Annotated in this window: 47 protein-coding genes; 11 read left to right on the top strand and 36 right to left on the bottom strand. The window is 59.8% G+C overall.

What is annotated here, in order from left to right:
- On the top strand, nt 1-225 hold a 225-nt coding region (locus ACFC20_RS14235; RefSeq protein ID WP_375193590.1), incomplete at its 5' end, for a hypothetical protein.
- 37 nt (nt 226-262) lie between these two features.
- Here the strand turns inward: ACFC20_RS14235 and ACFC20_RS14230 are convergent.
- From ACFC20_RS14230 to ACFC20_RS14205, 6 genes are all read right to left on the bottom strand, one after another.
- Nucleotides 263-886: a sulfite oxidase heme-binding subunit YedZ gene (locus ACFC20_RS14230; RefSeq protein ID WP_091992341.1), complete on the bottom strand. Its 624-nt coding sequence runs from the start codon at nt 884-886 to the stop codon at nt 263-265.
- On the bottom strand, nt 886-1860 hold the full coding sequence (msrP, locus tag ACFC20_RS14225; protein ID WP_091992340.1) for a protein-methionine-sulfoxide reductase catalytic subunit MsrP: 975 nt from the start codon (nt 1858-1860) through the stop codon (nt 886-888). Before msrP ends, ACFC20_RS14230 begins: the two co-directional genes overlap by 1 nt.
- Nucleotides 1861-1973: 113 nt before the next feature.
- The gene (pssA, locus tag ACFC20_RS14220) at nt 1974-2792 is read right to left on the bottom strand and encodes a CDP-diacylglycerol--serine O-phosphatidyltransferase (protein ID WP_091992339.1); all 819 of its coding nucleotides are present in this window, start codon (nt 2790-2792) and stop codon (nt 1974-1976) included.
- Nucleotides 2793-2881: 89 nt separating this feature from the next.
- Nucleotides 2882-3898 carry a ketol-acid reductoisomerase gene (gene ilvC / locus ACFC20_RS14215; RefSeq protein WP_091992338.1) on the bottom strand — a complete coding sequence of 339 codons (1017 nt, stop codon included), beginning with the start codon at nt 3896-3898 and terminating at the stop codon, nt 2882-2884.
- A gap of 63 nt (nt 3899-3961) precedes the next feature.
- The gene (ilvN, locus tag ACFC20_RS14210; protein WP_070970156.1) at nt 3962-4453 is read right to left on the bottom strand and encodes an acetolactate synthase small subunit; all 492 of its coding nucleotides are present in this window, start codon (nt 4451-4453) and stop codon (nt 3962-3964) included.
- Nucleotides 4454-4455: 2 nt separating this feature from the next.
- The gene (locus tag ACFC20_RS14205) at nt 4456-6174 is read right to left on the bottom strand and encodes an acetolactate synthase 3 large subunit (RefSeq protein WP_091992337.1); all 1719 of its coding nucleotides are present in this window, start codon (nt 6172-6174) and stop codon (nt 4456-4458) included.
- Nucleotides 6175-6693: 519 nt separating this feature from the next.
- Here ACFC20_RS14205 and ACFC20_RS14200 point away from each other — a divergent pair.
- Entirely contained in the window at nt 6694-7155 is a 462-nt protein-coding gene (locus tag ACFC20_RS14200) for a DUF4124 domain-containing protein (RefSeq protein WP_091992336.1), read from the top strand.
- Between the two features lie 111 nt (nt 7156-7266).
- On the opposite strand, the gene clpB is transcribed toward ACFC20_RS14200, so the two are convergent.
- The 3 genes from clpB to rluD form a co-directional block, all read right to left on the bottom strand.
- Complete coding sequence (gene clpB, locus ACFC20_RS14195; RefSeq protein WP_375193589.1) at nt 7267-9843, bottom strand: ATP-dependent chaperone ClpB; 2577 nt, start codon at nt 9841-9843, stop codon at nt 7267-7269.
- Between the two features lie 298 nt (nt 9844-10141).
- On the bottom strand, nt 10142-10903 hold the full coding sequence (pgeF, locus tag ACFC20_RS14190) for a peptidoglycan editing factor PgeF (RefSeq protein WP_375193588.1): 762 nt from the start codon (nt 10901-10903) through the stop codon (nt 10142-10144).
- Complete coding sequence (rluD, locus tag ACFC20_RS14185) at nt 10893-11870, bottom strand: 23S rRNA pseudouridine(1911/1915/1917) synthase RluD (RefSeq protein ID WP_375193587.1); 978 nt, start codon at nt 11868-11870, stop codon at nt 10893-10895. The genes pgeF and rluD overlap by 11 nt, the downstream gene beginning before the upstream one ends.
- Before the next feature lie 134 nt (nt 11871-12004).
- Here rluD and ACFC20_RS14180 point away from each other — a divergent pair, with 134 nt between their 5' ends.
- A complete protein-coding gene (locus ACFC20_RS14180) occupies nt 12005-12838 on the top strand; it encodes an outer membrane protein assembly factor BamD (protein WP_375193586.1) in 834 nt (277 codons plus the stop codon).
- Between the two features lie 2 nt (nt 12839-12840).
- On the opposite strand, the gene ACFC20_RS14175 is transcribed toward ACFC20_RS14180, so the two are convergent.
- Nucleotides 12841-14505 (bottom strand): NAD+ synthase, encoded by a 1665-nt coding sequence (locus ACFC20_RS14175; protein WP_375193585.1) that lies wholly within the window; start codon nt 14503-14505, stop codon nt 12841-12843.
- A gap of 94 nt (nt 14506-14599) precedes the next feature.
- Between ACFC20_RS14175 and ACFC20_RS14170 the strand changes: the two genes are divergently transcribed.
- From ACFC20_RS14170 to ACFC20_RS14160, 3 genes are all read left to right on the top strand, one after another.
- Nucleotides 14600-16255, top strand: a complete 1656-nt coding sequence (locus tag ACFC20_RS14170) for a PAS domain-containing sensor histidine kinase (RefSeq protein ID WP_375193584.1) — start codon at nt 14600-14602, stop codon at nt 16253-16255.
- 56 nt (nt 16256-16311) lie between these two features.
- Nucleotides 16312-17700 (top strand): sigma-54-dependent transcriptional regulator, encoded by a 1389-nt coding sequence (locus ACFC20_RS14165; protein ID WP_375193583.1) that lies wholly within the window; start codon nt 16312-16314, stop codon nt 17698-17700.
- A gap of 113 nt (nt 17701-17813) precedes the next feature.
- Entirely contained in the window at nt 17814-18380 is a 567-nt protein-coding gene (locus ACFC20_RS14160; protein WP_091992328.1) for a GspH/FimT family pseudopilin, read from the top strand.
- 11 nt (nt 18381-18391) lie between these two features.
- On the opposite strand, the gene ACFC20_RS14155 is transcribed toward ACFC20_RS14160, so the two are convergent.
- The 12 genes from ACFC20_RS14155 to murJ form a co-directional block, all read right to left on the bottom strand.
- Complete coding sequence (locus ACFC20_RS14155) at nt 18392-18787, bottom strand: type IV pilin protein (protein ID WP_091992327.1); 396 nt, start codon at nt 18785-18787, stop codon at nt 18392-18394.
- 73 nt (nt 18788-18860) lie between these two features.
- On the bottom strand, nt 18861-22586 hold the full coding sequence (locus tag ACFC20_RS14150; RefSeq protein WP_375193582.1) for a pilus assembly protein: 3726 nt from the start codon (nt 22584-22586) through the stop codon (nt 18861-18863).
- A gap of 23 nt (nt 22587-22609) precedes the next feature.
- The gene (locus ACFC20_RS14145; protein ID WP_375193581.1) at nt 22610-23134 is read right to left on the bottom strand and encodes a PilX N-terminal domain-containing pilus assembly protein; all 525 of its coding nucleotides are present in this window, start codon (nt 23132-23134) and stop codon (nt 22610-22612) included.
- A gap of 4 nt (nt 23135-23138) precedes the next feature.
- The gene (locus ACFC20_RS14140; RefSeq protein WP_375193580.1) at nt 23139-24194 is read right to left on the bottom strand and encodes a PilW family protein; all 1056 of its coding nucleotides are present in this window, start codon (nt 24192-24194) and stop codon (nt 23139-23141) included.
- Entirely contained in the window at nt 24191-24586 is a 396-nt protein-coding gene (gene pilV / locus ACFC20_RS14135) for a type IV pilus modification protein PilV (RefSeq protein ID WP_375193579.1), read from the bottom strand. Before pilV ends, ACFC20_RS14140 begins: the two co-directional genes overlap by 4 nt.
- A gap of 32 nt (nt 24587-24618) precedes the next feature.
- Nucleotides 24619-25065 carry a GspH/FimT family pseudopilin gene (locus ACFC20_RS14130; protein WP_375193578.1) on the bottom strand — a complete coding sequence of 149 codons (447 nt, stop codon included), beginning with the start codon at nt 25063-25065 and terminating at the stop codon, nt 24619-24621.
- A 240-nt stretch (nt 25066-25305) separates the two neighbouring features.
- Nucleotides 25306-26259 (bottom strand): 4-hydroxy-3-methylbut-2-enyl diphosphate reductase, encoded by a 954-nt coding sequence (gene ispH, locus ACFC20_RS14125; RefSeq protein WP_375193577.1) that lies wholly within the window; start codon nt 26257-26259, stop codon nt 25306-25308.
- Nucleotides 26260-26277: 18 nt separating this feature from the next.
- Nucleotides 26278-26730, bottom strand: a complete 453-nt coding sequence (gene fkpB / locus ACFC20_RS14120) for an FKBP-type peptidyl-prolyl cis-trans isomerase (RefSeq protein ID WP_375193576.1) — start codon at nt 26728-26730, stop codon at nt 26278-26280.
- Nucleotides 26731-26739: 9 nt separating this feature from the next.
- The gene (gene lspA, locus ACFC20_RS14115; protein WP_375193575.1) at nt 26740-27261 is read right to left on the bottom strand and encodes a signal peptidase II; all 522 of its coding nucleotides are present in this window, start codon (nt 27259-27261) and stop codon (nt 26740-26742) included.
- Nucleotides 27261-30080 carry an isoleucine--tRNA ligase gene (gene ileS, locus ACFC20_RS14110; RefSeq protein WP_375193574.1) on the bottom strand — a complete coding sequence of 940 codons (2820 nt, stop codon included), beginning with the start codon at nt 30078-30080 and terminating at the stop codon, nt 27261-27263. The genes lspA and ileS overlap by 1 nt, the downstream gene beginning before the upstream one ends.
- Before the next feature lie 93 nt (nt 30081-30173).
- Nucleotides 30174-31145, bottom strand: a complete 972-nt coding sequence (ribF, locus tag ACFC20_RS14105) for a bifunctional riboflavin kinase/FAD synthetase (RefSeq protein ID WP_375193573.1) — start codon at nt 31143-31145, stop codon at nt 30174-30176.
- 80 nt (nt 31146-31225) lie between these two features.
- A complete protein-coding gene (murJ, locus tag ACFC20_RS14100; RefSeq protein ID WP_375193572.1) occupies nt 31226-32806 on the bottom strand; it encodes a murein biosynthesis integral membrane protein MurJ in 1581 nt (526 codons plus the stop codon).
- 260 nt (nt 32807-33066) lie between these two features.
- Between murJ and rpsT the strand changes: the two genes are divergently transcribed.
- Nucleotides 33067-33336 carry a 30S ribosomal protein S20 gene (rpsT, locus tag ACFC20_RS14095; RefSeq protein WP_375193571.1) on the top strand — a complete coding sequence of 90 codons (270 nt, stop codon included), beginning with the start codon at nt 33067-33069 and terminating at the stop codon, nt 33334-33336.
- 81 nt (nt 33337-33417) lie between these two features.
- Here rpsT and proB read toward each other — a convergent pair whose 3' ends face one another.
- The 4 genes from proB to rplU all read right to left on the bottom strand — a co-directional run bounded on the left by proB (nt 33418) and on the right by rplU (nt 36516).
- A complete protein-coding gene (proB, locus tag ACFC20_RS14090) occupies nt 33418-34542 on the bottom strand; it encodes a glutamate 5-kinase (RefSeq protein ID WP_375193570.1) in 1125 nt (374 codons plus the stop codon).
- A gap of 27 nt (nt 34543-34569) precedes the next feature.
- Entirely contained in the window at nt 34570-35763 is a 1194-nt protein-coding gene (gene cgtA / locus ACFC20_RS14085) for an Obg family GTPase CgtA (RefSeq protein WP_375193569.1), read from the bottom strand.
- 144 nt (nt 35764-35907) lie between these two features.
- Nucleotides 35908-36168 carry a 50S ribosomal protein L27 gene (rpmA, locus tag ACFC20_RS14080; protein ID WP_008170742.1) on the bottom strand — a complete coding sequence of 87 codons (261 nt, stop codon included), beginning with the start codon at nt 36166-36168 and terminating at the stop codon, nt 35908-35910.
- A 36-nt stretch (nt 36169-36204) separates the two neighbouring features.
- On the bottom strand, nt 36205-36516 hold the full coding sequence (gene rplU / locus ACFC20_RS14075) for a 50S ribosomal protein L21 (RefSeq protein ID WP_091992313.1): 312 nt from the start codon (nt 36514-36516) through the stop codon (nt 36205-36207).
- Between the two features lie 265 nt (nt 36517-36781).
- Here rplU and ispB point away from each other — a divergent pair, with 265 nt between their 5' ends.
- On the top strand, nt 36782-37750 hold the full coding sequence (gene ispB / locus ACFC20_RS14070) for an octaprenyl diphosphate synthase (RefSeq protein WP_375193568.1): 969 nt from the start codon (nt 36782-36784) through the stop codon (nt 37748-37750).
- 56 nt (nt 37751-37806) lie between these two features.
- On the opposite strand, the gene ACFC20_RS14065 is transcribed toward ispB, so the two are convergent.
- Nucleotides 37807-38793, bottom strand: a complete 987-nt coding sequence (locus tag ACFC20_RS14065; protein ID WP_375193567.1) for a glutathione S-transferase family protein — start codon at nt 38791-38793, stop codon at nt 37807-37809.
- A gap of 280 nt (nt 38794-39073) precedes the next feature.
- On the opposite strand from ACFC20_RS14065, the gene ACFC20_RS14060 reads away from it, so the two are divergent.
- Together ACFC20_RS14060 and ACFC20_RS14055 are read left to right on the top strand one after the other, a co-directional pair.
- Nucleotides 39074-39985 carry a LysR substrate-binding domain-containing protein gene (locus ACFC20_RS14060; protein WP_375193566.1) on the top strand — a complete coding sequence of 304 codons (912 nt, stop codon included), beginning with the start codon at nt 39074-39076 and terminating at the stop codon, nt 39983-39985.
- Nucleotides 39986-40101: 116 nt separating this feature from the next.
- Nucleotides 40102-41631, top strand: a complete 1530-nt coding sequence (locus ACFC20_RS14055) for a wax ester/triacylglycerol synthase family O-acyltransferase (RefSeq protein ID WP_375193565.1) — start codon at nt 40102-40104, stop codon at nt 41629-41631.
- Between the two features lie 27 nt (nt 41632-41658).
- On the opposite strand, the gene ACFC20_RS14050 is transcribed toward ACFC20_RS14055, so the two are convergent.
- A complete protein-coding gene (locus tag ACFC20_RS14050; protein WP_375193564.1) occupies nt 41659-42363 on the bottom strand; it encodes a DUF2057 family protein in 705 nt (234 codons plus the stop codon).
- Between the two features lie 213 nt (nt 42364-42576).
- On the opposite strand from ACFC20_RS14050, the gene ACFC20_RS14045 reads away from it, so the two are divergent.
- Nucleotides 42577-42834 carry a DUF6316 family protein gene (locus tag ACFC20_RS14045; protein ID WP_375193563.1) on the top strand — a complete coding sequence of 86 codons (258 nt, stop codon included), beginning with the start codon at nt 42577-42579 and terminating at the stop codon, nt 42832-42834.
- 21 nt (nt 42835-42855) lie between these two features.
- Here ACFC20_RS14045 and ACFC20_RS14040 read toward each other — a convergent pair whose 3' ends face one another.
- The 8 genes from ACFC20_RS14040 to glyA form a co-directional block, all read right to left on the bottom strand.
- Nucleotides 42856-43383, bottom strand: a complete 528-nt coding sequence (locus tag ACFC20_RS14040; protein ID WP_375193562.1) for a phosphatidylglycerophosphatase A — start codon at nt 43381-43383, stop codon at nt 42856-42858.
- The gene (gene thiL, locus ACFC20_RS14035; protein ID WP_375193561.1) at nt 43380-44336 is read right to left on the bottom strand and encodes a thiamine-phosphate kinase; all 957 of its coding nucleotides are present in this window, start codon (nt 44334-44336) and stop codon (nt 43380-43382) included. The genes ACFC20_RS14040 and thiL overlap by 4 nt, the downstream gene beginning before the upstream one ends.
- A gap of 3 nt (nt 44337-44339) precedes the next feature.
- On the bottom strand, nt 44340-44816 hold the full coding sequence (gene nusB / locus ACFC20_RS14030) for a transcription antitermination factor NusB (RefSeq protein ID WP_375193560.1): 477 nt from the start codon (nt 44814-44816) through the stop codon (nt 44340-44342).
- Complete coding sequence (ribE, locus tag ACFC20_RS14025; protein WP_375193559.1) at nt 44816-45292, bottom strand: 6,7-dimethyl-8-ribityllumazine synthase; 477 nt, start codon at nt 45290-45292, stop codon at nt 44816-44818. The genes nusB and ribE overlap by 1 nt, the downstream gene beginning before the upstream one ends.
- 47 nt (nt 45293-45339) lie before the next feature.
- On the bottom strand, nt 45340-46455 hold the full coding sequence (ribBA, locus tag ACFC20_RS14020; RefSeq protein ID WP_375193558.1) for a bifunctional 3,4-dihydroxy-2-butanone-4-phosphate synthase/GTP cyclohydrolase II: 1116 nt from the start codon (nt 46453-46455) through the stop codon (nt 45340-45342).
- 54 nt (nt 46456-46509) lie between these two features.
- The gene (ribD, locus tag ACFC20_RS14015) at nt 46510-47625 is read right to left on the bottom strand and encodes a bifunctional diaminohydroxyphosphoribosylaminopyrimidine deaminase/5-amino-6-(5-phosphoribosylamino)uracil reductase RibD (protein WP_375193557.1); all 1116 of its coding nucleotides are present in this window, start codon (nt 47623-47625) and stop codon (nt 46510-46512) included.
- Entirely contained in the window at nt 47622-48140 is a 519-nt protein-coding gene (gene nrdR, locus ACFC20_RS14010) for a transcriptional regulator NrdR (RefSeq protein WP_091992300.1), read from the bottom strand. The genes ribD and nrdR overlap by 4 nt, the downstream gene beginning before the upstream one ends.
- Nucleotides 48141-48217: 77 nt before the next feature.
- Complete coding sequence (glyA, locus tag ACFC20_RS14005; RefSeq protein WP_375193556.1) at nt 48218-49471, bottom strand: serine hydroxymethyltransferase; 1254 nt, start codon at nt 49469-49471, stop codon at nt 48218-48220.
- Between the last annotated feature and the right edge of the window lie 285 nt (nt 49472-49756).

Genomic DNA, 49756 nt, shown 5'->3' with positions numbered 1-49756 from the left:
TCAAGGCCGCGTATTCTACATCGTTGCGCCGCCTTGTCAACCGTTTATTTGAAGATTTTGATTGCTCAGTTTCTTCAATGTTTTCAAACGGTTAATTATTCTTGGGAAGTCGCCGTGAGTGGCTTGTCCCTCAGAAGTGGTGCGCATTCTACAGGCGCCAGGAAAACTGTCAACGAGGTTTTGGAATTAATTTCCGGCGGTTTCGGTTTCCACCTACCCCATTGATCAAAACACCATCAGAACGATCATTCTTTGCCCAGACTCAGGCCCTTTTGAATGGAATCAGACTGCCTGGACCGAACCAACGCCACCTTAATGCCAGTAAACCGAGCACAATCACCCCGTACACCACCATTTCGCCCACATCGCTGCGCGCCTGCCAGATGAAATGCAGCCAGGCAATGACAACAGCGGGATAGATCGACCTGTGCAGTGGTTTCCACTGTCTGCCCAACTTTTTCATCATCCATCGGGTGGACGTCGCCGCCAGAGGAACCAGCAAGAGAAAGGACACAGCACCGGCGATAACGTATGGGCGCTTGGTGAAGGTCGCCCAGAGATCGTTCCAGCCCAGAATGAACTGCAGAAAGGCAAGTACATGCAGCGATGCGTAAAAGAACGCGAACAGGCCAAGCATTCGGCGGATCCGCAGCCAGCCCGACCAGCCTGTCCAGCGTTGAAGGGGCGTCATGAACAGAGTGGCCAGCAAGAGCTGGAATGCAGCGAGACCCAAAGTCTCGGTGACTTCCTGGCCCGGGTCGGGCCCCAGACTCTGGTTAATTATATCGAGAACCACCAGTAACAGGGGCATACTTGCGAGAGTTGCCGCAGCAAGGCGAAAAGCAAGCAGCGCAGCGGAACGTGACGCCCCCGGAGCAGTTGACATCAGTAGAACTTCCGCAGATCCATGCCCTTGTACAGGTGTGCCACCTGCTCACCATAGCCGTTGAACTTCACCGTCTCGATCCAGTTGGGCGAGAGCAGACCCGACGGAAGCCGACGTTCACGCTTCTGACTCCATCGGGGGTGGTCCACCTCCGGATTCACATTGGCGTAGAAACCATACTCCTGCGGTGCCAGCATCTCCCAGGTTGTTCTGGGTCGCTCTTCCTGGAAGCGGATCCTGACGATCGACTTGATGCTCTTGAAGCCATACTTCCATGGCAGCACGAGACGTATTGGAGCGCCATTCTGGTTCGGCATGGTCTTGCCATAGAGGCCCACCGCCAGAAAACTGAGTTCGTTCATGGCCTCGTCCATGCGCAAGCCCTCCTGGTAGGGCCAGTCGATGGTGCTGAACATGGAGCGCTGACCCCGCATCTGCTCCGGATCGTGAAGCGTTTCAAAGTAGACGTATTTAGCCCTCGAATTGGGCTGCATCTGTTTGAGCACGTCGGCCAGGGGAATGCCAATCCACGGAATCACCATGGACCAGGCTTCAACACAGCGCAGGCGGTAAATCCGTTCCTGATAGTCGTGGGGCTTGAGTAAATCTTCCAGGGCGTAGGTTCCCGGTTTATCGCACTCCCCTTCCACAACCACAGACCAGGGCGTCACGGACATCTCATCGGCGTATCTGGCCGGATCGCCCTTGCCGGTGCCAAATTCGTAGAAATTGTTGTATCGGGTGACGTCATCGTAGGGAGTTTTCTCTTCGTCCGTAGAGAAGCCCGGCATGGCGACATAATCCAGCGCCTCGCCGGGCACCGGACGTGCCGCCGATGATACCAAAGATGGCACGGATAGCCCGGCGGCCACAGCAATGGTTCCAGCCATGAACTTGCGGCGGTTCAGGTAAACAGACTCAGGGGTGACGTCGGAGTGCGACAGGGCCCAGCCAGGGCGCTTCTTGATGAACATGTAAAGTCTCCGTTCAGGCATCAGCCGGTAAGGCGTTGACCGGAGACCAGGGCAAAGATTCCCCGGGCCCTGTCGCCACCGTGGGGCGGTGGCGCTATGCCCGGGAGCCGATTTCAGTCGGCGGTACCGGGAGACTTCCGGGGCTTTCCACGGAAAAGGGCACGAACGGGCCCGGACAACGCATAGATCAGGAACCCGGTAAAGAGTACGGTTGCAGGGTCGAGTGCGATCACCACGAACACCAGAACCACCAGCAGAATGGCGGCGAAGGGTACCCGACCACGCAAATCCAGATCCTTGAAGCTGCGGTACAGGATGTTGCTCACCATCAGCACGCCGGCCCCGGCAACCACGACCATAGTCAACAATGTCAGCCAGGCAGCCGGCTCGAACTGGTGGAAGCACCAGACCAGGCCGGCCACACACGCAGCCGCCGAAGGGCTGGGCAAGCCAACAAAGAACTTTTTATCCACGGACCCTATCTGGGTGTTGAAGCGGGCCAGTCGCAGGGCGGCGCCTGCAACATAGATGAAGGTGACCGCCCAACCTACTTTGTCGAACGCATTCAACGACCAGAAGAACGCTACAAGACCGGGGGCCACCCCGAAGGCCACCATGTCGGCCAGGCTATCGTACTCCTCACCGAACTTGCTCTGGGTGTTGGTCATCCGGGCAACCCGACCGTCAAGTCCATCAAGGATCATGGAGACGAAAATGGCAATGGCGGCATTATCAAAAACGCCGTTCGCGGCGGAGACAATGGCATAGAAGCCTGAAAACAGGGACGCTGTCGTCAGCGCGTTAGGCAAGAGATAAATGCCTTTCCGGCGAACCGGCGCCCCCCCAACCAGCTCCTCTTCAACCACCTCACCCGCTTCGACTTCGTATTCGGTACCCTGCTTGCCGTTCGCGGTGTTCTTGTGTTCGGTCATGTCCAAAACTCCGGAGCGAATTTCCACGAATTATAACGAAAAACGCGGCCCCCCGGGGCCGCGTTTTCGAAAACCAGGCGGATAGCCGCTTAGTTTTTGTCCTTATCCACGATCTTGTTCGCGGAAATCCACGGCATCATGCCACGCAGTTTCTCACCGACAACTTCGATCTGGTGAGCCGCATTCTGGCGACGGCGCGCGGTCATGGACGGATAGTTCAGCGCGCCCTCGGAGATGAACATCTTGGCGTATTCACCGCTCTGGATGCGCTTCAGTGCGTTGCGCATGGCTTCGCGGGACTGCTCGTTGATGATCTCAGGGCCAGTCACGTACTCACCGTACTCCGCATTGTTGGAGATGGAGTAGTTCATGTTGGCGATGCCGCCTTCGTACATCAGGTCGACGATCAGCTTCAGCTCGTGCAGACACTCGAAGTAGGCCATTTCAGGCGCGTAACCAGCTTCTACCAGAGTCTCGAAACCGGCCTTGACCAGCTCAACGGTGCCACCGCACAGAACGGCCTGCTCACCGAACAGGTCGGTTTCAGTCTCATCCTTGAAGGAAGTTTCGATGATACCGGTACGGCCGCCACCGATGCCGCTGGCGTAGGACAGGGCCAGGTTCTTGGCGTTGCCGGAAGCGTCCTGGAAAATAGCGATCAGGTCAGGGATACCACCGCCATTGGCGAACTCGGTACGAACAGTGTGACCCGGCGCCTTCGGAGCCACCATGATCACGTCCAGATCCTTGCGCGGCACAATCTGGTTGTAATGGATGGCAAAACCGTGGGCAAAGGCCAGGGTGGCACCCTGCTTCAGGTTCGGCTCAATCTCAGCCTTGTACAGCTGGGCCTGGAACTCGTCCGGGGTCAGCACCATGACCACGTCGGCAGCCGCAACCGCTGAGGGCACGTCGCTGGTCTTCAGGCCGTAGGCCTCGGCCTTGGCAATGGAGGAAGAACCGGGGCGCAGACCCACGGTGACATCAACGCCGGATTCCTTCAGGTTGCACGCGTGGGCGTGGCCCTGGGAGCCGAAACCGATGATGGCAACTTTTTTGCCCTGGATGATGGAAAGATCGCAATCCTTATCGTAGTAAACCTGCATGACAGACCTCTGTAATTGGTAATGGCTGCTGGAGCCATGAATTTCTTGCGTTGTTGGAAATCGTTAAAGGCTGAGGACCTTTTCGCCCCGGGCAATACCGGACACCCCGGTGCGAACCACCTCAAGCACGCCGGAGGTACCCACCGCCTGGATAAAGCCATCGAGCTTCTCGCTGTCGCCAGCCAGCTGAACGGTGTAGACCGAGCTGGTTACATCCACGATCTGGCCCCGGAAAATGTCCACCGTGCGCTTGATTTCGGCACGCTGGGAACCCGTTGCCTTGAGCTTGACCAGCATCAGCTCCCGCTCAATGTGGGAACCTTCGGTCAAGTCCACCAGCTTCACCACCTCAATCAGCTTGTTGAGCTGTTTGGTGATCTGCTCGATGACCTTGTCCGAACCGGTCGTGGTTACCGTCAGGCGAGACAGCGTCTCGTCCTCGGTTGGTGCCACCGTCAGCGTCTCGATGTTGTAGTTGCGCTGGGAGAACAGCCCCACCACCCGTGACAGGGCACCCGGCTCGTTTTCAAGCAAAACAGAAATGATTCGACGCATGATCACACCCTCTCCGTTTTGCTGAGCCACATGTCTTTCATGGAACCACGGGCCACCTGCATGGGATAGACATGCTCGAACCGGTCCACGTAGATATCCACGAACACCAGATCGTCTTTCATCGCCAGCACTTCCTTGAGCTTGGTCTCCAGATCCTCCTTCTTCTCGATCCGGACGCCCTTATGGCCATAGGCTTCCGCCAGCTTGATGAAGTCTGGCAGGGATTCCATGTAGGACTCGGCGTGGCGCGACTCGTAGTTCATGTCCTGCCACTGCTTGACCATGCCCAGGGCCTGGTTGTTCAGGTTGATGATCTTCACCGGCAGGTTGTACTGCTTGCAGGTGGACAGCTCCTGGATGTTCATCTGGATACTGCCTTCACCGGTGATGCAGAGCACTTCATCGTTCGGGTGCGTCAACTTCACCCCCATGGCCGCCGGCAAACCGAAGCCCATGGTGCCCAGGCCGCCAGAGTTGATCCAGCGATTGGGCTTGTCGAACTTGTAGTACTGGGCCGCAAACATCTGGTGCTGGCCCACGTCCGAGGTCACGAACGCCTCGCCATTGGTCAGCCGGCACAGCATTTCGATGACTTCCTGGGGCTTGATCACGTCCGGGCTGGTCTCGTAACGCATGCCGTGGAACGCCCGCCATTCATCAATCTGCTTCCACCAGGAGGCAATCGCATCCGCATCCGGCTTTTCTTTGGCTTCCTTGACCAGCGACAGCATTTCCTTGAGCACCGCTTCCACCGGGCCCACGATGGGCACGTCTGCGTCAACGGTCTTCGAGATTGAGGCCGGGTCGATATCAATATGGATGATGCGAGCGCCCGGGCAGAACTTCTCGGTGGCGTTGGTCACACGGTCGTCAAACCGGGCGCCGACCGCCAGAATCAGATCCGAGTGGTGCATCGCCATGTTGGCTTCGTAAGTACCGTGCATGCCCAGCCAGCCGAGGTGCTGCTTGTCACTCGCCGGATAGCAGCCAATGCCCATCAGGGTGTTGGTGATCGGGTAACCCAGCAGGCGCACCAGTTCGGTCAGCTGATCGGAGGCCTTGCCAAGAATCACTCCGCCACCGGCATAGATGATCGGCCGTTTGGCCGCCAGCATCATGTCGACCGCTTTCTTGATCTGGCCGGCATGGCCGCGAATGGCCGGATTGTAGGAGCGCAGCTTGACCTTCTTGGGGTAGGCGTACTCATAGCGCTCATTGGGCGTTGTCATATCCTTGGGGATATCAACAACAACCGGACCGGGGCGACCGGTGGCGGCTATGTAGTAAGCCTTGCGAATGATCTCCGGAATTTCTTCCGGGTGACGCACACTCAGGTTGTGCTTAACAACCGGACGGGAGACGCCCATCATGTCGGTTTCCTGGAACGCGTCCTCGCCAATCAGCGTAGACGCGACCTGACCGCACAACACCACCATGGGGATGGAATCCATGAATGCGGTGGCAATGCCGGTAATGGTGTTGGTGGCTCCAGGACCCGAGGTCACCAGTACGGTACCTGGTTTTCCGGTTGCGCGGGCATAGCCGTCGGCCATATGGACCGCCGCCTGCTCGTGCCGAACCAGAATGTGCTTGACTTTGTCCTGCCTGAACAGCGCATCATAAATATGAAGGGCTGCACCACCCGGATAGCCGTATATGTACTCGATACCTTCATCCTGAAGGGACCGGATCAGCATATCGGCGCCAGACAATAACTCCACGATTTTCTACCCTCTTCTACGAGTGAATGAGCCGGGAACACTCCCGGTTGCCTGGATTCACGGTGTCCGTGCTTCTTGTGAAAGCGGAACCGGCTGCTCCTCCACACCTTGATAAGAGGTTGTCTCCTGGCCAGCCGCCCTCCTGAGGGTTGCGGAGAACGGCCAATCAACGGGTTGCACGTAAGCAACAACCATCCCGCGACGAATGCGCGGCACGTTCAGTGTGGTCATTGATGGGGGATACTCGCTCGGGATTGCCTGCCGTATTGACCCCAGTCTTCAGGCAATCGGTAATTCTGACAGCGCGAAACTCCCTGTCAATAGCCGCTGCACCTTTCTGTGCCTATACTGGCCGAAGGTCTGCCGTGTCGGGCGCTGTTCTGGCACAAAGATTTGAACCAGATGGAAGAAAATTCGAGACGCTGGTGGCATGATATGCCTCAGCAAATCGATAAAACGGGCCCGGTAGTTTCAGGTTGTCCGCCTGCCCGGGAGCAGTGAACACACGTGAGTAGAGCCATGAAACCAAGAATTCTGACGCTGACCCTTTTGCTGGCTGCCCTGCCCGGCCTTGCGATGAGCGCCTCTGTTTACAAGTGGACCGATGAAAACGGCGTTACCCACTTCGGCGACAGGCAACCTGTTGGCTCCCAGGCCGAGCAGGTGAATGTCCGCTCCGGCACCTCTTCCGCAGCCTCTGGCAACCGGCCGAGCCCACAGGAACGGATGCAGAATATGGAGGAGAACCAGGCCGCAGCGGAGGAGCAGCGTAAAGAAACAGCCGCCGAAGAGGCACGCCGCAAGCAGCGAGAGGCCAACTGCGCAACCGCCCGGTCCAATCTGGACATCATCGCCAGCAACGCCCGCATCCGGGTGGAAGAGAACGGCGAGCAGCGCTACCTGTCACCCGAAGAGATTGCCGAAAAGCGCGCTCAGTTCGAGGAAATTGCCGCCGAAAACTGCGGGCCGGCGGACGAGTAATCACACAAAAGCGCTTAATAAAAAGGAGCCAGAGAATGCTGTCCGTCTGACTCCTTTTCTATTATTGCCCTGGTCACCAGGGCACTCGACAGGGATAAACCCTCAGCAGGCTCAGGCCTTGCTAAACACCAGCTTGTGATCCTCCACGGTGCCGCGAATCACATCCCCCGGCACGAACTCACCCTGCAGCAAGCGCTGAGCCAGCGGGTTTTCGATCATCCGCTGAATGGCTCTCTTCAGGGGCCGCGCGCCATAAACCGGGTCGTAGCCGACTTCCGCCAGCAACTCCATGGCTGCTTCGTCCAGCTCCAGCTTCATGTCCTGATCCTTCAGGCGCTTGCTGAGAGATTCGATCTGGATACGCGCAATACCCTGGATCTGGTTCTCGGCCAGCGGATGGAACACCACCACCTCGTCCACGCGGTTGATGAACTCCGGGCGGAAGTGGGTGCCGACCACCTCCATAACCGCGTTCTTCATGGACTCGTAGTTCTCCTCGCCCGCTTTCTGCTGGATGATGTCGGACCCGAGGTTCGAGGTCATCACAATCACCGTGTTGCGGAAGTCCACAGTACGGCCCTGGCCGTCCGTCAGGCGTCCGTCCTCGAGCACTTGCAGGAGGATGTTGAACACATCCGGGTGCGCCTTTTCCACCTCGTCCAGCAGCAGCACGGAGTACGGCCGGCGACGAACGGCTTCGGTCAGGTAGCCACCTTCCTCATAGCCGACATAGCCGGGAGGTGCGCCGATAAGGCGAGCCACCGAGTGCTTCTCCATGAACTCGGACATGTCGATGCGCACCATGGCTTCCTCGGTGTCGAACAGGAACGAGGCCAGCGCCTTGCACAGCTCGGTCTTGCCCACCCCAGTGGGGCCGAGGAACAGGAAAGAGCCGTTCGGGCGATTGGGGTCCGACAGCCCGGCGCGGGAACGGCGAACGGCGTTCGAGACGGCTTCCACCGCTTCGTCCTGGCCGATCACCCGGTCGTGGAGGGCCTCTTCCATGCGCATCAGCTTGTCCCGCTCGCCTTCCAGCATCTTGGAGACCGGGATGCCGGTCCACTTGGAGACAATCTCGGCGATCTCCTCGTCGGTGACCCGGTTGCGCAGCAGCTTCATTTCCATCATTTCCGCCTGGCTGGCCATATCCAGCTGGCGTTCCAGCTCCGGAATCTGGCCATACTGCAGCTCGGACATCTTGCCCAAATCACCGGCGCGACGGGCGTTCTCCAGATCAATCCGGGCCTGCTCCAGGCGGCTCTTGATCTTCTGGGAGCCGTGCAGGGCCGCTTTCTCGGTATTCCAGACTTCTTCCAAATCGGCGTACTCACGCTCGACGCCCGAGATCACATCCGACAGCTCTGACAGGCGCTTCTTGGAGGCCGCATCGGTTTCTTTCTTGAGCGCCTCGCGCTCGATTTTCAGCTGGATCAACCGGCGCTCCAGGCGGTCCAGAGCTTCCGGCTTGGAGTCCATTTCCATCCGGATCTGGGAAGCAGCCTCGTCCACCAGATCAATGGCCTTGTCGGGCAGCTGTCGGTCGGTGATGTAGCGGTGCGACAACTTGGCGGCAGCAATAATGGCGCCGTCAGTCACTTCGACACCGTGATGCACCTCGTAGCGCTCTTTCAGGCCACGCAGGATGGCAATGGTGTCTTCCTCGTTGGGCTCACTCACCAGTACCTTCTGGAAGCGGCGCTCGAGGGCCGCATCCTTTTCGATGTTTTCGCGGTATTCATCCAGGGTGGTGGCACCCACGCAGTGCAGCTCACCCCGGGCCAGGGCCGGCTTGAGCATATTGCCCGCGTCCATGGAACCTTCGGCCTTGCCGGCGCCGACCATGGTGTGAATCTCGTCGATGAACAGGATGATCTGCCCTTCCTGTTTCGCCAGCTCGTTGAGCACAGCTTTGAGACGCTCCTCGAACTCACCACGGAACTTGGCACCGGCGATCAGCGCGCCCATATCCAGCGACAGGACTTTTTTGTCCTTCAGGCCGTCCGGCACTTCGCCATTCACAATGCGCTGGGCCAGGCCTTCCACAATGGCGGTTTTACCCACGCCGGGTTCACCGATCAGCACCGGGTTGTTCTTGCGCCGGCGCTGGAGCACCTGGATAGTGCGGCGGATCTCGTCGTCGCGGCCGATCACCGGGTCGAGTTTTCCGGCCTCGGCGCGCTCGGTAAGATCAATGGTGTATTTGGTGAGGGCCTGCCGGTTTTCCTCGGCGCTGGCGTCGTTGACGGCTTCGCCACCACGGACATCGTCGATGGCCTTTTCAAGGGCAGCCTTGTCGACGCCCTGCTCACGAAGGACGCGACCCAGAGTGCCGCGATCCTCGAGGGCCGCCAGCAGCATCAGTTCGCTGGAGATAAACTGGTCTTTGCGCTTCTGGGCAAGCTTGTCGGCAATGTTGAACAATCGGCCCATGTCGTTGGACATGGAGACGTCACCGGCCGAACCCTGCACTTCGGGCAGATGTTCGATCTCGCGGGCAATGGCCTGGCGAATCCGGCCGGGCTCTGCGCCGGCCTGTTTGAGCAGGGGTTTGATGGCGCTGTTTTCCTGATCCAGCAGGGCCTGCATCAGGTGCACCGGCTCAATAAAGTTGTGGTCTTTGCCCACCGCCAGAGACTGGGCGTCCGCGAGGGCGGTCTGCAGCCGGCTGGTCAGTTTGTCGATTCTCATGTGTGCGTTCCTCAAATTCTCTGCGAATTCCGGTTCAGGTGTTCAGACGGATATTCGGTTTGCTTTGAGGATTAATGTAGGGGCGCTGGGCGGGACTTCAAGCCAGGTTCCGGGCTATTCGTCAGAAAATTGACGGCCGTCAGTTTCAGGTTTGGTGCCCGACCGGGGTGGGAGTCGAGCTCCAGAACACGCCGTGAATACTTCCCTGTAGGCTTGGCTGCAGCATCCATGCTGCAGACAGTTCTGGAGCTCGACTCCCACCCCGGCCCTCTAACTTTCAGCACAACCGAACCGATTGTTAGCTGCCTGCCAGCCAAACCAGCGTCGCCATCCGGCCAGTCTGACCATCGCGCCGGTAGGAGAAGAAACGAGTGTTATCGCTTACGGTGCACAGGCCGCCACCGGAAACTGTGGTTATACCCAGGCGGTTCAATCGCTGGGTGGCGAGCGCATAGATGTCCGCCATTAAATGGCCCGGCCGTGCACCGCTGGTGTGGAAGGCGCTGGCTGCGGCGGGATCGGCGGTCAGGAAGGCGTCCCGAACTTCCGCGCCTACCTCGAAGTGGGTCGGACCGATGGCGGGGCCTAGCCAGGCTCTGAGCCGGGTTGGCTCCACGGCCATGGCAGTTACCAGATTTTCGATGACACCGTTGCAGAGGCCTCGCCAGCCCGCGTGAGCGGCGCCGACGACGGTACCCTCTTCATCTGAGACGATCACCGGGAGGCAGTCGGCGGTCAGGATGGCGCAGACCATGCCGGGGTGGCGGGTGAAGCTGGCGTCCGCTGTCGGCACTTTCGCTACTGTGGCGGGTGCGAGTTCGACGACATCGGTGCCGTGTACCTGCTTCAACCAGCCGATGCGGTCCGGGTGCAGTCCTGAAGCGTCTGCAAGTCGCTGGCGGTTGGTGCGCACGTGGTCCGGATTATCGCCAACGTGCTCCCCGAGATTGAGACTGGCCCAGGGCGCTTGGCTGACGCCTCCGACGCGGGTGGTACTGAGGGCGCGCACGTTAGCCGGCACTGGCCAGTCCGGTTTGAGTAGATCGTTGTCAAAACTCACGGTGTTCCAGCTCCCGGGCGTGTTTGCGCAGGGCTTCGATCAGTTCGATCATGTCGTCGGGCAATGGCACTTCCCAGCTCAGGATCTCTCCGGTCTCCGGGTGCTCGAGGGTGAGTTTGCGGGCGTGCAAGGCCTGGCGATGGAACGCCGACAGCGCGTCCCTGAGTTCGTCGGTGGTGCCCTTGGGCAAACGCAGGCGGCCGCCGTAGAGCGGGTCGCCCACGAGAGGGTGTTTCACATGGGCCATGTGCACGCGGATCTGATGCGTACGGCCACTTTCCAGCTTGCATCGAACGTGGGTGTGGGCCGCGAATCGTTCGACCAGCCGATAGTGGGTCACCGCCGGCTTGCCCGACGAGACCACGGCCATTTTCTTGCGCTCGCGGGGATGACGGCCAATGGGCGCATCCACCGTGGCACCGCCGGTCAGGGTGCCGACCACCACGGCTTCGTATTCCCGGCCCATGGTGCGGGTCTGCAGCTGATCCACCAGGGAGGTATGGGCTACCAGGCTGCGCGCCACCACCATGATGCCCGAGGTGTCTTTATCAAGCCGGTGCACAATGCCGGCCCTTGGCAGGTTTTCCACTTCCGGCGCGTAGTTGAGCAGCGCGTTCACCAGTGTACCGTCGGCGTGACCCGCCGCCGGATGCACCACCAGGCCCGCCGGCTTGTTGATTACCAGGAGGTGTTCGTCTTCATACACAATGTCGAGGGAAATGGCCTCGGCCTGCCAGCTCACCTGGGCTTCGGGCTCAGCCTCCAGCTCCAGCCGATCGTCCAGCATGACCTTGTCCCGGGGCTTGCGGGTTTCGCCATTCACCGTGAGCGCACCGCTCTTGATCCAGGATTGCAGACGCGAGCGGGAATGCTCCGGCATCAGTTCGGCAGCGGCCTGATCGAGGCGCCGGTCGCTTAATTCCGGCGGTACTACAAAGCTGGCAACGATTTTGTTTTCAGATGACATTCAGCCCCCGGGGCCTGGGTGTGTTACGTTTCGGTCAGTTTTCTTGCGTATGCGGGGCACAACTCTGCACATTGGCCAACTTCCCCGCTACAATGGCTGGCCTTGAATAAATCGACATTATACGGGATTCCGGAATGAGATCAGGTCTTCGTTTATTGCTACTTTCCGCACTGGTGGTGCTGGTCAGTGCCTGCGCGTCCAACAAGCAGGAAGAGGTGCTGCCCGAGAAGACCTATTACGAGAATGCCCGCGAGGCAATGGATTCCGGAAACTTCAACGAGGCGGAAGAAAACCTCGACGCACTCGAAACGTACTACCCGTTCGGACGCTATGCGGAGCAGGCCCAGCTGGATCTGATCTACGCCCGCTACCAGAACCTTGATCTGGAAGGCGCCCGTAACGCGGCAGACCGTTTCCTGCGGCTCAATCCCCAGAGTGACCACGCCGACTACGCCCTGTATATGCGTGGTCTGGCGTCCTACAATCTCGACCTTGGCCTCGCCGCCCGCTATTTCCCGATTGACGTCGCCGCGCGGGATCCCGGCGAACAGCTGCAGTCGTTCCGGGACTTCTCGGAACTGCTCAACCGCTACCCTGAAAGCCCCTACGTGGCCGATGCCCGCCAGCGCATGATTGCCATCCGTAACCGGATGGCAGAGCTGGAGATCCATGCGGCCCGTTACTACATCAAACGCCAGGCCTATATCGCCGCCAACAACCGGGCCCGGTACGTGGTTGAGAATTACCCATCCTCACCGGTTACTGAAGAGGCCATTATCATCATGGCCGAGACCTTCCGGTTTCTCGAGTTGAAGAAAGGCGCCCGGGACGCGATTGCCCTGCTCCGGTCGAATTTCCCCAACAGCGAAGCATTCAACGACGAGGGCGAGTTCGAAGTCGACCTGTTGAGGGGTGAGAACCGCTCGCTCACCAATGTGGTGACCTTCGGACTGATGGGCGACGAGTAGGGCTACTTGCCGCTCTTCCAGCCGTTGGTGATCGGATACCTTCGATCCTTGCCGAAGCCTCGTTCGGTGATTCTCACACCGATAGGCGCCTGCCGCCGCTTGTATTCGTTGATGTCCACGAGGCGAATGACTCGCTCCACGTCTGCGCGATCAAAACCTTCGGCAACGATCGCGTCCGCACTGAAATCCCGTTCCACGTACAGGTTGAGGATCTGGTCCAGCACATCGTAACCGGGGAGGCTGTCCTCATCTTTCTGGTCCGGCGCCAGTTCGGCCGAAGGCGGTCGGGTGATGACCCGCTCGGGTATCACCTGAGAGAGCGAATTGCGGTAGTTGGCCAGGCGGAAGACCAGGGTCTTGGGCACATCCTTGAGCACATCGAAGCCCCCGGCCATATCGCCGTAGAGAGTGGAATAGCCCACCGCCATCTCGCTCTTGTTGCCGGTTGTCAGCACCAGTGAGCCGAATTTATTGGACAGGGACATGAGCAAAACACCTCTCAAACGAGCCTGGAGGTTCTCCTCGGTGGTGTCCGGGCGCGTGCCCTCGAAAGGCTCCGCCAACGCAGCCATGAAGGCGTCGTACATGGGCTCGATCGAGAATACGTCGTACTGAACCCCGAGTGCTACGGCCTCCGCCTCCGCGTCCTCCAGACTCATGCTGGAGGTATAGCGGAACGGCATCATCACGGCGCGCACCCGCTCCTTGCCCAGGGCATCGACCGCCACCGCCAGAGTAACGGCCGAATCAATGCCTCCAGATAGTCCCAGTACCACGGACTTGAATCCGTTCTTGTTCACATAGTCGCGAACGCCGGTCACCAGCGCCCGATACACGTTGGCTTCCAGGGAGGGTTCCTCGGGCCTGGGCCGGGAAACCGGCTGGCAGTGGTGCTCACACAGGAATTCAACCGGATACAGCCCCTCCTCGAACTGGGGGGCTTCCGCCATCAACACTCCCGAGTGATCAAACACCATGGAGCCACCATCAAACACCAGCTCGTCCTGTCCACCCACCAGGTTCACGTAAACGATGCTCACCCGGTTATCCCGGGATTTGGCCTCCAGGAGCGCCTTGCGGCGGGCCCGCTTGTCGATGTCATAAGGGGAGGCGTTCAGGTTCAGGATCAGGCGCGCCCCTGCGGCGGCGCAGTCCTCGACAGGCCCTTCCTTCCAGATATCCTCGCAGACAGTAATACCAACCGGAACGCCACGAATCTCCATGTTCAGGGTTTCCGAACCCTCGGCGAAATAGCGCTTCTCATCAAACACCTGGTAGTTGGGTGGGAAGCGTTTGAAGTAACGACCGGTGATTTCTCCACCCTCAATCACAACGGCACCGTTGTACAGCAATGCACCCTCCCTGAGCGGGGCGCCAATTACCATGGCTGGTTCCAGTTTCTCGGCCCGAAGCTGTTCGATGGCCTCCGCCACCCGCAGATCAAGGCTTGGCCGCAACAGCAGATCCTCCGGCGGGTAGCCGGTCAGACAGAGCTCCGGAAACACCACGATGTCAGCCTGGTGTTCGGTACTGGCCCTGCGGGTGGCCTCAATGACCAGTGCGGTATTGCCTGGAATATCGCCCACCAGGAAATCCAGCTGCGCCATCACGACCTTCAGCTTTTTCGCCGGGGCCGACAGGGTGGCCTTGGTTCCGGAAACGGACATAAAAGGGGCTCCTGTAACTCATTGCCGTTAAAAGGCTATTATAACCCCGCAGACGCATGGATTTCCTCCGACCAACAACGGATTCCCCTGGATCATGGCAGCCGACACCGTTTCCCGTTCCGCTGAAACCCTCAGCCCTACCCCATCGACGCCTTCGGGGCTGCAGCAGGCCAAGCTGTTCCGGATCTACAATCACTACCGGCTGGTGGTCAGTCTGATGCTGGTGGCCCTGCTGTTTGTCGATCCAGTGAACTTCGACATGCGCTTTCGCCTTCTGGACTACTACCAGGCTGGCGTGTCTGCCTATCTCGGCCTTAACGCCTTCATCGCCCTGCTCCTGCTGGCCGGCTTTCACCCAAGCCAGCGACACATTACCCTCTCCATACTGCTGGACATCCTGATCATGCACGGATTGCTGCTCACCAGCACCGGCATCACCAACGGCCTGGCCAATCTGGTCATTGTCTCGGTGGCCGCTGGCAACATCCTGACGCCGAGCCGCATGGGCACTTTCTACGCCGCGCTTGCGGCCATCTGTTCTCTGGGTATTTCCGGCTGGGCGGTACTGGCTCTGGGTGATTCCGCCGATGACATTGTCCGGGCCGGGTCCCTCGGGATTCTCTACTTCGCGGCGGCGTTTGTGCTGCAGAACATCTCCCGCAGGATGATGCGCAGCGAAGCACTTGCCAGCAGCCGTGCCCGCAGCATCGTTGAGCTGGAAAAGATCAACCAGCAAATCATCCAGCGCATGCGCACCGGCATTCTGGTACTGGATCGCTTTGGGCAGATCCGACTGGCCAATGCCGCGGCAGAAGAATTACTTTACGGAGCGGCCAGACGATCCAACCGCCTCAGCGAACACCCCACCGTGTTGCCACGCCCTTTGAAACTGGGACTTGAAACCTGGCTGAAGGATCCAGGACGGCGTATCGAACCGTTCCAGCCGTCACCCACCTCCCCCATGCTTCAGGCGAACTTCACCCAGCTGGACCAGGAGCGCGGTGACCAGATTCTTGTTTTCATCGAGGACATGAGCAAGGTAACCCAGCAGGCACAGCAGATGAAGCTCGCCTCTCTGGGCCGCCTCACCGCAGGCATCGCCCATGAAATCCGCAATCCGCTCGGGGCCATCAGCCACGCAGCGCAGTTGATGGAGGAGTCGCCGAGCCTCGATCCAGGCGACCGACAAATGCTGGAGATCATCCGACGCCATTCCCGGCGGGTAAACGGCATCATCGAGAACGTCCTCGATTTATCCCGCCGCCGGGCCGCCAACGCCGAGCTGATCGAGCTGGCTCCCTGGTTACAGGAGTTTCGTGAGGACTTCCTGCAAACGCAGGATAACGACGACAGCCCTGCCAACATTGTTCTGAAAATTGACCCACAACTGCCCCCAGCCCGATTCGACAAGAGCCAGATCGAACAGGTGATGGTAAACCTCTGCGACAACGGGCTGCGCTACAGCGAACAGCATTCCGGACAACGCCAGATAGGCATTCACGCAGGCGCTACCGAAGACGGCGAACGCGCGTTCATCGATATCCGTGACCAGGGACCCGGCATTGCTGCCGAGAACCGAAGCTCGGTCTTCGAACCGTTTTTCACCACAGACAAGCGTGGCACCGGGCTGGGACTTTATCTGGCCCGGGAACTGTGCGAGGCTAATCAGGCCCATCTGGCCCTGGTGGACGACGGCCAGCCCGGCTGCTGTTTCCGGATTACCTTCGCCCACCCCGGGCGGATGATCTGACCAGGCGCCGGCGGAATTCGGGCGTCTGAATAACGACATGGAACCGATAACACACAATGACCACACACACTGCGCTGATCGTCGATGACGAGCCTGACATCCGGGAACTTCTGGAGATTACCCTCACCCGGATGGGCATCACCACCTACACAGCGGAAGATCTCGGCGCGGCCCGTGCGCTTCTCGAAAAACACGCTCCCCAACTCTGCCTGACCGACATGAACCTCCCTGATGGCAACGGCATCGAGCTGGTGCAGTGGATCCAGAAACACTCACCCTCCACACCGGTGGCAGTGATTACCGCTTATGGCAACATGGACACCGCCATTGAATCACTCAAGGCCGGCGCTTTTGATTTCGTCTCCAAACCGGTGGAACTGCCCCGGCTGCGCGAACTGGTGAACAGCGCCCTGAAACTCTCGGAACCGAAAGCCGAGACCGAAGACGCCGCCGACGAACCGGGCCTGCTCCTTGGAAAGTCTCCTGAAATCAAGAAATTGCGCAATCAGACCCGCAAACTGGCCCGCAGCCAGGCGCCCGTGTTCATCAGTGGCGAATCGGGGAGCGGGAAAGAGCTCGTCGCCCGCATGATCCATCTCCAGGGCCCGCGGCGTGAAGGCCCTTTCATCGCGGTGAACTGCGGTGCCATTCCCTCGGAATTGATGGAAAGTGAGTTTTTCGGCCACAAGAAAGGCAGCTTTACCGGCGCCGTGGAAAACAAGGATGGCCTGTTTCGATCCGCCAGCGGTGGCACACTGTTTCTCGACGAGGTGGCTGACCTGCCGCTTGCCATGCAGGTCAAGCTACTCCGTGCCATCCAGGAAAAGGCTGTTCGGCCGGTGGGCGATACCAGGGAAGTCCCGGTGGATATCCGTCTGCTGAGCGCTACCCACAAGAACCTGCCAGAGCTGGTGCAGGAAGGCAGCTTCCGCCAGGACCTGTTTTACCGGATCAACGTGATTGAACTGGCGGTGCCGCCGCTGCGGGAAAGGCAAGACGACATCCCCCTGCTGGCGAATCACATCCTTGAGCGGATTGCCCGGGAGTACGAGTGCCCGCCCGCCTCCCTGACGTCAGACGCCATCGCGCGCCTGCAAGCCTACGACTTCCCCGGTAACGTGCGGGAGCTGGAAAACGTTCTCGAGCGCGCCTTCACCCTCTGCGATGCCGACCAGATTGATGCAGACGATCTACACCTGGGCAACGGTGTTCATCAGCCAGCGTCTGCGTCCCAGATCATTACTGAAGGCCAGGCCGAGGACGCCGGTGCGATAGAGGTTCCGGATGGCGAAATCGACCTGGAAGGCTACCTTGAGACAATTGAGCGCCAGGCCATCGAGAAGGCTCTGGAAGCCACGCGCTGGAACAAGACAGCGGCGGCAAAACGGCTGGGCATCAGCTTTCGGGCGCTGCGGTACCGGTTGAAGAAGTTGGGAATGGAGTAAGCCGGGACTATAGATCCTGGCGCACCCCCGGCTTATACTGACCCCGACCAGAACAGGAGGTTCTGGTCACTTGATGCTTTTCACTATCTGAATTCGTTACAAGGACGTAGACGATGAACAATTCACGCCAGGCCGGCCTGACGCTGGTCGAGCTGATTGCCGTTATGGCCATCAGCGCCATTATTCTCGCTTTCGCGATTCCAGGGACGTCCAGCCTGATCAATCACTCAGGGCGCCACTCTGCGCTGGCCGATTTGATTGCCACCCTTAACCTTGCACGCAATACCGCCATCAACGAGCAAACGACGGTGACCGTGTGTGCCATCGGAGCCGATTCCAAATGCTCGAATGTCTGGTCACTGCCGATCACCGCGTTTCGAGACCCTGGACGAACCCGGAAAATAACCGATGTCAGCCAGATTGTGCGCGTGATTCAGCCCCTGGAGACGGGCCGTCTGACGATCAGTTCCGGCATCCACAACTATTTCCGGTTTGAAAGCAGCGGGTGGTCCCGGGGAACCCTGGGGAATTTTATCTGGTGTCCAGACTCTGACGACGACCGGTACGCGGCCCAGGTCCGGATCAACATGGGAGGCCGTCCCCGCACGGCACGAGACCACGACGGAGACGGCATTGTTGAGGATTCGTCAGGCAACCCGATCGACTGCAGCAGCCTCTAGCAGGGCGACGGTCAGTCCCAGTTGACCCTCTGGCCATTTGAAAGCAACGCGATGGTTCCACCGCCCTGGCCATTCTTCGGCTGAGCCTCAATACGGAAGGCAGTCGCAGTTTGTGTAGTAATCGCCAGGTCGTAGAATTTGGCGCTGCCATCGAGCGGCGCCTCATCCGGAAAGATAGCGCCGGCAGTACTGCCGATCGTCGCGCCAGCGTAGGTCATGTTCTGGGTATGAAAGCGCTCCATGGCGTTTGCCAGCGACATAAGCGCACTCTTGGCGTCCGCTGCGCGGGCGTTCTCGACGTACCGGTTGTAACTGGGCAAGGCGATCGCCGCGATAATGCCGATGATCGCGACAACGATCATCAGTTCGATCAATGTGATGCCAGACTGCCGTTTGACTGCTGTCATTGTTGCTTCCCAACTCTGTTGCTGTGGGCCGGGGCAAACATCTTGCCCCGGCTGTCGTTATCAATCCTGAATATCAATCGTAGAGTTCCTGCCAGCTCATCCGCCCCGTATTCTCGGAGGTGCTGCCAACATCCACCTCTTCCGAAAGGATTTCACTGTCGGACCGCGGAATGAGCGCGTAGTCACCCAGGAAGCCGGTTTTGTTGGGCAGTCCACCCTTGGTCTTGAAACCGACGTAGGGTGCGCCAAGTTTCGGCCAGACGGCACGATCCGGAGTCTGGCCATCAAGGCCAAACGCCATCAGCCAGCCACTGCCACCTACGTCGCAGGGATTGCTCGAGGGAATGGTGGAGTTCACGAATACATACTCACCTCGCACCTGGGGAGGCTGAACAATCCGTTCGCCGGTTTCGGTTGTAAAATCGGCATACCAGCCATTCTGGGTATCAAAGTCTTCGCCGGAGGAAGAGCGAACGTCGAACACCTCGTTTTCCACGGTAATGACGGAGTCGGTAATTGTCCGACCAATCAGATCGGATCGGTCGAGCTCAGGCGTGCCCTGGTCCAGCACTCCATAGAACGACTGGACATCTTCACTGACCGTGTCGTCCTGAGTCAGATATTGCCCCGTCCCAAAGAGGACCATGACGTCCGGGTCCGGATTGTTTTCGTTATCGTTGGGGTTCCGGACCACCATGGGTGCGGCAGTTATAGGCTGTACAACACCAGAGCGCACCGCCGTGAACAGAGGTTTGGGAGTGCTGCCCTGGCGATAAGCGGATGCCCAGCTGCCATTACCTGAATCCGCTGCCACCCAGATATTGCCTTTCAAATCACCCGCATAAACGCGATCGACAATCCGGTCACCATTCAGATCTACCTGGCGCACGGAAGACAAGCCGGTGGCGTCTGCCGCTGCATCAAACTGTATGTAGCGGTAGTCTCCTGAATCCGTCCAGTCGCCGTCCAGTCCACCCTCGATGTCGAGCATGAACAGCCCGGTAGACGCGCTTGTTGAGTTGTAGCCGTTGGGTACGAAGGCCGTCCAGCGGTAGTCGTTGTTACCCCACTGAACCAGCGACACGGTCGGGGGTTCAATGATGTAGCCCATGCGGCTGTCGTCAGCGCTGCTGAACTCCCACATCACCAGACTCGAGGCGTTCAGCTCGGAGAAATTGGCGGGATTGGTAACATCCAGGGCGAACACACCCTTGCCACCGGTGCGGGCACCACCAATCACGATGGTCCGCCAGTCGGCCGCTGTACCACCGGCGCCCTGCGTGTAGACATCCGAAACCACCGGCGTCAGATCCACGTAGTAACGGTGCTGATAGGCCTGCTGCGTCAGGTAGTGAAGACCCGCGTCAGCCTGATCGGAGAAGATAAACTCCGGGATGTAACCAAAGAGCTCTTTACCGTCACTACCCCGGAACGCATGCAGCATGCCATCGTTGGCACCCACATAAACCACCGGGGTGCGGTTACGCTGCTCGCTTCTGTAATTGGCATAGGTGTCGGTTGCCGTGCCGAATGGCACCCCGGTGGGCCAGCCGAGGTCTGGCTCTGCCACGTAAACCGGAGTGGAATTGATAATATCTCCCAGCAGACTGGCCCTGGTTCTCATTCCGGTAATCGGACTACCCCGGAGATAGGAGATGCGATTCTCGGCAAGCGTAAGGCTACCGGCACCGCCGTCGTACTTCAAGTCGTTCTGCTGGCGGGTTGTCAGGCTGCCCCAGTTGGTCCAGTTAAAAGCCAGACCATTGGCGCCGTTGTAGGTTATGATCTGGCGCGCATCCTGCGACAGGTCCCGGGCGTCAAGAACGCTGCCGGCTTCCCAGGTTTCGGTCTCGTTAATGGTGGGCGGTCCTGACTGGTTTTCAGTCAGCCCCGTGGCGAACAGATCGCCAGTCCAATTCGCCGAGTCAAACCGGGCACCGAACAGGAGTGTGTCCGTCTCGAGTGTGGCTGTGTTGAAGGTCACGCCTGTGGAGCTACCAACAGCTTCTGCAACGATGCTCTCAAAAGCCTTTTCGAGGCTGGCGATCATTCGATCCGCCTGACCAGCAATGTAGTAGTTGTCCGGTCGCTTGAAGCTGGTGCTGCCGAGGGAAACAGTTTCACCGTTGGTGTGCCACCATTCCTCTGGCAATGCCTCTGTCCGCGTTGCCGGATCAAAATCGTCCGGAACGTCGAAGCCACCGTACTTGGCCGCCAGGTAATACTGGTTGCTGGCCGGTGGCTGCAAAACCTGGTTCTCCAGGACGTCCACCCAATGCGTGGTCGCGGTCTGCTTGCCCTCGTCGTTCGGTCGCATGTCATTAACGAGGTTATCGAATGCCAGACCCGCAATGTAGGCGGAGTTTTGGCGACCAGTAAACGAGTTGGTTTCACCCAAGCTATTACCAAGGCCTTCGATGATGCCCACGCGATTAGTCATGGTGATTACATTCACAGTATCGTCCTGACGAACTTCACTGGGCATGTTCGGTTCGTCATCCCGGTAACTCGTCTCATTGCCGGGCAGGTTCTTGTCATCATGCGTGTTTACATCACCGATGCCCAGGATCGCAGCCGGCTGACACTCGTACTGAACAGGATCGACCCAGTCAGTAATCACCGGGAATCCGTCCGTGTATTTGTTCGTGGTGGCTGCATCCAGGCCGTTCAGGCTTGAGTAGGCACTGACAGAACCAAGCCCTTTCAGATAGCGCGTTGCCGCGTAATAAAGCTCACTCACCGGGTCCAGCGACTTGTGGTTGTTGCTGTTCAGTTGGCCGAATTTGTTGATGTAGTTGATAACACCACTATTCACGACCGTTCCGGGAGTGTTCGAGGCCGCCGTCGGATCGGGATTGGTAACCAGAACACCAGTCCTTGCATCCCATTCCGCATTCGGATTGCTCGTTAATCCGGTGGAGGGCAGGAACTGCTCCGGGCCAATGAATTTCTGCTGGGCTCTCAGAACACCACCATCCCGGCTGTTACTGTCGTCGTTCAGATAGCCGAATACGCTATATCGCAGCGTCTCCGAGTTTTTCTGTAAAAGCCCCTCGGGTTTCCAGGCGCTGGCGTACTGAACGCAGTTGGCCTCAAGGCCCACGGTTGCGTCGCAGACCTTGACACGAACATGGGCTTCCTGGGCGTTGGCCGCCGAAAACGTTGCCGTCGGATTGTACTTCACCGGATTATTATTCACCCCGGTGTCGCCGACACTGAAACGCATTTCAACGCCCAGTCCCTGGATCCTCACGCGAACGCGATTGGCCGTGAACGGGGTTGCACCCGCCACAACCGTGGAACCGCTGATCTCCCGCACTGCGAGACCACTTTGGCCCGGATGCCGGGCCTTTTCCAGCCAGGTTTCCGTGGTGGTATCCAGATAACGGTAGCCACCGGTGAGGACCTTGCGGAAGGGATCGATGGTCTGGGTCGTAGCCCAGTTCAGAAAGTTACCACTCCATTCCCCGGCACCACTGCAGGTTGCGGAAGTGGACACACTGGAGGGCTTGAAATGTCGCTTGGATGCGTCGGCGTCGTAGTTGTAGAGATAGCACTTCTGGGGATCAAAGTAGCCTTCGAACCGACGCTCGGCTGTGTAGGAGCCAAGGTTAGCCAGACTCTGGACCGTCGGAAACTCCACGGAGGGGGTCAACACCAGGTTGCCGGGAACCCCACGGCCGCCAGCCAGATACAGCGGCTGATTCGCCAGTACGCCCGGTGCCGCATAGCCCTGGACAGGAAGCACGATGGCAACACCGAAGAAAAAATAACAAAGCTTTCGTTTGAGCTGACTCATAGCATTATCCCCGGAGCTTACGCTCACATTTCCCGTGCATAGTAGGATTCGATGATGCGGGTAGACTCGCCGGTCGGTCCGGGGCTCCACGCAACAATCCGGAAGGCCTGGGCCTCGGTTGCACCAGTTTCATGGGAGTACCCCTCAACCACCAGATCGGTCAACTGCTCCGGCTGTCGCGCCTCTCCCATATGCTGAATGAAGTATCTCGGTGTCACGCCATCAACGGCAGTGGCTGTCCGCACATTGGTGCTTCCCGTCCAGTCGAACGTTTTCGGGTCTGGCGCAGTATCCGTCTCTCCGTACAATCCCCCCGAGCCGTCGAATTCCGACAGGAGGTTCACGTTCTCTATATAAAGTTCCGCATCACGCAGCGCAGACTCCGCAATTTCCAGGGACTGCATACCCTCCCGCTCACCGGAAACCATTCGCTCCTGCATGATGGTTCCCTGCATGCTCGACACCGCCAGAAGTGTGAGCACCAGCAGCATCAGCAGTGACAGAATCAGCGCGGCACCTGCCTGCCTGGTGAAATTTACTCTGCCCATCACATCAGATCCTGTTTCTCATGGTGATTGTGGTTGTGTAGACCCGATACAAGAAGGTGTCGTTGGCGGCTGCCGTTGTCGTCAGTGCGTTATTGGCAACGCAGTCGAGCCAACCCGGATAGCAGTACTCCTGCGCCCCATCCGTCACGCCATCGTCCGGCGAACGGACCAGAACACTCAGGCGTATCGCGATGGTGTTGTCCGCCTGGGTACGGCCGTCGTTGGTGAGACCAATGGGGTCCTCCCAGGCATTCACCTGGCCATCCTGGTCGCTGTCCACGCCAAACTGGAACTGGAAGTTCACGACATCCTGCAAGATGGCCACCGGCGTCGAGAAATTACCGATACCCGACCCCGATATGCCGACGCCGTCAGTCACCAGTTCGCGCACACCGTTTGCGTTGTCAGCCAGGTAAAATCTCTGTTGGCGGGGCCTGAACACCGACGCGCCGTCAGGATCATCGTTATAGTTCGTAGAGAGAGATTGAGTGGAGTTGCCCGGCCCAGCACTCACGTTGCCAGAGTTATGAACAACGACTTCGTTGTTGGTGTTCAGGTTAGTGACCTGGAAAACATCACCAGCACTGCAGTTTGTAACAATGAGAATGTCATTTTCATTGAACGAGTCACTGTCATCCACCCGAAGGTTGGCAGCCTGCTGACTGGGCTGGAACGTCACCCGTACCTGAGAGTTTCCATTTACACCACCGAGATAAAGGATGTCAGAGTTCCCGGCACCGGCGTTGTTCTCTGCATCGAGACCGCGCAGAAGGGCACCGACGTCAAAGCCGGTGTCATTCAAAATGCTGTTCAGGCGCCCATCTCTGACACCATTGCTACCCAGACAACCCCAGTAGGACGAATTACGGATTTCCCGCCCGACAATGGATGTTGCCAACCGACCGGTTTCCTGGATTCGGGCGCTGGCCTCAGCCACCCGAAAACTCTGGCTGTTGGAGGTGAAAATCTGCGTCAGGCCGAGCGTAATGATCAGCGACAGCGCCAATGCGACCATCACTTCGATAATAGAAAGGCCTCTCTGGCGTGCCGAGATCCTCATTGCTCCAACCTCGCTGTCATGGTGTAAGACTGCTGCGCTGCGTCGTTGCCGTATTGCCGCTCATCCCAGGTGATGGTCACGTCAACGGTATTGGTGTTCATGGTGACTGCGCCGGTTGCCCCCGGAACATCCCGATCCAGACTCGCCTTCCAGGCATTCACTTCAGCCGTCGTTAGCGCATCGTTATCGTTCGCTCTGATCATTTCCACCATCTGCTGAGCGTGAAGATTGACCTGCGAACGTAAATTCGCATTGTTGACCTGCTGGAGTGACAGGTATTGCATACCCACAACCCCAAGAAGCCCAACCAGAAGCACCAGTAGAGCAACCAGCACCTCGATAAGGGTAAAACCAGTCTGAGAACGTGAACCTGATCTGACCAACATGAACATTTTTCTCCAGAGATCTCGTCTGTTCCCCGGGATCAGGGACAATTAAAGTCCGCGGTAGACACACGGCCACCCGGCGTTACGGTAACGCTTGTGCCATCAGCCTCGCCCGCGCAAACGTTGAATGTAACGTTCGCTGTGCTGGTGGTAAGTCCGTTCGCCCGAAACGTCACGGAACCCGCGCTGATACTCAAGTCCCCGCTCGCTTCCTCAATCTCCCGGATGACGGTGCCGCTGGAAGCCACGGTCGCCTGCATGGTGTTCGACGCAGACGTCGCTGTGACCCGCTCACCCCTCCGAACAGCCTCGCTGCGGGAATAGTTCAACAGGCCCACGATGGAGTTGCTTGTGGATACCACGCGATTGTTGTCGATGATCCGTCCGAATTGGGGAACCGCGAAGCCAGCGATCACCGCGATGAGCGCAATCACGATCATCAGTTCGACGAGAGTAAAGCCTTCATTGCCTGACTTTGAATGCATAGTCTCTTCCCAGTTTTCCTGTAGACAAATTAATGGCCGAGCGGCAGACCCTCCACCATTATCTGACTAGCGGCAGATGTGAGCGGATGAACGGCAGAAACATCTTCATACTACGTGAACAGAGTCTCATTCCGGGCTGAGGGGTCACCGGAGCGGGATCAGGAGTTATGAATCATTGGAGGGCGCAAGGGGTATCGATTCAACGGTACCCCCAGGACAAATGAAGGGCAGACATCCACCTCAGTGAATTTCAACCGCGTCTATGCGAAGCTCCTTTGGCATTGAGAACACAATATTCTCCTCGCGCCCGGCAACTTCCTCAGGCACGCTCCCACCAAGGTCCCGGAGCCGGGCAATCACATCACTCACCAGCACTTCGGGCGCCGAAGCACCGGCCGTAACGCCGATGGCCTGCTTGCCATCCAGCCAGGCCGGATCAATCTGGGCCGCCTCATCGATGAGATAAGCGGGTGTACCCATGCGCTCGGCCAGTTCGCGCAGGCGGTTGGAGTTGGAGCTGTTGGGGGAGCCCACCACCAGCATCAGGTCGCAGTCGCCGGCCAGCTGTTTCACTGCATCCTGGCGGTTCTGGGTGGCGTAGCAGATGTCGTCCTTGCGCGGGCCCTGGATCCCGGGGAACTTGGCGCGCAGCGCGTCGATAACCCGGGCGGTGTCGTCCATGGAGAGGGTGGTCTGGGTCACGTAGGAAAGCTTGGCGGGGTCTTTCACTTCCAGGTTGGCAACGTCGTTTTCGTCTTCCACCAGGTAGATGTCACCACCGTTGCTGTGGTCGTACTGGCCCATGGTGCCTTCCACTTCCGGGTGACCATGATGGCCAATCAGGATGCACTCGCGACCGTCGCGACTGTAGCGCATGACTTCCAGGTGCACCTTGGTCACCAGCGGGCAGGTGGCATCGAAGACTTTCAGGCCGCGCCGGGCCGCTTCGTTCTGGACCGCCTGTGAAACGCCGTGGGCGCTGAAGATAACCAGCTTGCCATCGGGCACTTCATCGAGCTCGTCCACGAAAACGGCGCCCCGATTACGAAGGTTATCAACCACAAATTTATTGTGCACGACCTCGTGCCGGACGTAGATAGGCGCACCGAACACATCCAGGGCCCGATTCACAATTTCGATGGCGCGGTCCACACCAGCACAAAAACCCCGGGGGTTGGCGAGACGGATCTGCATAATACCCTTCTACCCTGATCAGTGGGCCGGTCCAACCGGCTCGACATCAATGATTTCCACTTCAAACGTCAGTGTACGCCCTGCCAGGGGGTGATTGAAATCCACCTCGACTTCATCGCCCTCTACCCGGCTGACAACCCCCGGCAACTCGCTCTGGCGCGCATCGGCGAATGAAATCATAACGCCGGGTTCCAGCACCATATCGGCACTGAACTCGTGGCGCTTGAACGTTTGCACATTGTTGGGGTTGTGCTGGCCGAAGGCTTTCTCCGGTGGTACTTCGTAGCTTTCCCGGTCTCCGGCTTTCATGCCAATCAGGTAGGCTTCGAAATTTTCCGGCAGGTTGTCATCGCCGATTTCGAGGGTGGCGGGTGCCTTTTCGAAGGTGGAGTCTATTACCTCGCCATCGGGGAATTTCAGCGCAAAATGCAGGGTTACCCGGGTGCCTTTATCAATCGGCAGCTCGTTCATAAAAGCCAGTCACTCCTTTTCTGCATTCCCACCGGTATCGGCGGGTTTGCGGAAGATATCGAGAATCATCATGCCGGCACCGATGGTGATCGCGGTATCGGCCAGGTTGAAGGCGGGGAAATGCCAGTCCTGCCAGTAAAGGTGCAGGAAATCGACCACGTAACCATGCACCACGCGATCATAGACATTACCCAGGGCGCCGCCGAGTATCAGTACGATGGCAACGGCGGTCCAGGTTTCGTGTTTCTGGAGGTTTTTCAGCCAGTAGATAAGAACCACACTGACCACCAGGGCCAGGGTAACGAAAAACCAGCGCTGCCACCCCGCGGCATCGGCAAGAAAGCTGAAGGCCGCTCCGGTGTTATGGAGCAGTGTCAGGTTGAACATGGGGATCACCGGCACCGGGTCGCCGTAGCTCAACAAGGCGGTTGCCATCGCCTTGGTACCGAGATCGAGGGCGATCACGGCTACCGCCAGCCACAGCCACTTCAACTTGCTACCGGTGACTTTTTCCGTCATGGCCGCGTCCATCAGGCGTAAGCGCGGGCTTCGCCGGGCCCTTCCACGTTGGTCACGCAACGACCGCAGAGGTCCTCGTACTTGGCGTTCCGGCCGACATCCTCGCGATGGTGCCAGCAGCGCTCGCACTTGCTGTGGGCAGCCGGGGTCACCTTCACACGCAGCCCTTCGTGAGCCGTCATCTCCGCGTCTCCGGCTTCGGAAACCGGCTTCACGGTGGCCTCCGAGGTGATGAGCACAAACCGCAGTTCCTCACCGAGGTGCTTCAGGTCGGCGGCAAGGTCGCCTTCGCAGTACAGGGTCACTTCTGCGCTCAGGGAGCCCTTGATTTCGCCTCGCGCCCGGGCCTCTTCCAGGCATTTGTTCACCGCTTCCTTGACGCTGTAGATCTCACGCCAGTACTCGCGACCCAGCTCGGCGTTTTCCGGCAGCGCGGTCAGGCCCTCGTACCAGGTTTCGTAGAACACGGTGTCACTGCGCTGGCCGGGCAAGTGCTGCCAGATTTCATCCGCGGTGAAGCTCAGAATCGGGGCAATCCAGCGCACCAGCGCTTCGGCAACGTGGTACAGGGCGGTCTGGCAGGAGCGCCGCGCCAGGCTGTCGGCCTGGGTGGTGTACTGCCGGTCCTTGATGATATCGAGGTAGAAGCCGCCCAGTGTCGCTTCGCAGAAGTTATAGACCTTCTGGTAGATCCGCAGGAAAGCATAGTTGCCGTAGTCCTCGTGCAGCTCCTGCTGCAGCTGGAGCGCACGGTCGACCATCCAGCGATCCAGGGCAATCATGTCCTCCGGCGCCACCATATGCTGCTCCGGCTCGAACCCGGTCAGGTTACTCAGCAGGAAGCGGGCGGTATTGCGGATACGGCGGTAGCCATCGGCGGTCTGGCGCAGGATGTCCTTGGACACGGTCATCTCACCGCTGTAATCGGTGGCGGCCACCCACAGGCGCAGGATGTCCGCACCCAGCTCATTCATGACTTCCTGGGGCGCGATCACGTTGCCCAGGGACTTGGACATCTTGTGGCCCTTGCCGTCCACGGTAAAGCCGTGGGTCAGAACCTGCTTGTACGGTGCCACGCCGTTCATCGCGATGGAGGTTTTGAGGGACGACTGGAACCAGCCCCGATGCTGGTCGGATCCCTCAAGGTACATGTCGGCCGGGAACTGGCCCAGCTCTTCACGAACCCGAAGCACCGACTCGTGGGTGACGCCCGAATCAAACCAGACGTCCAGGGTATCCATGACCTTTTCATACTGCTCGGCATCACTGCCCAGCAGCGTCGCAGCATCCAGGTCGTACCAGGCGTCAATGCCGCCTTCCTCGATCTGCTGGGCCACCTTCTCGATCAGGTTCTGGGTGTCCGGGTGCAGCTCCTGGGTTTCCTTATGGATGAACAGGGTAATGGGTACGCCCCAGGTCCGCTGACGGGAGATACACCAGTCCGGTGACTGGTTGAACATGGCCTCGATGCGGTTCTGGCCCCAGGATGGCACCCAGCGCACGCCCTTGATCGCTTCCAGGGCATCGGCCCGCAGGTTTTCCTTGTCCATGCTGATGAACCATTGCGGCGTGGCCCGATAAATCAGCGGCGTCTTGGTGCGCCAGCAATGGGGGTAGCTGTGACGGAACTTCTCGGATCGAACCAGCTTGCCCTCGCGCTCCAGCGCACTGCACACCGGCTCGTCGGCCTTGTACACGTGCACGCCCGCCAGCTCACCGGCGGCCGAGGTGTAAGTGCCGTCCGCCTGCACGAGATTAAGGGTGCCAATGTGGTAGGCCTTGCCCACCTCGAAGTCTTCCATACCGTGATCCGGCGCGGTATGAACGGCACCGGTACCGGCGTCGGTCGACACGTGGTCGCCCAGGATCACTGGCACCTGCTTGTCGTAGATGGGGTGCTGAAGCACCAGGTGTTCCAGATCGGAGCCGGCGCAGGTGGCCAGGACTTCGAACTGCTCGACCTGCCAGCGCGCCATGACGCCATCCACCATATCGGCCGCGAGGATCATGCGCTCCGCTCCGTGACCGACATCGGTCTGCACCAGGGCGTAGTTCAGCTCTGCGTTCAGGGAGACCGCCTGGTTGGCCGGGATGGTCCAGGGCGTGGTGGTCCAGATTACCACCGACACATCGCCCTCACCTTTATCGGTGCCGAACACCGACAGCGCCTTCGCCTGATCGACTGCCCTAAAACGCACGTCAATCTGGGTGGAGGTCTTGTCCTGGTATTCCACCTCGGCCTCTGCCAGGGCCGACTGCCCCACCACACTCCAGTAAACCGGCTTGTAACCACGCACCAGGTGGCCCCGGGCCACGATCTTGCCCAACGCACGCACAATGCCCGCTTCCACCTTCGGGTCCATGGTCAGGTAGGGTTTGTCCCACTCGCCCATGACACCCAGACGAATGAAGTCTTCCTTCTGCCCGGCAATCTGCTTGGTCGCATAGTCACGGCACGCCTGGCGGAAGGTCTTGTAATCCACCTTCACGCCGGCCTTGCCAATCTCCTGCTCAACCTTGTGCTCAATAGGCAGCCCATGGCAGTCCCAGCCCGGCACGTAAGGCGCGTCATAGCCCATGAAACTTCGGGACTTGACGATCATGTCCTTGAGGATCTTGTTGACCGCATGACCGATATGAATGCTGCCGTTGGCGTAGGGAGGGCCATCGTGAAGAATGAACTTGTCCCGCCCCTCGCGCTGCTTGCGCAGGTTGCCGTAGACGTCGAGATCCTGCCAGCGCTTGAGCATTTCCGGCTCGCGCTTGGCCAGGTTGCCGCGCATCGGGAAGGCGGTTTCCGGCAGATTCAGGGTGTGCTTGTAGTCGCTCATGGTCTGTGTGCGTACTCTTCCGGGTCTTGGTCAGTGTTGGTCAGTCATTCGTATCGACGCGCGCCTACCATCATTGCGGCGCTGTGCGGCGTTTCAATCCGCACTTTTCTCCGAGCCGTGTTCGGCGATCCAGGCACGGGCGTCTTCGAAATCGCGGGCAATCTGGTCTTTCAACTGGTCTACGGATTCAAACTTTTCCTCATCCCGCAGCCCGTGACGAAAGACCACTTCAAGGTGCTGGCCATAAAGTGTGCCAGTAAAGTCAAACAGGTGCACTTCCAGTGACGGCTGTTTGCCGTCTACGGTCGGGCGCAGCCCGATGTTGGCCACCCCATCGTATCGGGAGCCGTCATCCAGTGCGGCCGAGACAACATAGACGCCCCTCAGGGGCGCGGTCCGGTGCAGCAAGATGTTGGCTGTGGGCGCACCAATCTGGCGACCCAACTGGCGGCCATACACCACGCGCCCTCTGATCCGGTAAGGGTGGCCCAACAGCGCTTCGGCCTGCTCAAGGCCATTAATGGTCAGCAATTCACGCACCCGGGTGCTGCTGACCCGTTCGCCGGCCACGGTGACCGTGCGCGTGTTCTCCACCGAAAAACCTCGGGCGCTACCGACCTCCTGCAACAGGTTGAAATCCCCGGCGCGGTCGCAACCAAACCGGAAATCATCCCCCACCACCAGGTGTCTCACCGCCAGCCCCTCGATCAGAACATCCTCCACAAAACCCATGGCGGAATAACTGCGAAATGCCTGGTTAAAGCGCAGGCACAGCACAATATCGACACCCTCGGCCAGCAGGGACTCGAATTTCTGGCGAAAGTTCATCAGCCGTGGCGGCGCCTCACTGCCCTGGAAGAATTCCCGTGGCTGAGGCTCGAAGACCATCACCACCGAAGGCACGCCGAGAGCCTCGGCCTTGCTGATGACCTGATCGATGATGGTTTTATGGCCGAGATGAACGCCATCAAAATTGCCGATGGTGGCAACGCAGCCACGCCTGAGAGGGGAATCCTCCCGCTGTGACAGCGCTTTCAGGTTGGTCAGGCCCCGGATCAGACGCATGTAATGCGAACCTTCAATTGCCAGCTAGCTTTCAGCGCACTCCCTTCGGTAACGCTGGTGAGAAAACGCGCGATTATACCTTACCTGTGCCGAAAATGTCTTACCCGAACCCCGGTGAGGGCCAGCACGAGGAAGTACACGAACACCCCGGCCGCCACCAGGACGGCCATATCGGCCGCCCGCTGGTAGCCGCCATTGGCCAGCCATTCGGCTACCGGCGGCTTGAGCCACAGAATAACCGCCGCCAGGGCGCCGTTGGCAAACAGGATCTGGAGGAGGAACCGGGGCCAGCCAGGCTGGCTCTGCCAGGCGCCTTCCTTACGCAACCCGCGCCACAACAGAAAGCCATTGAGCCAGGCCGACAGCGAGGTGGCCAGCGCAAGACCGGCGTGCGCCAGCGGAAACACCAGCATCAGGTTGAAAACCATGTTGGCCACCATGGCGATGATGCCGATTTTCACCGGTGTCCGGGTGTCTTCACGGGCAAAGAACCCGGGTGCGAGCACCTTGATCAGCATGAAGGCGAGCAAACCCGCCGAGTAGGCCCGCAGGCTCTGGGCCGACATAGCCACGTCGCGGTCGGTGACCTCACCATAATGAAACAGGGTGGCGATCAACGGCTCCGCCAGCAGAGCCAACGCCAGCGCCGCCGGCAGGCCAATCAGCAGCACCGCCCGAACCGCCCAGTCAAGCGTGGCCGCGAACTGATCTGCGGAGGCAGCGGCGTGCTTTCGGGACAGACTGGGCAGGATCACCGTGGCAATGGCAATGCCGAACACGCCCAGGGGCAACTCCGACAACCGGTCCGAGTAATAAAGCCAAGACACGCTGCCCGTCTGCAGGAACGAGGCCAGAACGGTATCGAGCAACAGGTTGATCTGGCTTACCGAAACCCCGAACAGCGCCGGCACCATCAACTTCAGGATTCGACTGACACCCTCGTGGCGATAATCCACCCGGGGTCTGGGCAACAGCCCCAGACGCATCAGAAACGGCAACTGGAAGAATAGCTGCAGAGCGCCGGCAATGAACACCCCCCAGGCCAGGGCCATCACCGGCTCCGCCATCAGCGGCGTCAACCATATGGCTGCCGCAATCATTGAAAGATTGAGCAACACGGGCGTAAACGCCGGCACGGCAAATCGGTCGTAGCTGTTAAGAATGCCCCCGGCGAAAGCGGTCAGGGAAATCAGCAACAGGTAGGGAAAGGTGATCCGCAGCATGTCGCTGGTCAGCGCAAACTTCACCTCATCATCAAGAAAACCCGGGGCAAAGATGGCCGTCAGCACAGGCGCCCCCAGGATGGCCACGAGGGTTACGCCCAGCAGGACCAGCCCCAGGGACCCGGCCACCGCATTGACCAGACGCTGAACGTCCGACATGGACTGGGTTTGCCGGTAGGATGACAGTACCGGCACAAAAGCCTGGGAGAACGCGCCTTCGGCGAACAACCGGCGCAGAAAGTTCGGTATCTTGAACGCCACGAAAAAGGCGTCGGCTCCGGCTCCGGCGCCAAAATACCGGGCGATCACCATATCCCGAACCAGCCCGAGCACCCGGGAGAGCATGGTCATGGCTCCCACCAGGCCAGAGGATCTCAACAGACCAGGCGCCCGGGGCAGTTGTTTCTGTTCTGGAGGCGTTTCAGATTGCGAGGACATGCAGGCCCTGGGGTGACATTGTGTGCATCCAAGTTGGCGGGTATTTCGGGAATTACCTGCTTCCCGTTTCACGCCGCATCCGGTGAGCGGCGAGTTTAGCACAGGCCTTATGGCGTGGGGCATGAAATGGGTTTTGGTCTTGACATTTGGGGGATTGGGCGGCATAGTTCCGCGTCATTTATTTCGACGCGCTGGTTTTGGCGCGCCCGCGATGTAACGAATCATTCAGCAACGAATTCAGGATTTTCAGGAGTTTTACGGTGGCAAATTCCCCGCAAGCCAAGAAGCGCGCACGTCAGAACGAGAAGAACCGCAAGCACAATGCAAGCCTGCGTTCCATGGCTCGTACCTACATCAAGAAAGTTCAGTCCAAGATCGAAGCCGGCAACTACGAAGAAGCCCAGGCCGCTTTCCAGAAGGCTCAGCCGATCATGGACAGCATGGTGAACAAGGGTATCTTCGCGAAGAACAAGGTCGCTCGCAGCAAGAGCCGCCTGAGCGCCAGGATCAAGTCCCTGAAGAGCGCCTGATTCAGGCCTGCTTTCGGGAAAATAAAAAACCGGCCATCTGGCCGGTTTTTTTATGGGCGGTGAGGTGGGCGGACAGTCCAGCTACACAATCACCAGGTTGTCCCGGTGAATCATCTCCTCACCAGACATGTAACCCAGGATCTCGGTAATCCGGTCACTGGAGCGCCCGGCAATGGCCCGGGCCTCGTCCGCGTCATAATTTACTAGCCCCCGGGCAACCTCCCGACCGGAGGGATCCACGCAAGACACCATCTCGCCACGCCGGAACTGCCCGGCCACACCCTTCACACCCACCGGGAGCAGGCTGCGGCCACCCAGACACAGCACCTTGACCGCACCCTCATCGAGCGTGAGCTTGCCCCGGGTCTGCAGATGGCTGGCCAGCCACTGCTTGCGAGCGGCGATCCGCCCCTGCTCGGGTAACAACAGGGTGCCAATGACGTCACCCTGCCGGAGCCGGCTGATCACACCCTCGATGCGACCGCCGACGATCACCGTGAAGGCGCCGGAGCGGGCAGCCAGCCGGGCCGCCCGCAACTTGGTCTGCATGCCGCCGCGACCAAGCACACCGGCACCGCCCCCGGCCATGGCATCCAGCTCGTGGTCGCCGGCCTTCCGCTCGGTCACCAGGCGGGCGTCGGCATGCTTGCGCGGGTCCTTGTCGAACAGCCCCAACTGATCCGTGAGGATGATCAGGCCATCTGCCTCAATGAGGTTGGCCACCAGCGCGCCGAGGGTGTCGTTATCACCAAAACGGATTTCGTCGGTCACCACGGTGTCGTTTTCATTGACGATGGGCACGACGCCGAAATTGAGCAGGGCCCGAAGCGTGCTCCGACCATTCAGGTACCGCTTGCGGTCGGACAGGTCATCGTGGGTCAGCAGTATCTGCGCGGTATGGATATCGTGGCGCTTGAACTGCGCCTCCCAGGTCTGCACCAGCCCCATCTGCCCGACCGCGGCGGCGGCCTGCAGTTCATGCAACTGCTCCGGTCGCACCGTCCAGCCAAGACGACTCATACCCTCGGCCACGGAGCCCGAAGACACCACCACAACTTCCACACCGTCTTCGATCAGTTCGGCAATCTGATCCACCCACAAACCCAGGGCAGCCACATCCAGGCCCTTGCCATCGTCTGTCAGCAGGGCACTGCCAATCTTGATCACCAGGCGTCGGGCCTGACGCAACTGTACGCGTTCAGTCATGATCCGTGGACACTTCCTCTTGCGCGACTATTCGGGGGCGTACACCACTTCAACGTCGTAGTCATCGTCGTCGAAGTCGTCGTCATCGTCGTCTTCGCGCGCTGCACGACGGGCCTGGCGCTCCGCCTCGATCCGCGCCCGGGCCTCTTCGTCCATACGGCGACGCCGTTCCGCCTCGCGCTCTGCAAACTCTGGGTTCTGGGCCTCGGCTTCGGCCTGTTCCTCAATCCAGCGCATCACCGCCTGGGAAAGCGCCTTGGTGCCCTCGCCGCTCAGGGCCGAGATCCGGAATACCGGCCCGTCCCAGCCGAGCTCGTCGATGATCGCCTGGCAATGAGCCTCACGATCCTCTTCCGCCACCATATCGACCTTGTTCAGCACCAGCCAGCGCGGACGGCTGGCCAGGGTTTCACTGAACTTTTCCAGCTCGTGCGCGATGGCGCGCACCGCCTCAGCCGGAGAGGAGCCATCGTAAGGAGCCACATCCACCAGATGCAGCAACAACCGGGTACGAACCAGATGCTTGAGGAATCGGATACCAAGCCCGGCACCCTCGGCGGCGCCCTCGATCAGACCGGGAATGTCCGCAATCACGAAACTCTGGTGCGCCTGCACACTCACTACGCCCAGGTTGGGCACCAGGGTGGTGAACGGGTAATCCGCCACCTTCGGGCGGGCGGCAGACACCGAACGGATGAACGTAGATTTGCCGGCGTTGGGCATACCCAGGAGCCCTACGTCTGCCAGCACTTTCAATTCCAGCCGGAGGTTCCGCAACTCTCCTTCCGAGCCTTTGGTGGTCTGGCGCGGCGCGCGGTTCACCGAGGACTTGAAGCGGGTGTTACCCAGGCCATGAAAGCCGCCCTGGGCAACCTTCAGCCTCTGCCCGACGTGGGTCAGATCCCCCAGCACCTCATGGGTGTCCATGTCCACCACCGTGGTGCCCACAGGCACAGGAAGCACAAGATCCTCGCCCTTGGTGCCAGTACAGTTGCGGCCAGCACCGGGCTCACCGTTCTGGGCCTTGTGCTTGCGCTGGAATCGATAGTCGATCAGGGTATTGAGCGACTCATCGGCCTCCAGATACACCGACCCGCCGTCGCCGCCGTCACCGCCATCGGGACCGCCCTTGGGCACGTACTTTTCACGCCGGAAACTGAGGCAGCCGTGACCACCTTTACCGGCCTCGACAATGATGGTGGCTTCGTCTACGAACTTCATGGATCAACCCTTTGCGCCACGCGCATAAACTAAAAAGCCCCGCAGCCTCAAGGAAGCTTTGCGGGGCTCCGGATGGCTCTGTCACCCTGATGTTATCAGGATACCAGCGCCATCCAAGGTTCGACAGAACCGGATCGCCGCTGCTTACGCAGCCGGAACGATGCTCACGAACTTACGGCTCTGCGGGCCTTTGGTCTCGAATTTCACCTGGCCGTCTGCTTTCGCAAACAGGGTGTGGTCCTTGCCAATGCCAACGTTGCTGCCAGCGTGGAAACGGGTGCCACGCTGACGAATGATGATGCTGCCTGCAGAAACGGTCTCACCGCCGAAGCGCTTCACACCAAGTCGTTTCGACTCGGAATCGCGACCGTTACGGGTACTACCTGCTGCCTTTTTATGAGCCATTACCAGCCTCCTTCTCTAGGGGGTAAATCCAGGGTCTCAGCCCTTGATACCCGTGATCTTGACTTCAGTGAACCACTGACGGTGGCCCTGACGCTTCATGTGATGCTTACGACGACGGAACTTGATGATCTGAACCTTGTCGTGACGGCCGTGGCCGACCACTTCTGCGGTTACCTTGGCACCATCAACCACCGGCGCGCCTACCTGAACCTTGTCGCCATCGGCGATCAGCAGAACGCGATCGAACTCAACGTTGCCACCGGTTTCAACTTCGAGCTTTTCCAGCTTCAGGGTTTCGCCTTCTTTCACACGGTGCTGCTTGCCACCGCTAACAATAACTGCGTACATTCACTCGTTCTCCACGATTGACCCATCCCTGCTCTTATCCACCTGGTTCTAAGGGAGGCGCTCTGGCGACCCTATAGCAGGGAGCGCAGGTTGGGATGAGTTGGGCGCGTGATTGTACGAAAAGACGCTTCGCAACACAAGCCAAGTTGACACTCATCTCGGCAATACCTAGCATTGCCGCGACCTGCCTTTATTACCGGTATTCGCGAGAACGAAACATCAGCGCATCACCAGAACATCACCAGATTAGGGAACCACAAGCCGCATGACAGCCCAGCGCATCTACGACACCGTGGCCGATGACTTCAGCCGGGTTAACGATCTGATCATCCAGCGGCTTGCCTCGGATGTGCCCCTGGTGGAGAGGATCGCCCAGTACATCATCGAAAGCGGCGGCAAGCGCCTGAGACCCCTGCTGGTTCTGCTTTCCAGCCAGGCCGCCGGTTACGACCGTAACGACCACCTGAAGCTGGCGGCGGTCATTGAATTCCTGCACACCGCCACCCTGCTTCACGACGACGTGGTGGACACCTCGGACATGCGCCGGGGCCGCAGCACGGCCAATGCGCGCTGGGGCAACGCACCCAGTGTACTGGTAGGTGATTTCCTCTACGCCCGGGCGTTCGAGATGATGGTGGAACTCCAGAGCCTGCGCATCATGGACGTGCTATCCCATGCCACGGCGGTGATCGCCGAGGGCGAGGTGATGCAGCTGATGAACGTGAAGAACCCGGATCTCACCGAAGAACAGTATATGAAGGTCATCCATAACAAGACCGCCATGCTGTTCGAAGCCGCCTCCCACACCGGAGCACTTCTTGCCGGTGCGAACGAGGAGCAGGAGCAAGGGCTCAAGGACTACGGCAAGCACCTGGGGCTGGCGTTTCAGTTAGTGGACGACGTTCTGGACTACCGCGGCGATGCCGAAGCCATGGGCAAGAACGTGGGCGACGACCTGGCCGAAGGCAAGACCACCCTGCCATTGATCCACGCCATGAACCACGGCTCGGACGACGAGCGCCAGTTGATCCGTCAGGCCATTCGCAAAGGCGGCCTGGACGACCTGCCACGCATTCTGGACATCGTCGAGCGCTCCGGCGCCATCGAATACACCATGACCAGGGCCCGTGAGCAGGCAGAGCTGGCGAAGGCGTGCCTGAAAGCCCTACCGGAATCGAGCCACAAAGAGGCCATGGAACTTCTGACAGAAGTGGCCGTTGCCAGAGTAAGCTGATTTGGAATTGGGGTCAGGTGAAAGCTTTCATCTGACCCCGGTGTCCACCTCTTAACTCAATCAAGATGTTCGCGCCCATGGGGCGCGTCAAAATCCAGTGCCGGGCCCACCGGCACGATCTGGGTCGGGTTGATGGTGCGCTGGCTCACGTAGTAGTGGCGCTTGATCTGCCCGATATCCACCGTCTCGGACACGCCCGGTTCCTGGTAAAGATCCCGCACATACGCAGAGAGCGCAGGGAAATCCTGAATCCGCTGGCGATTACATTTGAAATGGCTGAAATACACCGCGTCGAAGCGGATGAGCGTGGTGAACAGCCGCCAGTCGGCCTCCGTTAGCTGGCCGCCAACGAGATACCGCTGGCCAGACAACCGCTGCTCCAGCCAGTCGAGCGAATCAAGCAGGGCTGTGTAGGCTTCTTCGTACTTGTCCTGCGCAGTGGCAAAACCCGCCTTGTAGACACCGTTGTTGACGGTGTCGTAAACCCTGGCATTCACCGCATCAATCTCTTCTCTCAGACCCGCCGGGTAGAAATCCAGGTCCGTACGCACACCCTCAAGGTCATTGAACGCTGAATTGAACATGCGGATGATCTCTGCCGACTCGTTACTGGCAATTGTCTGCTTCTTGGTATCCCAGAGCGTGGGAACCGTCACCCGACCGGTGTAGTCCGGGGCCGCCCTGGTATAAAGCTCATGCAGAAAGCGCAACCCATGCAGGTGGTCCCGGTGCTCCTTGCTGTCGGGCCGGAACTCCCAGCCGTTCTCCAGCATGTCCGGATGCACCACCGACACGGAAATATGCTGCTCAAGCCCCTTCAACTTGCGGAAGATCAGCGTTCGATGCGCCCAGGGGCAGGCCATGGACACATACAGGTGATAACGGCCAGACTCCGCCTTGAAACCACCCTCACCGTCCGGCCCCGGCGAACCATCGGCCGTCACCCAGTTCCGGAACCGGGCCGCCTCCCGCTCGAACTTGCCGCCGGTCTTGTCGGTGTCGTACCACTTGTCGTGCCATTTGCCGTCGATTAACAGGCCCATGAGGTCCTCCGATTAAAAATCCTGATGATCGGCAATGGCCTCTGGGAGAGACTGCTCGGAGTTTGCCGAGGGTGTCGGGCAAGGCCTTCGCAAACCGTGCATTGCCAGGGATGGTAATGCCGAGCCCCCAGGGACGGGTTCACGGCGTGTTTGCGAAGGCCTTGCCCGACACCCGCTGCCCCAAAAGCCAGAAGCCATTCGAAACTAAGAGCAGAATACCGGCGACCCTGCTACCCTCTCAAACAAGCATTTCTGGCCAACAACCTCAGATTATTCGAACATGCACACAGCCATCACCATAGACGCCCTCAAAGTCCTCGACGCCATCGATCGCAAGGGCAGCTTCGCCGGCGCCGCATCCGAGCTGTTCCGGGTACCCTCCGCCATCAGCTACACGGTGCAGAAGTTGGAGGAAGACCTCAATGTGGCCATCTACGATCGCACCGGCCACAGGGCCCGACTGACACCCGCTGGCCGATACCTGCTGGAAGAAGGACGCACCCTGCTCGAGGCCGCAGAAAACCTCGCCCACACAACACGACAGGTGGCCCAGGGCTGGGAGACCCGCCTGCGAATCGGCTTCAATTCGTTACTGCCGGCGGAGTGCCTGTTTCCAGCCATCAAGGAATTCTATGAGCTCGGGGTGCCGGTGGATGTCCAGATTGTCGAGGAAGTGTTTGCCGGCACCTGGGATGCCCTGCAAAGCCGGCGAGTGGACCTGATCATCGGTGCCGACAGCCTCAGCAAACCGGCCGGAAGCTACACCACCAAGGCCCTGGGCGAGATGCCTTTCGTATTTGCTGTGGCCGCAGACCATCCGCTAGCGAGTGCAGACACTCCTCTGCAGGAAGAAGACATTTCCCGCTATCCTGCGGCCGTGGCCGCGGACACCTCGCGTTCGCTCCCTCCCGGGCATGCCGGGATTTTTCACCGACAGCGCACGCTTACCGTTGCCAACATCGACCAGAAAGTGGCCGTACAGGTGGCGGGCCTGGGGGTCGGCTGGCTCCCCAAATCACGAATCCGTCAGCAGCTCAAAGACGGCACCCTGGTGGCCAAGTCGGTTCAGGCGTCAAGACAACCGATCACCCTGCACCTGGCGAGGCACGCCGAAGACCAGGGTAAGGCGCTGATGTGGTTCTGGGAACGGCTCGGGCGCGAAGGTGCCGTCTCGGAATGGCTAAAAGACTGAAAACAAAGCCAATGGTATGACTTCGACAGATGTCCCCTCGGGTCGACTGAGTCAACGGAAACCGTCCCCAGATCATTTATACTGCGACAAACTTCATCGCCGAAGGGAGCTCTCTGATGCGGCAGCTGTCGGAACTGGATGCCTCGTTCCTGTACCTGGAATCGGAAACCACACCGATGCACATCGGTGGCATCTACCTTTTCGATGCCGGCGAATGCGACCGGCCACTGGCCTTCAGCACCTTCGTAGCCTATCTTCGCAGCCGACTCCACGTGGTGCCTGTGTTTCGGCAGCGCCTGAAGGAAATCCCGCTTCGGCTCGGCCGGCCCTACTGGATTGACGATCCCGAGTTCAGTCTTGAGCGGCACCTGGCCTATGTGAACATGGGCGAACACGGGCAAAAGGCCAACCTGATGACGCTGGCTTCGCGGATTCTGGAACAGCCCCTGAAAAAAGACCGCCCGCTCTGGCACATCACCTTTGTGGATGGTTTCCGGCTGGGCGATGACAACACCGGCAACGAAGGGTTCGCACTGATCGTCAAGTTGCACCATGCGGCCATCGACGCCTTCAGCGGTGAGGAGATCATCGGCAAACTGCTCGAATACACCCCCGAGCCGCGCCCGATTACGCCGCCACGACCCTGGTCACCCCGTCCCCGGCCTTCCGAGGAGCGGGTGATGCTACAGGCCGGCGCCAACATCCTGCGCACGCCCTTGCAGGTCACTTCCCTGGCAGCCAACGCGATCGAGGCCACGACCCGCGGCCTGATCCAGAAACAGCTGCGGAAACTGCCGTTGCCACTGCCCCTGTTCTCGGCGCCCCACAGCCCATTCAACCGACAGATCACTGCCAACCGGCAGATTGTTGCGGCCAGTGTTGAGCTGTCCCGCCTCAAAACCATCAAGGCCACGCTCGGGGACGTCACACTGAACGACGTGGTGCTGGGGCTCTGTGCCGAAACGCTTCGCCGCTACCTCATCAGTGAGGGTGCGGGCAGCGGCAAGTCCCTGGTGGCCATGACACCGATATCGGTTCGCTCCAACAGCCTTCGCAAGGCGACCGGCAATCAGATGTCGGCGATGCTTCTGGATCTGGCCACCAACGAGGCCAATCCGGCTCAACGCATCCGGCGGATTCACTGGAACGCGGTTGCCTCCGAACCCTACCGCGAGGCCATAGCCGCAGACCGACTGACGGAGCTGCTGCCATCAACCATGCTGGCGCTCTCGGCCCGACTCTACTCGGAACTGCAGATTGCCCAGCGCTACCGACCGCTGTTCAACCTGCCGATCACCAACGTGCCCGGCCCTCAGGTACCCCTTTACCTGCAGGGGGCGAGGCTGGTGCAGCAGTACAACACTGCGCCGCTGTTCGACAGTATGGGACTGGTGATTGTCGCCGTCAGTTACGAAGGCCGCCTGACCCTGAACTTTACGCTCTGTCCCGATGTTGTCGCCAATGGCGATGCCCTGCAGGCGCATGTGGCTGAAAGCCTGGGCGCCATTGAAGACGCGGTCCATCGGCTGGGCACGGAAGATATCGCGGAACCGGCGCCGGCCACAGCGACCCAGTCGCTGGCCGATGATGCCATGGCGATAATGGAAGGATTGCTGAAAAGAGCCATGCGCCGCTTTCGGGCCTGAATCCCCGAAAGCGGCGCAACATCGGCTTTACTCGAAGGCCCAGCGGAGGAAGGCTTTCTTTTCCTCATCGCTCGCGGTCTGCCAGATGGCCTTGAGCTGATCCAGCGGGGTGGTATCCTCGCCCATCTCGACCGAGCCAGACGCCTGCGCAGACTCGGGCAACGGCGTCCGGGCCAATGCGGCAGCCTGCGACGGATCCCAATCGGTAGACGTAGCAACAGTCTGCCCTGACGACGCAACGATCGCGGCACTGAATTGCGGAATCATCTGCTGCGCTTCGGCGCGGGAATCCGGTTTCTCAAACTCGAAGGCGTAGGTCTCACCCGCCGCCGCGTCGAAACGCGCTACCTGAGGCTTGCTCTCGATCACATGCACTTTGGATTCGCCATTGCGAACCACCTCCGACTTGGCCCAGATAGTCTTGTAAACGAAAACCACCTCGTTTTCGCCGGGCAGCAGGGCGTAATCCAGGGCCAGGTCGTCCATCAGGAAATTGGACATTGTCCGCCCGTTCACCCGGGTAACAACAATCTCTCCGGGCGCTTTGAGAACGGCCGCATTGGCAGCGGCGTCGGGGTTGCCCTCCCAGGTTTCCACCACACTCACGCTGGACGCGCAACCGGACAGGACTAGCAACAGTAACGGGAGCAAAACGGCGCTTTTGCCAATGGCGTGAGACCTGGGTCGCCGTAGCCTGTGTATGAACGAACCGAATACGTGGGAAATGGTCATTGACTCTCCTTGAAAACATGAACGAAAGGGCCCGGGGCGTTGACCGCCGCTGTTGCATTCTGACGACTGCGTTTGACAAGGGCAAGACACCGAGACGGGCGCCTGCCAGGGCAGGTTGCGGCGTTATCGTGATCCCGGCTGAGACCTGGCTCGTAAAAATGTAAAAAAATGTTGAATTCGGCCCGATTTGGATTAACTTAAAACAGATCGGCAATGACAAACGTGGCGCCCGAAAAGCAAAAATCAAAAGGGGGCACAGGAGATAACATGGATACCCAACGCAGGACCGGAGAAGAAGGGCCAGTTCCCTTTCGCAGTAGCCGATTTTTCTGTGTAGGGAGCAAGTGGTACTTCACCACCCGGGAAGGGTTTGACAGTGGCCCCTTTGCTTCACGTGAACGCGCCGAGACCGGACTCAAGCGGTTTTTGCATGTTGTTCGATTGCTCCCCGAAGAGCAGCGGATGCACTAGCTCTCTGGCCCCGGTCATCGGCTAGACCATGACCGGTACCAGCCAGTAATCAACGGCCCACAGGCAGGCCAGGGCCATTGCGCCAGCAACCACATCGTCCACCATTATGCCCAGCCCGCCCGGCAGACGCCTGTCGAGCCAGCCAATCGGCCAGGGTTTGGCGATGTCGAAGAGCCTGAACAGTGCAAAGGCGCCCAAAACCCCGTAAATCGTATCCGGGAACAGCCCCAGGGCAATCCACATACCCACAAACTCATCCCACACGATACCGCTATGGTCGTGCACCTTGAGATCCTCGGCGGTCTTTCCGCACAGCCAGACACCAACCAGAAAAGCCACCAGAACCACCAGCCAGTAGGCTGACGGCGGTAGCCACGCGATTCCGTACCAGAGGGGAATCGCGGCCAGGCTACCCCAGGTGCCGGGCGCCCTGGAGGTGGCGCCGCTGCCAAGACCAAAGGCCAGCAGATGCACAGGATTACGAAGAAAGCCCGGGGGAAGAATCAGCGGCGGATCGTCCTGCTCTGGCGTCTGGTTGGAATGGCTCATTGACGCCTCCTGAAATGATCGAATCCGGCATTCGGGCCTGAGGGTCCACAGTCGGTGCCATCCAGGTAAAGCCCCGGGTCCGCTTCGATGGTTCCGATCACCGTAAACTGCTGCCTGAGCGCCTCCGGGGCACTTTTCCAGCGCTCCGGCGGGAAAGTCAGGCAGAGCTCGTAGTCATCGCCGGACCGCAGTGCCAGGTCCTGGGCACGCCCACCTGCCAGGCACACCAGGGCCGGTGAAAGCGGCAGCGAACCGGATTCGAGCCTGGCACCACACCCTGATGCCTCCAGAATGTGGCCAAGATCCGCCAGCAAGCCATCGGAAATATCGATGCCGGCACTGGCGAACGGGGCTGCGGCCACACCGAGCTGAAGTCTGGGTTGTGGCCGGTGATAGCGCTCAAGCACCGCCACAGCATCGGCCGACGGCTCGGCTTCTGACAGGTACGCCAGAGCCGCACCGGCATCACCCAGGGTGCCGGAGACCGCCACCAGGTCGCCTGGCCGGGCGCCATTTCGACAGATGGCGCGGCCGCGGGAGACGGTGCCGTGCACCTGCAGGGTCAGGGTCAGCGGCCCGGCCGTGGTATCACCTCCCGCCAGAGCGAGCCCGAACGCCTGCGCCGCCTCGGCCAGGCCCCGGGCAAAACCTTCCAGCCAGTCTTCATTGGCCTCGGGCAGGGTCAATGCCAGTGTAAAGCACTCCGGCTTTGCACCCATGGCGGCCAGGTCGCTGGCGGCAACCGCCAGCGACCGCCAGCCAAGGTAGTCAGGGTGATAGTCGTGGGGGAAATGCACCCCTTCAACCAGGGTATCAATGGAAAAGACCAGATCCTGGCCGGAGGGCAATCGCTGTATGGCACAGTCGTCACCCGGTCCGAGCACCAGAGAGCCCCCCAGCTGCCGGGAGGCCAGCGGCAGGAAGTACCGCCGGATCAGATCAAATTCACCCATGGATCAGCGGGCGCGGGTTTCGGCCAGACGCAGCCGACCGCTCAACTTGTCGAGAATGCTGTTGACGAACTTGTGCCCTTCGGTGCCGCCAAAGCGCTTGGCCATCTCAATGCCCTCGTTAATCACCACCTTGTAGGGCACATCCAGGCGGTGCTTCAGCTCGTAGGCCCCGAGTCGCACGATGGCAAGCTCTACCGGGTCCACTTCCTTGATGGGGCGGTCCAGAAACGGTTCGATCAGCTTGTCCAGCTCACCCTGCTCTCGATGGACACCGCGCAGCAGGTCCCGGAAATACAGCAGGTCGACCTTGGACATGTCATTATCCACCATGAACTCGGCCTCGATGTCCGAAATCGCGGTCTTGCTGAAATGGCGCTGATACAGCCCCTGCATCGCCAGCGCCCGGGCGCGACGGCGGTCACCGGCCTTGGGCTGGCCCGAGGCGGCAGGATTCGGTGACGTTTCTCCAGATTCGCTCATTACTCACCCAGCTTCCTGAACAGGCTGACCATTTCCAGGGCCGTTATGGCCGCTTCGGCGCCCTTGTTACCGGCCTTTGTACCGGAGCGCTCGATCGCCTGCTCAATGGAGTCCACGGTCAGCACTCCGAAGGTGACCGGCACATTGGTATCCAGGCTGACAGCGCCCAGGCCACTGGAGGCCTCTCCAGCAACGTAGTCAAAATGTGGCGTTCCGCCACGAATTACCGCACCCAGCGCAATGATCGCGTCGTATTCGCCGGTTTCCGCAACCCGTTTGACGGCCAGCGGCATTTCGTAGGCTCCAGGCACACGCACAATCGTGATGTCGTCACTGGAAATCCCGTGCCGGCGCAGGGTGTCCACTGCACCTTCAACCAGGCTCTCGACCACAAAACCGTTGAACCGGCCCACCACCAGCGCGTAGCGGCCGGTGCACTCGGTAAAATCACCTTCAATTACTCGGATATCTGCCATCGATGGCTCCTTCACGGGTGACCGCCCGAAGGCCGTCACCGGGTTCGTCATTCAGGGGTATAGGGCACGTATTCAACCACTTCCAGATCAAAACCGGAAATGGCCGAGAACTTGATGGGCGGGCTCAGCAGGCGCATCTTGCCGACGCCAAGATCCCGCAGAATCTGCGAGCCGGTACCAACGGTGAAATAGACACCGGAACCACCCTTGCCCGTGGTCCCCTGACCTTCGTTGAAAAATTCCTGGATACGGTCTTCCAGGTTGTAACTGTCTTCGGCGCTATTGAGCAGCACGACCACGCCGCGACCCTCTTCGGCCACTTTCTCCAGGGCATGGTGCAGCGGCCAGCTCCGGGAATCCTTGCGCCGGGCGCCCAGCAGATCCCGTAGAGTGTCGGTGATATGCACCCGAACGTAGACCGGGTCATCCGGCGTGATCTCGCCCATCACCATGGCCAGATGGGTGGCGCCCTGGATATTGTCCCGGTAGGTGCGCAGATTGAACAGACCATACTCAGTGTCGAGCTCGTTCTCTTCCACGCACTCCACGGTACGCTCGTTCATGGTGCGGTAGTGAATCAGGTCGGCAATCGTACCGATCTTCAGGCCATGCTCCTGCGCAAAACGCTCGAGATCTTCACGACGCGCCATGGAGCCATCATCGTTCATGATCTCGCAGATCACGCCCGCAGGCTCGCAGCCGGCCAGGGCCGCCAGATCACAGGAAGCTTCCGTATGACCGGCCCGGCTCAGTACGCCGCCGGGGTCTGACATCAACGGAAAGATATGGCCCGGTTGAACCAGATCGCTGGCCCTGGCGTTGCGCGCCACGGCGGCCTGAACGGTGCGGGCACGGTCAGCTGCAGAAATGCCGGTGGTGACGCCTTCGGCCGCCTCGATGGACAGGGTAAACTTGGTGCCAAAGCCGGACGCATTCTGCTGCACCATCAGGGGAAGCCCGAGCTGCTCGCACCGGTCACGGGTCATCGGCATGCAGATCAGACCGCGGCCGAATCGGGCCATGAAGTTGATGGCCTCGGCGGTACAGTGTTCCGCCGCCATCACCAGATCACCCTCGTTCTCGCGATCTTCGTCGTCCATCAGGATGACCATCTTGCCCTGACGAATATCTTCAATGATCTCTTCAATGCTGTTCAGTGCCATGAGGTTTTGCACCTTTGCGGTGTTCCGGCACCCGGAACACCGTGAATGTATGGATTACTCGCGGGCCAGGATCAGCCGTTGATCCTCACCCACCTGACGTCGGTCCAGCACCTTCCATTGTACTTTATCCGCCATGGTTTCCAGCGGCAGGTGGGCAGTCGGTCGCCCGGTACTGCCGAGGAACACAGGGGCCTGATAGAGCCATAGTTCGTCCACCAGGCCTTCACTGATAAACGTGCCGGCGAGCGTCGGCCCAGCTTCCACCAACAGTTCGTTGATGCCCAGCTCGCCCAGCGAGTCGAGTAATTCCGCCAGATCAATGCCGTTATCCTTCCAGGCAACACCCGTAAGGCTCACTCCAAGCGCCGCCAGATCCTGGGCCGGGGCCGTTGCCAGCGTGGAGGACGCACAGAACACCTGCACGTTCCCGCCATGCAGGATCTTGGCCGACGACGGCGTTCGGGCATCCCGATCCGCGATCACGCGCAGGGGCTGCCGGGAGGGTTCCGTGGCATCGCCTATATCCCCGAGCTCTTCACGTCTCACGGTCAGGGACGGGTCGTCTGCCAGCACGGTGCCCACCCCGGTAAGGATGGCGTCACTGATCGCCCGAAGACGCTGTACGTCCCGGCGGGAATCGGCGCCCGTGATCCACTGGCTCTCGCCGGAAGCCATGGCGGTACGGCCGTCCAGGCTCGCGGCCATCTTCAGCCGCACCCAGGGCCGACCGGTATTCATCCGCTTCATGAACCCGGGATTGAGTCGCGCAGCTTCCTCGGCCAGAAGGCCTTCGGTTACCCGCACGCCGGCGTCCCTGAGCATATCCAGGCCACGACCGGACACCGAGGGATTCGGGTCCTTCGTCGCCGCGAACACATGGGCTACCCCGGCATCAATCAATGCCCGGGCGCAGGGCGGCGTGCGTCCAAAATGGCTGCAGGGCTCAAGAGTCACATAGGCAGTGGCGCCGCGGGCGTCGGGGCCGGCCTGACTGAGCGCCCGGGTTTCGGCGTGGGCTTCGCCAGCACGCTCATGCCAGCCTTCACCGAGGATCCGGTCGCCACGGGCAATCACACAACCCACGCGCGGGTTGGGATGAGTGGAGTACCGACCGCGCCAGGCAAGCTGGACAGCCCGGGCCATCATGGCCCTGTCGCGGTTCTCGATCATGCCTGTCCTTTCGGGGAGTGGTTGTCTGCCAACGCCTTGGCCACGTCAACGGCGGTATCGCCATTGCTGGCAGAGAGCCGCTCGATCTCTTCCTTGAATTCGTTGATATCCTGGAAACTGCGATAGACCGAAGCAAAGCGGACGTAGGCCACCTTGTCGAGCTGACGCAACTCGGTCATCACCTCTTCACCGAGCTGCATCGACTTCACTTCCCGCTCGCCGGTGGCTCTCAGTCGGTATTTGATCCGATTGAGGGCGCCGTCGATCTCTTCGATGCTCACGGGCCGCTTTTCCAGCGCTTTCATGATGCCGGACCGCAATTTATCTTCATCAAAGGGCTGACGGGTGCCGTCCTGTTTCACCACCCGCGGCATGACCAGCTCGGCGGACTCGAAGGTTGTAAAGCGCTCCCGGCACGACAGGCACTCCCTGCGGCGACGTACCTGATCGCCCTCGGCCACCAGCCGGGAGTCAATCACCTTGGTGTCGGCTTCACCACAGAAGGGACAATGCATAGTCAGGAGCTCCGGAAAGGACGCCGGGCCGATGGATCGGCCCGGCATAACATCACACTAGTCTAGACGGAAAACGCTCAGCCGTAGACCGGGAAGCGGGCACAAAGGGCTTCCACCTGCTCACGAACCCGGCTGTTGACCGCTTCGTCCTCGAGGTTGTCGAGAATGTCGCAGATCCAGCCCGCCAGGTCACGGCACTCGGACTCGCCAAAACCGCGCGTGGTGATGGCCGGAGTACCGATGCGCAGACCGGAGGTCACGAACGGCGAGCGCGGGTCGTTGGGCACCGCGTTCTTGTTGACGGTGATGTGGGCACGACCCAGAGCGGCATCGGCGTCCTTACCGGTGATGTCCTGCTTGATCAGGCTGACCAGGAACAGGTGGTTCTTGGTGCCACCGGACACAACGTCGTAACCGCGTTCCACGAACACCTGCGCCATGGCCGAGGCATTCTTGACAACCTGCTGCTGATAGGTCTTGAACTCGTCACTCATGGCTTCCTTGAAGCACACGGCCTTGGCGGCAATAACATGCATCAGCGGGCCGCCCTGGCCACCCGGGAACACGGCGGAGTTCAGCTTCTTCTGCAGATCGGCGTCGTCGCAGGCCAGGATCAGACCGCCACGGGGCCCACGCAGGGTTTTGTGGGTGGTGGTGGCAACCACGTGAGCATGGGGAACCGGATCCGGATACACGCCGGCGGCAACCAGGCCAGCCACGTGGGCCATGTCCACGAACAGGTACGCGCCTACCTTGTCGGCAATCTCACGGAAGCGAGCAAAATCCAGCTCTTGTGAATACGCGGAGAAGCCGGCAATGATCATCTTCGGCTTGTGCTCAAGCGCCAGGGCCTCGACTTCGTCGTAATCGATCAGACCGGTTTCCGGGTTCAGACCATACTGCACGGCATGGTAGATCTTGCCGGAGAAGTTGACGCTGGCGCCGTGGGTCAGGTGACCACCGTGGGCCAGGCTCATGCCCAGCACGGTATCGCCTGGCTTGAGCAGTGCCATGAACACAGCGGAGTTGGCCTGGGAGCCGGAGTGCGGCTGAACGTTGGCGTAGGCAGCTCCGAACAGCTCCTTGGCGCGCTCAATGGCCAGTTCCTCGGCAATGTCGACAAACTCGCAGCCGCCGTAGTAACGCTTGCCAGGGTAGCCTTCGGCGTACTTGTTGGTCAGCACGCTGCCCTGGGCTTCCATCACCCGGGGGCTGGTGTAGTTCTCGGACGCGATCAGCTCGATGTGAGCTTCCTGACGCTTCTCTTCCGCCTGCATGGCGTTCCAGAGTTCGTCGTCAAAGCCGGCGATTTTCATTTCACGATTAAACATGGATGCGCTGCCCCTGTGTGCTTGGCTGGCCCGGAGTGCGTTCGCAAGCTCCACGCCCCTGAAAAATTGGGCCGCTATTCTATCTTACAAACGGGTAAAAAATCATCTTTTATACCGTCCGCAGATACCGGCATGCGGCGGGCTCCGGTTTCTGCTCAATTGCTATCAATGGTGCGTTTCGTTACCTTACCGGATCAAACGCACGCAGTCCGAACGAGGTCGGTGGGGCGGGCCTGCCGGGAGCGTCAAAATCAGGGATGATTTTGTCGAGCTTACATGGACGTA

This window comes from Marinobacter sp. (assembly GCF_041984545.1).
GTDB lineage: Bacteria > Pseudomonadota > Gammaproteobacteria > Pseudomonadales > Oleiphilaceae > Marinobacter.
The sequence above is the reverse complement of the archived record's forward strand: the minus strand, read 5'-3'. Positions and strand labels throughout refer to the sequence as shown.

Coding starts and splice junctions, on each gene's coding strand:
- ACFC20_RS14230 (WP_091992341.1), bottom strand. CDS start 886: ATGTCAACTGCTCCGGGGGCGTCACGTTCCGCTGCGCTGCTTGCTTTT.
- msrP (WP_091992340.1), bottom strand. CDS start 1,860: ATGTTCATCAAGAAGCGCCCTGGCTGGGCCCTGTCGCACTCCGACGTC.
- pssA (WP_091992339.1), bottom strand. CDS start 2,792: ATGACCGAACACAAGAACACCGCGAACGGCAAGCAGGGTACCGAATAC.
- ilvC (WP_091992338.1), bottom strand. CDS start 3,898: ATGCAGGTTTACTACGATAAGGATTGCGATCTTTCCATCATCCAGGGC.
- ilvN (WP_070970156.1), bottom strand. CDS start 4,453: ATGCGTCGAATCATTTCTGTTTTGCTTGAAAACGAGCCGGGTGCCCTG.
- ACFC20_RS14200 (WP_091992336.1), top strand. CDS start 6,694: ATGAAACCAAGAATTCTGACGCTGACCCTTTTGCTGGCTGCCCTGCCC.
- clpB (WP_375193589.1), bottom strand. CDS start 9,843: ATGAGAATCGACAAACTGACCAGCCGGCTGCAGACCGCCCTCGCGGAC.
- rluD (WP_375193587.1), bottom strand. CDS start 11,870: ATGTCATCTGAAAACAAAATCGTTGCCAGCTTTGTAGTACCGCCGGAA.
- ACFC20_RS14180 (WP_375193586.1), top strand. CDS start 12,005: ATGAGATCAGGTCTTCGTTTATTGCTACTTTCCGCACTGGTGGTGCTG.
- ACFC20_RS14175 (WP_375193585.1), bottom strand. CDS start 14,505: ATGTCCGTTTCCGGAACCAAGGCCACCCTGTCGGCCCCGGCGAAAAAG.
- ACFC20_RS14170 (WP_375193584.1), top strand. CDS start 14,600: ATGGCAGCCGACACCGTTTCCCGTTCCGCTGAAACCCTCAGCCCTACC.
- ACFC20_RS14165 (WP_375193583.1), top strand. CDS start 16,312: ATGACCACACACACTGCGCTGATCGTCGATGACGAGCCTGACATCCGG.
- ACFC20_RS14160 (WP_091992328.1), top strand. CDS start 17,814: ATGAACAATTCACGCCAGGCCGGCCTGACGCTGGTCGAGCTGATTGCC.
- ACFC20_RS14155 (WP_091992327.1), bottom strand. CDS start 18,787: ATGACAGCAGTCAAACGGCAGTCTGGCATCACATTGATCGAACTGATG.
- ACFC20_RS14150 (WP_375193582.1), bottom strand. CDS start 22,586: ATGAGTCAGCTCAAACGAAAGCTTTGTTATTTTTTCTTCGGTGTTGCC.
- ACFC20_RS14145 (WP_375193581.1), bottom strand. CDS start 23,134: ATGGGCAGAGTAAATTTCACCAGGCAGGCAGGTGCCGCGCTGATTCTG.
- ACFC20_RS14140 (WP_375193580.1), bottom strand. CDS start 24,194: ATGAGGATCTCGGCACGCCAGAGAGGCCTTTCTATTATCGAAGTGATG.
- pilV (WP_375193579.1), bottom strand. CDS start 24,586: ATGTTCATGTTGGTCAGATCAGGTTCACGTTCTCAGACTGGTTTTACC.
- ACFC20_RS14130 (WP_375193578.1), bottom strand. CDS start 25,065: ATGCATTCAAAGTCAGGCAATGAAGGCTTTACTCTCGTCGAACTGATG.
- ispH (WP_375193577.1), bottom strand. CDS start 26,259: ATGCAGATCCGTCTCGCCAACCCCCGGGGTTTTTGTGCTGGTGTGGAC.
- fkpB (WP_375193576.1), bottom strand. CDS start 26,730: ATGAACGAGCTGCCGATTGATAAAGGCACCCGGGTAACCCTGCATTTT.
- lspA (WP_375193575.1), bottom strand. CDS start 27,261: ATGGACGCGGCCATGACGGAAAAAGTCACCGGTAGCAAGTTGAAGTGG.
- ileS (WP_375193574.1), bottom strand. CDS start 30,080: ATGAGCGACTACAAGCACACCCTGAATCTGCCGGAAACCGCCTTCCCG.
- ribF (WP_375193573.1), bottom strand. CDS start 31,145: ATGCGTCTGATCCGGGGCCTGACCAACCTGAAAGCGCTGTCACAGCGG.
- murJ (WP_375193572.1), bottom strand. CDS start 32,806: ATGTCCTCGCAATCTGAAACGCCTCCAGAACAGAAACAACTGCCCCGG.
- proB (WP_375193570.1), bottom strand. CDS start 34,542: ATGACTGAACGCGTACAGTTGCGTCAGGCCCGACGCCTGGTGATCAAG.
- cgtA (WP_375193569.1), bottom strand. CDS start 35,763: ATGAAGTTCGTAGACGAAGCCACCATCATTGTCGAGGCCGGTAAAGGT.
- rpmA (WP_008170742.1), bottom strand. CDS start 36,168: ATGGCTCATAAAAAGGCAGCAGGTAGTACCCGTAACGGTCGCGATTCC.
- rplU (WP_091992313.1), bottom strand. CDS start 36,516: ATGTACGCAGTTATTGTTAGCGGTGGCAAGCAGCACCGTGTGAAAGAA.
- ispB (WP_375193568.1), top strand. CDS start 36,782: ATGACAGCCCAGCGCATCTACGACACCGTGGCCGATGACTTCAGCCGG.
- ACFC20_RS14065 (WP_375193567.1), bottom strand. CDS start 38,793: ATGGGCCTGTTAATCGACGGCAAATGGCACGACAAGTGGTACGACACC.
- ACFC20_RS14060 (WP_375193566.1), top strand. CDS start 39,074: ATGCACACAGCCATCACCATAGACGCCCTCAAAGTCCTCGACGCCATC.
- ACFC20_RS14055 (WP_375193565.1), top strand. CDS start 40,102: ATGCGGCAGCTGTCGGAACTGGATGCCTCGTTCCTGTACCTGGAATCG.
- ACFC20_RS14050 (WP_375193564.1), bottom strand. CDS start 42,363: ATGACCATTTCCCACGTATTCGGTTCGTTCATACACAGGCTACGGCGA.
- ACFC20_RS14045 (WP_375193563.1), top strand. CDS start 42,577: ATGACAAACGTGGCGCCCGAAAAGCAAAAATCAAAAGGGGGCACAGGA.
- ACFC20_RS14040 (WP_375193562.1), bottom strand. CDS start 43,383: ATGAGCCATTCCAACCAGACGCCAGAGCAGGACGATCCGCCGCTGATT.
- thiL (WP_375193561.1), bottom strand. CDS start 44,336: ATGGGTGAATTTGATCTGATCCGGCGGTACTTCCTGCCGCTGGCCTCC.
- nusB (WP_375193560.1), bottom strand. CDS start 44,816: ATGAGCGAATCTGGAGAAACGTCACCGAATCCTGCCGCCTCGGGCCAG.
- ribE (WP_375193559.1), bottom strand. CDS start 45,292: ATGGCAGATATCCGAGTAATTGAAGGTGATTTTACCGAGTGCACCGGC.
- ribBA (WP_375193558.1), bottom strand. CDS start 46,455: ATGGCACTGAACAGCATTGAAGAGATCATTGAAGATATTCGTCAGGGC.
- ribD (WP_375193557.1), bottom strand. CDS start 47,625: ATGATCGAGAACCGCGACAGGGCCATGATGGCCCGGGCTGTCCAGCTT.
- nrdR (WP_091992300.1), bottom strand. CDS start 48,140: ATGCATTGTCCCTTCTGTGGTGAAGCCGACACCAAGGTGATTGACTCC.
- glyA (WP_375193556.1), bottom strand. CDS start 49,471: ATGTTTAATCGTGAAATGAAAATCGCCGGCTTTGACGACGAACTCTGG.